Source organism: Sphingobacterium corticis (assembly GCF_042684745.1).
Classification (GTDB): Bacteria; Bacteroidota; Bacteroidia; order Sphingobacteriales; family Sphingobacteriaceae; genus Sphingobacterium; species Sphingobacterium corticis.
The window spans coordinates 1614804-1672124 of record NZ_JBHUMA010000006.1; the positions used below are offsets into that span (position 1 = coordinate 1614804).

At 40.5% G+C, this 57321-nt stretch carries 59 protein-coding genes and 3 tRNA genes (2 of these 62 running past the window's edge); 43 read left to right on the forward strand and 19 right to left on the reverse strand.

Annotation, left to right across the window (positions count from 1 at the left end):
- Positions 1-651: the 5' portion of a sensor histidine kinase gene (locus tag ACFSQ3_RS12885; protein WP_380869961.1), read on the reverse strand. The gene continues 384 nt to the left of window position 1, outside the view; the window shows 651 of its 1035 coding nt (coding positions 1-651); it begins with the start codon at positions 649-651; its stop codon lies off the left edge, out of view.
- Between the two features lie 399 nt (positions 652-1050).
- Here ACFSQ3_RS12885 and ACFSQ3_RS12890 point away from each other — a divergent pair, with 399 nt between their 5' ends.
- Positions 1051-1353, forward strand: coding sequence for a hypothetical protein (locus ACFSQ3_RS12890; RefSeq protein ID WP_380869962.1), 303 nt, complete (start codon positions 1051-1053; stop codon positions 1351-1353).
- An 11-nt stretch (positions 1354-1364) separates the two neighbouring features.
- On the opposite strand, the gene ACFSQ3_RS12895 is transcribed toward ACFSQ3_RS12890, so the two are convergent.
- The 3 genes from ACFSQ3_RS12895 to glmM form a co-directional block, all read right to left on the reverse strand.
- Complete coding sequence (locus tag ACFSQ3_RS12895) at positions 1365-2798, reverse strand: RagB/SusD family nutrient uptake outer membrane protein (RefSeq protein WP_380869963.1); 1434 nt, start codon at positions 2796-2798, stop codon at positions 1365-1367.
- A gap of 21 nt (positions 2799-2819) precedes the next feature.
- Positions 2820-6257, reverse strand: a complete 3438-nt coding sequence (locus ACFSQ3_RS12900; protein WP_380869964.1) for a SusC/RagA family TonB-linked outer membrane protein — start codon at positions 6255-6257, stop codon at positions 2820-2822.
- Between the two features lie 237 nt (positions 6258-6494).
- Complete coding sequence (glmM, locus tag ACFSQ3_RS12905) at positions 6495-7877, reverse strand: phosphoglucosamine mutase (RefSeq protein WP_380869965.1); 1383 nt, start codon at positions 7875-7877, stop codon at positions 6495-6497.
- Positions 7878-8075: 198 nt separating this feature from the next.
- Between glmM and ACFSQ3_RS12910 the strand changes: the two genes are divergently transcribed.
- The gene (locus tag ACFSQ3_RS12910) at positions 8076-8678 is read left to right on the forward strand and encodes a phosphatase PAP2 family protein (RefSeq protein WP_380869966.1); all 603 of its coding nucleotides are present in this window, start codon (positions 8076-8078) and stop codon (positions 8676-8678) included.
- Positions 8675-9517, forward strand: a complete 843-nt coding sequence (locus ACFSQ3_RS12915) for a ZIP family metal transporter (RefSeq protein ID WP_380869967.1) — start codon at positions 8675-8677, stop codon at positions 9515-9517. The genes ACFSQ3_RS12910 and ACFSQ3_RS12915 overlap by 4 nt, the downstream gene beginning before the upstream one ends.
- A gap of 6 nt (positions 9518-9523) precedes the next feature.
- Here the strand turns inward: ACFSQ3_RS12915 and ACFSQ3_RS12920 are convergent, their stop codons facing one another.
- Positions 9524-9988 (reverse strand): MarR family winged helix-turn-helix transcriptional regulator, encoded by a 465-nt coding sequence (locus tag ACFSQ3_RS12920; RefSeq protein WP_380869968.1) that lies wholly within the window; start codon positions 9986-9988, stop codon positions 9524-9526.
- Between the two features lie 110 nt (positions 9989-10098).
- Between ACFSQ3_RS12920 and ACFSQ3_RS12925 the strand changes: the two genes are divergently transcribed.
- From ACFSQ3_RS12925 to ACFSQ3_RS12940, 4 genes are read left to right on the forward strand one after another with little or no spacing between them, the layout of a single operon-like run.
- Entirely contained in the window at positions 10099-10338 is a 240-nt protein-coding gene (locus ACFSQ3_RS12925; protein ID WP_380869969.1) for a FeoA family protein, read from the forward strand.
- Positions 10338-12440 carry a ferrous iron transport protein B gene (gene feoB / locus ACFSQ3_RS12930; protein ID WP_380869970.1) on the forward strand — a complete coding sequence of 701 codons (2103 nt, stop codon included), beginning with the start codon at positions 10338-10340 and terminating at the stop codon, positions 12438-12440. Before ACFSQ3_RS12925 ends, feoB begins: the two co-directional genes overlap by 1 nt.
- Positions 12440-12580 (forward strand): FeoB-associated Cys-rich membrane protein, encoded by a 141-nt coding sequence (locus ACFSQ3_RS12935; RefSeq protein ID WP_380869971.1) that lies wholly within the window; start codon positions 12440-12442, stop codon positions 12578-12580. Before feoB ends, ACFSQ3_RS12935 begins: the two co-directional genes overlap by 1 nt.
- An 11-nt stretch (positions 12581-12591) precedes the next feature.
- Entirely contained in the window at positions 12592-14001 is a 1410-nt protein-coding gene (locus ACFSQ3_RS12940; RefSeq protein ID WP_380869972.1) for an amino acid permease, read from the forward strand.
- Between the two features lie 107 nt (positions 14002-14108).
- Here the strand turns inward: ACFSQ3_RS12940 and ACFSQ3_RS12945 are convergent, their stop codons facing one another.
- Positions 14109-14747 carry a tetratricopeptide repeat protein gene (locus ACFSQ3_RS12945; RefSeq protein WP_380869973.1) on the reverse strand — a complete coding sequence of 213 codons (639 nt, stop codon included), beginning with the start codon at positions 14745-14747 and terminating at the stop codon, positions 14109-14111.
- 341 nt (positions 14748-15088) lie between these two features.
- On the opposite strand from ACFSQ3_RS12945, the gene lon reads away from it, so the two are divergent.
- Both lon and ACFSQ3_RS12955 read left to right on the forward strand, forming a co-directional pair.
- Positions 15089-17563, forward strand: a complete 2475-nt coding sequence (lon, locus tag ACFSQ3_RS12950) for an endopeptidase La (RefSeq protein WP_380870038.1) — start codon at positions 15089-15091, stop codon at positions 17561-17563.
- A gap of 209 nt (positions 17564-17772) precedes the next feature.
- Positions 17773-19281 carry a cryptochrome/photolyase family protein gene (locus ACFSQ3_RS12955; RefSeq protein WP_380869974.1) on the forward strand — a complete coding sequence of 503 codons (1509 nt, stop codon included), beginning with the start codon at positions 17773-17775 and terminating at the stop codon, positions 19279-19281.
- Between the two features lie 122 nt (positions 19282-19403).
- On the opposite strand, the gene ACFSQ3_RS12960 is transcribed toward ACFSQ3_RS12955, so the two are convergent.
- On the reverse strand, positions 19404-19898 hold the full coding sequence (locus tag ACFSQ3_RS12960; RefSeq protein ID WP_380869975.1) for a GNAT family N-acetyltransferase: 495 nt from the start codon (positions 19896-19898) through the stop codon (positions 19404-19406).
- 69 nt (positions 19899-19967) lie between these two features.
- Positions 19968-20597 (reverse strand): hypothetical protein, encoded by a 630-nt coding sequence (locus ACFSQ3_RS12965; RefSeq protein ID WP_380869976.1) that lies wholly within the window; start codon positions 20595-20597, stop codon positions 19968-19970.
- A gap of 228 nt (positions 20598-20825) precedes the next feature.
- Between ACFSQ3_RS12965 and ACFSQ3_RS12970 the strand changes: the two genes are divergently transcribed.
- Entirely contained in the window at positions 20826-22094 is a 1269-nt protein-coding gene (locus ACFSQ3_RS12970; protein ID WP_380869977.1) for a Gfo/Idh/MocA family oxidoreductase, read from the forward strand.
- Positions 22095-22104: 10 nt separating this feature from the next.
- Positions 22105-25491, forward strand: coding sequence for a family 16 glycoside hydrolase (locus tag ACFSQ3_RS12975; RefSeq protein WP_380869978.1), 3387 nt, complete (start codon positions 22105-22107; stop codon positions 25489-25491).
- A gap of 148 nt (positions 25492-25639) precedes the next feature.
- Here the strand turns inward: ACFSQ3_RS12975 and ACFSQ3_RS12980 are convergent, their stop codons facing one another.
- Positions 25640-27157, reverse strand: coding sequence for a RagB/SusD family nutrient uptake outer membrane protein (locus tag ACFSQ3_RS12980; RefSeq protein ID WP_380869979.1), 1518 nt, complete (start codon positions 27155-27157; stop codon positions 25640-25642).
- 12 nt (positions 27158-27169) lie between these two features.
- Entirely contained in the window at positions 27170-30388 is a 3219-nt protein-coding gene (locus tag ACFSQ3_RS12985; RefSeq protein ID WP_380869980.1) for a SusC/RagA family TonB-linked outer membrane protein, read from the reverse strand.
- Positions 30389-31007: 619 nt separating this feature from the next.
- Between ACFSQ3_RS12985 and ACFSQ3_RS12990 the strand changes: the two genes are divergently transcribed.
- Entirely contained in the window at positions 31008-31178 is a 171-nt protein-coding gene (locus ACFSQ3_RS12990) for a hypothetical protein (protein WP_380869981.1), read from the forward strand.
- Positions 31171-31812, forward strand: coding sequence for a hypothetical protein (locus tag ACFSQ3_RS12995; protein ID WP_380869982.1), 642 nt, complete (start codon positions 31171-31173; stop codon positions 31810-31812). Before ACFSQ3_RS12990 ends, ACFSQ3_RS12995 begins: the two co-directional genes overlap by 8 nt.
- Before the next feature lie 840 nt (positions 31813-32652).
- Here the strand turns inward: ACFSQ3_RS12995 and ACFSQ3_RS13000 are convergent.
- Positions 32653-33273: a hypothetical protein gene (locus ACFSQ3_RS13000; RefSeq protein WP_380869983.1), complete on the reverse strand. Its 621-nt coding sequence runs from the start codon at positions 33271-33273 to the stop codon at positions 32653-32655.
- Positions 33274-33504: 231 nt separating this feature from the next.
- Between ACFSQ3_RS13000 and ACFSQ3_RS13005 the strand changes: the two genes are divergently transcribed.
- Positions 33505-33918 (forward strand): hypothetical protein, encoded by a 414-nt coding sequence (locus ACFSQ3_RS13005; protein WP_380869984.1) that lies wholly within the window; start codon positions 33505-33507, stop codon positions 33916-33918.
- A 103-nt stretch (positions 33919-34021) separates the two neighbouring features.
- Here ACFSQ3_RS13005 and ACFSQ3_RS13010 read toward each other — a convergent pair.
- A tRNA-Ser gene (locus tag ACFSQ3_RS13010) sits at positions 34022-34106 on the reverse strand.
- Positions 34107-34364: 258 nt separating this feature from the next.
- On the opposite strand from ACFSQ3_RS13010, the gene ACFSQ3_RS13015 reads away from it, so the two are divergent.
- Together ACFSQ3_RS13015 and ACFSQ3_RS13020 are read left to right on the forward strand one after the other, a co-directional pair.
- Positions 34365-34441 (forward strand) — tRNA-Arg (locus tag ACFSQ3_RS13015).
- A 340-nt stretch (positions 34442-34781) separates the two neighbouring features.
- Positions 34782-35822, forward strand: a complete 1041-nt coding sequence (locus tag ACFSQ3_RS13020) for a phage integrase SAM-like domain-containing protein (RefSeq protein ID WP_380869985.1) — start codon at positions 34782-34784, stop codon at positions 35820-35822.
- Positions 35823-36065: 243 nt separating this feature from the next.
- Here ACFSQ3_RS13020 and ACFSQ3_RS13025 read toward each other — a convergent pair whose 3' ends face one another.
- The 4 genes from ACFSQ3_RS13025 to ACFSQ3_RS13040 form a co-directional block, all read right to left on the reverse strand.
- A complete protein-coding gene (locus tag ACFSQ3_RS13025) occupies positions 36066-36440 on the reverse strand; it encodes a hypothetical protein (RefSeq protein ID WP_380869986.1) in 375 nt (124 codons plus the stop codon).
- Between the two features lie 333 nt (positions 36441-36773).
- Positions 36774-37295, reverse strand: coding sequence for a hypothetical protein (locus ACFSQ3_RS13030; RefSeq protein ID WP_380869987.1), 522 nt, complete (start codon positions 37293-37295; stop codon positions 36774-36776).
- Positions 37296-37358: 63 nt separating this feature from the next.
- The gene (locus ACFSQ3_RS13035) at positions 37359-37910 is read right to left on the reverse strand and encodes a hypothetical protein (protein ID WP_380869988.1); all 552 of its coding nucleotides are present in this window, start codon (positions 37908-37910) and stop codon (positions 37359-37361) included.
- 5 nt (positions 37911-37915) lie between these two features.
- Complete coding sequence (locus ACFSQ3_RS13040; protein WP_380869989.1) at positions 37916-38587, reverse strand: S24 family peptidase; 672 nt, start codon at positions 38585-38587, stop codon at positions 37916-37918.
- Positions 38588-38772: 185 nt separating this feature from the next.
- Here ACFSQ3_RS13040 and ACFSQ3_RS13045 point away from each other — a divergent pair, with 185 nt between their 5' ends.
- The 25 genes from ACFSQ3_RS13045 (at position 38773) to ACFSQ3_RS13165 (ending at position 54960) form a co-directional block, all read left to right on the forward strand.
- Complete coding sequence (locus tag ACFSQ3_RS13045; RefSeq protein WP_380869990.1) at positions 38773-38976, forward strand: hypothetical protein; 204 nt, start codon at positions 38773-38775, stop codon at positions 38974-38976.
- Positions 38976-39743, forward strand: a complete 768-nt coding sequence (locus tag ACFSQ3_RS13050) for a Rha family transcriptional regulator (RefSeq protein ID WP_380869991.1) — start codon at positions 38976-38978, stop codon at positions 39741-39743. The genes ACFSQ3_RS13045 and ACFSQ3_RS13050 overlap by 1 nt, the downstream gene beginning before the upstream one ends.
- A gap of 3 nt (positions 39744-39746) precedes the next feature.
- A complete protein-coding gene (locus tag ACFSQ3_RS13055; protein WP_380869992.1) occupies positions 39747-40049 on the forward strand; it encodes a hypothetical protein in 303 nt (100 codons plus the stop codon).
- Between the two features lie 440 nt (positions 40050-40489).
- Positions 40490-40639 carry a hypothetical protein gene (locus tag ACFSQ3_RS13060; RefSeq protein ID WP_380869993.1) on the forward strand — a complete coding sequence of 50 codons (150 nt, stop codon included), beginning with the start codon at positions 40490-40492 and terminating at the stop codon, positions 40637-40639.
- 22 nt (positions 40640-40661) lie between these two features.
- A tRNA-OTHER gene (locus ACFSQ3_RS13065) sits at positions 40662-40771 on the forward strand.
- Between the two features lie 117 nt (positions 40772-40888).
- Positions 40889-41131 carry a hypothetical protein gene (locus ACFSQ3_RS13070; protein WP_380869994.1) on the forward strand — a complete coding sequence of 81 codons (243 nt, stop codon included), beginning with the start codon at positions 40889-40891 and terminating at the stop codon, positions 41129-41131.
- 154 nt (positions 41132-41285) lie between these two features.
- A complete protein-coding gene (locus tag ACFSQ3_RS13075) occupies positions 41286-41912 on the forward strand; it encodes an ERF family protein (RefSeq protein ID WP_380869995.1) in 627 nt (208 codons plus the stop codon).
- The gene (locus ACFSQ3_RS13080; protein ID WP_380869996.1) at positions 41902-42381 is read left to right on the forward strand and encodes a hypothetical protein; all 480 of its coding nucleotides are present in this window, start codon (positions 41902-41904) and stop codon (positions 42379-42381) included. Before ACFSQ3_RS13075 ends, ACFSQ3_RS13080 begins: the two co-directional genes overlap by 11 nt.
- On the forward strand, positions 42381-42689 hold the full coding sequence (locus ACFSQ3_RS13085) for a hypothetical protein (RefSeq protein WP_380869997.1): 309 nt from the start codon (positions 42381-42383) through the stop codon (positions 42687-42689). The genes ACFSQ3_RS13080 and ACFSQ3_RS13085 overlap by 1 nt, the downstream gene beginning before the upstream one ends.
- Positions 42690-42904: 215 nt before the next feature.
- Entirely contained in the window at positions 42905-43147 is a 243-nt protein-coding gene (locus tag ACFSQ3_RS13090) for a hypothetical protein (RefSeq protein WP_380869998.1), read from the forward strand.
- 33 nt (positions 43148-43180) lie between these two features.
- Positions 43181-43981, forward strand: coding sequence for a DUF6291 domain-containing protein (locus ACFSQ3_RS13095; RefSeq protein WP_380869999.1), 801 nt, complete (start codon positions 43181-43183; stop codon positions 43979-43981).
- On the forward strand, positions 43962-44786 hold the full coding sequence (locus ACFSQ3_RS13100) for a hypothetical protein (protein ID WP_380870000.1): 825 nt from the start codon (positions 43962-43964) through the stop codon (positions 44784-44786). The genes ACFSQ3_RS13095 and ACFSQ3_RS13100 overlap by 20 nt, the downstream gene beginning before the upstream one ends.
- Positions 44773-45105 (forward strand): hypothetical protein, encoded by a 333-nt coding sequence (locus ACFSQ3_RS13105; RefSeq protein ID WP_380870001.1) that lies wholly within the window; start codon positions 44773-44775, stop codon positions 45103-45105. Before ACFSQ3_RS13100 ends, ACFSQ3_RS13105 begins: the two co-directional genes overlap by 14 nt.
- Before the next feature lie 389 nt (positions 45106-45494).
- Positions 45495-46334: a hypothetical protein gene (locus ACFSQ3_RS13110; RefSeq protein WP_380870002.1), complete on the forward strand. Its 840-nt coding sequence runs from the start codon at positions 45495-45497 to the stop codon at positions 46332-46334.
- Positions 46335-46341: 7 nt separating this feature from the next.
- The gene (locus tag ACFSQ3_RS13115; RefSeq protein ID WP_380870003.1) at positions 46342-46731 is read left to right on the forward strand and encodes a hypothetical protein; all 390 of its coding nucleotides are present in this window, start codon (positions 46342-46344) and stop codon (positions 46729-46731) included.
- A gap of 211 nt (positions 46732-46942) precedes the next feature.
- Positions 46943-47914 carry an RNA-directed DNA polymerase gene (locus ACFSQ3_RS13120; protein ID WP_380870004.1) on the forward strand — a complete coding sequence of 324 codons (972 nt, stop codon included), beginning with the start codon at positions 46943-46945 and terminating at the stop codon, positions 47912-47914.
- Positions 47915-48196: 282 nt separating this feature from the next.
- Positions 48197-48772, forward strand: a complete 576-nt coding sequence (locus ACFSQ3_RS13125) for a hypothetical protein (protein ID WP_380870005.1) — start codon at positions 48197-48199, stop codon at positions 48770-48772.
- Positions 48765-49331: a hypothetical protein gene (locus ACFSQ3_RS13130; RefSeq protein WP_380870006.1), complete on the forward strand. Its 567-nt coding sequence runs from the start codon at positions 48765-48767 to the stop codon at positions 49329-49331. The genes ACFSQ3_RS13125 and ACFSQ3_RS13130 overlap by 8 nt, the downstream gene beginning before the upstream one ends.
- The gene (locus tag ACFSQ3_RS13135) at positions 49324-49695 is read left to right on the forward strand and encodes a YopX family protein (protein ID WP_380870007.1); all 372 of its coding nucleotides are present in this window, start codon (positions 49324-49326) and stop codon (positions 49693-49695) included. The genes ACFSQ3_RS13130 and ACFSQ3_RS13135 overlap by 8 nt, the downstream gene beginning before the upstream one ends.
- Positions 49688-50113, forward strand: coding sequence for a hypothetical protein (locus tag ACFSQ3_RS13140; RefSeq protein ID WP_380870008.1), 426 nt, complete (start codon positions 49688-49690; stop codon positions 50111-50113). Before ACFSQ3_RS13135 ends, ACFSQ3_RS13140 begins: the two co-directional genes overlap by 8 nt.
- Positions 50106-50348 (forward strand): hypothetical protein, encoded by a 243-nt coding sequence (locus tag ACFSQ3_RS13145; RefSeq protein WP_380870009.1) that lies wholly within the window; start codon positions 50106-50108, stop codon positions 50346-50348. The genes ACFSQ3_RS13140 and ACFSQ3_RS13145 overlap by 8 nt, the downstream gene beginning before the upstream one ends.
- Positions 50341-52860 (forward strand): DNA methyltransferase, encoded by a 2520-nt coding sequence (locus tag ACFSQ3_RS13150; protein WP_380870010.1) that lies wholly within the window; start codon positions 50341-50343, stop codon positions 52858-52860. The genes ACFSQ3_RS13145 and ACFSQ3_RS13150 overlap by 8 nt, the downstream gene beginning before the upstream one ends.
- A 2-nt stretch (positions 52861-52862) precedes the next feature.
- The gene (locus ACFSQ3_RS13155) at positions 52863-53078 is read left to right on the forward strand and encodes a hypothetical protein (RefSeq protein WP_380870011.1); all 216 of its coding nucleotides are present in this window, start codon (positions 52863-52865) and stop codon (positions 53076-53078) included.
- 787 nt (positions 53079-53865) lie between these two features.
- On the forward strand, positions 53866-54171 hold the full coding sequence (locus ACFSQ3_RS13160) for a hypothetical protein (protein WP_380870012.1): 306 nt from the start codon (positions 53866-53868) through the stop codon (positions 54169-54171).
- A gap of 9 nt (positions 54172-54180) precedes the next feature.
- The gene (locus ACFSQ3_RS13165) at positions 54181-54960 is read left to right on the forward strand and encodes a hypothetical protein (RefSeq protein ID WP_380870013.1); all 780 of its coding nucleotides are present in this window, start codon (positions 54181-54183) and stop codon (positions 54958-54960) included.
- 27 nt (positions 54961-54987) lie between these two features.
- Here the strand turns inward: ACFSQ3_RS13165 and ACFSQ3_RS13170 are convergent, their stop codons facing one another.
- Complete coding sequence (locus ACFSQ3_RS13170; RefSeq protein ID WP_380870014.1) at positions 54988-55248, reverse strand: hypothetical protein; 261 nt, start codon at positions 55246-55248, stop codon at positions 54988-54990.
- A gap of 38 nt (positions 55249-55286) precedes the next feature.
- On the opposite strand from ACFSQ3_RS13170, the gene ACFSQ3_RS13175 reads away from it, so the two are divergent.
- Entirely contained in the window at positions 55287-55973 is a 687-nt protein-coding gene (locus tag ACFSQ3_RS13175) for an SOS response-associated peptidase (RefSeq protein ID WP_380870015.1), read from the forward strand.
- A gap of 48 nt (positions 55974-56021) precedes the next feature.
- Positions 56022-56474, forward strand: a complete 453-nt coding sequence (locus tag ACFSQ3_RS13180) for a hypothetical protein (protein ID WP_380870016.1) — start codon at positions 56022-56024, stop codon at positions 56472-56474.
- 46 nt (positions 56475-56520) lie between these two features.
- On the opposite strand, the gene ACFSQ3_RS13185 is transcribed toward ACFSQ3_RS13180, so the two are convergent.
- Together ACFSQ3_RS13185 and ACFSQ3_RS13190 are read right to left on the reverse strand one after the other, a co-directional pair.
- The gene (locus ACFSQ3_RS13185; RefSeq protein ID WP_380870017.1) at positions 56521-56817 is read right to left on the reverse strand and encodes a hypothetical protein; all 297 of its coding nucleotides are present in this window, start codon (positions 56815-56817) and stop codon (positions 56521-56523) included.
- Between the two features lie 25 nt (positions 56818-56842).
- A protein-coding gene (locus tag ACFSQ3_RS13190) for a hypothetical protein (RefSeq protein WP_380870018.1) crosses the window boundary here: on the reverse strand, positions 56843-57321 show its 3' portion. It continues 49 nt past the right edge of the window; only the last 479 of its 528 coding nucleotides appear in the window; the start codon falls outside the window, past its right edge — the gene reads right to left on this strand; the stop codon is at positions 56843-56845.

The following is a 57321-nucleotide window of genomic DNA, read 5'->3' on the forward strand; positions in this document are numbered from 1 at the left end:
CAAAGATTTAAGCTGACACGCGGATTCGTAAACCTTCCCTATAGTGGACATCACATCCAAAACGGATGTTGTAGTGATCGAATTGGATGCCCCTCGCATACTTCTGCTACTCCAATATAAGATGTCGTCGAGAGCTTCCTTCTGTTGTGCGATTTGTCGCTGTAGTTGCAGAATATATTCTTCCGAAACAGTGCCATCCAGTACCTGCTCATGAAGCAGATATACCAAACCATCTAATGTGGATAACGGCGTACGAATATCATGAGCGACAATTGAAAAAATCCTTTCTTTGTCTTGATTTAGCAGTTGTAGTTTCTTTCGCTGTTCTTCGATCAACATCATATTGTTGTAGATGATGTTTTTGAAAAAATAAACTGCAATAACGATAAAGATAAGGGCACCCAATGTATTGGTCAATACGCGACCTCTCACAACATGGTCTATCATCAAAAACTCCGTAGGATATAGTTTCACGGAAACAATTCCAGCTATAACGAAAACACCTGCAAACCACTGAATAGTGCGGCTATCGTATAGCAGCATACAGACGATCATGATACACAGCAGAAAATTTTCTCCGCCATTCCCATAAAATAACGCCCCAAAATAGAAAAAGCAAAAACTTACACCGAGAAGAATTATTTTCGCCATTTCGTATTTTCTATAGTATTGTAAGATTAATACCACAAGGCAAAAGCTAGAGTTGGCGACGTTGATACCAGCCAAAAAATAGCGTTCTTCAAAAAAATTAATTATACCAAAAAAGAGCATACAGGGCACGCAAGTTATAGCAATAAGGTTGACCATGTGCAACCTTTTTACTTCCAAATAGGTCATATCCGTCCCAACCCCCAAATAAGAAAGTGACTTCCAAAGTCGAGAAAGAAGTGGTTTGTTCACAGTTTTGGCTAAAATTTCATAATCGCTCCTGCAAAAATAAATATTTGCACGCATTAATTCATAGGATATTGAATCGCTTAACGCATTGCGAAGTTTACGAACCAAACATAAGTTTATCCAAACCGTTGTAACATGTAAACAATTGATAAGATGAAAAATACGATAAAAATAGACGTTGCTTCCTTTTACACTTCTGATTTTCAAAAATTGACTTGGACAAGCACAGATGAAAAGCTGAACGGCACATCAACTTTGGAAGCGAAACAAGACGATTCGAGTTTGGAGGAAATTGTGGATAGGCACCTGCAAAAAATTGCAGCTTCGTTACCCGAAGCTGCGAATTTAAGTGATTATGAAACGACCTTATCGTTTGATGATTCGTTGAACGATGATCAAAAAAAGCAATTTACTGCTGCTTTTAACGCATCAAATACGCGAGATGAATCATTCTAGTTTTACGCCTGCTAATTCCCGGCTTCGTAGCCGGGATTTTGCACGAGTGTACCATCCAGCTGAAATTGCTGTGCAGGAATCGGGTAGATAAAGAACCGCTCATCTGTCAGTGTGCTGTACTTTGTTAACGCTAAACCTGTTCGACAGAAGTCGAACCAAGTTTCTCCCTCGAACATCAACTCCTTCTCCTTTTCTTCTTGAATTGCGGTAATGTATTCATTCAAATTAGCAAACGAGCCGATTGGTGTTTCAACGCCTGCACGTTCTTGTACCATCGCCAAAGATTGATACGACGCGTTGCTCACCGCATTATCCACGCGAGCTCTTGCCTCCGCATGAATAAGATATAACTCCGCCAATCGAATCAGTGTAAAATTTTGTGTTGCAGGTGTCAAGTTTGGATATTTCGCGATGTACCATCTATTGGTAAATCCTTCTCGCGTTCCAGCTTTGACGGTCGCTGCCCGACGATTATCCAACGAATCGTATAAGTTATAAATGATATTGCCGCGCGAAAAATGTCGATTTCCATCGTTATCGCCAATTTCATTCGCCCATGGATTCACCGCCTGCTCTTCGAATTGTAATTCAAAAATAGATTCTGTTGTATTTTCCGATTGCCAAATATTGATAAAATTGCTTACCAAACTAAATGGCCCATTGGTAATTACATCTTCCGCCAAACGGACCGATTCTGTAAAATCATTGGTAAACAATGTTGCATTGTAAAGTTGCACTTTCGCCAACAGCGCTTTCGCTGCCCATTGGGAAGCACGGCCTTTCTCTGCCAAACCATCTCCGGCGGAAATCGGCAACAGATCAATGGCGCCTGTTAAATCCTGAATAATTAACGCGTACAATTCTTCTTGATTACCTTGTTTTACCGGCGCATCGTTTTCCTCGCTGGTGGGCTCGATTTCCATCGGAACATTTCCGAACGCGCGTACTAAAAAGAAGTAATGCAAGGCGCGAATAAATTGTGCCTCCCCGATGAACTGATTTTTCTTTGCTTCTGAAATAGTCGAGGCATCCATTTGCGAAACGCCAGCTATAATACTGTTTGCCGAATTGATTGTTGCGTAGCTCGCTTGCCACATATTTGCTAGCCAATTGTTGGATGGAGGTAAAGGTTGTGTCGGTGTTGAACCGCTACTGATAATCCCGTGCGTCGCGAAGTTTTCGAATTCCGGAAGCGTACCTACATTGCTGAGATGGTTCGCTGAATATTCCGGAATCATGAGGATAGATTGTCCGAAAGAGAAGCTATTCATCATCGATCGATACATTCCGCTAACCGCGGCATTCGCGCTCGCTTCGGAATTGAACATATTTTCCGGCGAACGTTGCGCGACTGGCATGCGATCCAAAAAGTCGTTACATGATGTGGTAGTAACCGCAATCACCAGTACGGCTACTACATATTTTATGCTATGATGTATTTTCATGTTCAAGATGCTTGATGTTGGTTAGAAAGTAAGATTAATGCCCGTAGTAAAAATGCGTGGTTGCGGATAACTTCCGTAATCGTAACCATAAATTAAACCCGTATTTGCACCTCCGTGACTGGAGGAAACTTCCGGATCGTAACCGCGATATTTTGTAAATACAAAAGCATTCTGCACCGTAAAGTACCAGCGTAAACCTTTCGTCCGTAATTTTGAATTTACAGCTTCGGGAAATGTGTAACCTAAAGTGATATTTCGCAAACGGAAAAATGAACCGTCTTCTACGAAACGATCAGAAACTGTTCCGTTACTTAAATCACCTGGCGACGTTCTCGGCACATCGGTGATGTCACCTGGCTGACGCCAACGATCTACCCAATCCACTAATCCGTTACTGCTATTGTTGGAACCGGAAAGTCCGGTAAAAAGATTATAATTAAAAATATCATTGCCGTAGGAGAACTGCCCCATGATGCTCAAATCAATATTCTTGTAATAAAAGTTGTTGGTGATACCACCGAAGAAATCGGGATTCGGATCTCCGATAATTGTTCGATCAGCATAGTCAGTAGGTAAAACGGCAGAACCGTTTGCTCCTAAATAGTCAATCATCCCGGTTTGCGGATTCACGCCCAAACTACGCCAACCGGAAAAAGCTCCTAATGGCTGTCCGACCCGTGCAATATTCAAATCACCAACGCCGCCTAGGATTTCGTTGATGCCATTTGGTAATGCCAAAACCTTGTTGCGATTGAACGTCATATTCAAAGAAGTCGTCCAGCGAAACTCGCCGACCAGATTTTTTGAACTTATTTCGAATTCGAAACCTTTGTTTTCGATTTCACCAAAATTGGAGAAACGGCTCGTATAACCCAAGCTGTGACGCACAGGCACGCTGATAAGTAAATCCGATGTTTTCTTGTAATAGTAATCGGCCAATACAGAAATACGGTTATTAAATAGTCCGAAATCTATACCGATATCCGTTTGTGTTGTCGTTTCCCATTTCAAATCCCGATCGCCCAAGATGTTGGGAATAAATCCGGGTGAACCGATGTAATTATTTCCGGCCGAGTACAGCGTATAACTGGCGTAATTGCCAATATTCTGATTTCCCGTTTTACCCCAACTCGCTCTCAATTTCAGGTCGCTCAACCAAGGCGAATCCTTTAGGAAGTCCTCCTCAGATAAACGCCAGGCAGCGGCAAATGAAGGAAACATAGCCCAACGATTGTTTGCACCAAAACGGGAAGAACCGTCCCAACGAATATTGGCATTTAAGATATATTTATTTTGCAAAACATAATTCACACGTCCAAATCCAGAGGCAATCGCCCATTCTTCCGGGAATGCATTGGCACCGGTAATAATCCCGCCGGCGACAATCTGATTAATATCGTTGTCGATAAAATTGGAACGCTGACCATGCACAAATTCCAAACGTGATTCCTGCACAGAGAATCCTGCCAACGCGTTGATATGATGATCGCCGTATTGTTTATCAAAAGTCAATGTCGTTTCGTTGATCCAAAGTTGGTCGCGCGTGTTGCGGCGCGCGCCAACCCCACCCTGCGCAGCAAATGCGCGTAAACCTTGTGGCGGCATAAAGAATGTTTCGTCAATAAAGCTTACGTCCACGCCGAATCGTGTCATTAAAGTTAGCGAAGGCACAAAATTGTAATCTACTTGCCCATTCGCTAAGATGCGGAATGTTTGTGCTTCGTTGGTTGGTAATTCGAGCATCGCCATTGGGTTTTCCCGCGTGGCAACCACCTGATCATAGACGTAGTTTCCGTTAGCATCACGAACAGGAAGGTTTGGTGGAGCTACAAATCCGCTTTTCGTAGCACCTTCTCGAGAATTTTCCTCTTGAACCCGATAATTCATTGCGCGCGTCAGATTAACGGATGTAGAAAAACGAAGTTTATCGTTATGCTGATGGTCAAGGTTTATCCGTCCACTCAAACGGTTGAAATCTGAGTATTGCAAGGTTCCTCCCTGACGCATGTAGCCGAAAGATGTATAATACTGTGTTTTTTCTCCACCACCACGTGAGGATATTTCGTAATTGCGCGTGGGCGCCGTACGGAAAATCATATCCTGCCAATCAGTATTGATGTTGGAATTATCCAAAATTTGCTGTGGCACATTAACCACTGCATTCGGATCGTCGGCACGCGCCTGAATTTGTAACTGGTTGTAATAATCGCGCATATAATCTTGATACTGCGCAGTATTCATCATCGGGTAGAAACGTTCGCGTGGCACTTGGGAAAATCCTTCATACATATTAAAGCTAAATTCACTCGTATTGGGCGTACCTTTTTTTGTGGTAATCAACACAACGCCATTCGCTGCGCGCGCTCCATAAATGGAAGATGATGCTGCATCTTTTAAAATCTCGACAGATTGTACATCGGAAGGATTGATTGATGCTAATACGTTAATCCCTTGTGTTCCCCCTCCAAAATCGAATGTCGATCCGCCGGTAAAATTTGTCGTGCTGTTGACCGGTATATTGTCGACTACATATAGTGGATCCGAACTGGCGTTAATGGATGTGGTTCCGCGAACGCGAATGTTTAAGCCGCCACCCGGCGAACCGGAACGTTGCGTTACTTGAACACCACCCGCTTTGCCTTGAATAGCTTGCGTAATACTTGGCAAAACCTCATTTTCAATTTGATCCGCGCCAATACTTGAAACTGCTGTTGGCAATGTTTCTCGGCGCATTGTGCCATAACCCACGGCAACGACTTGCACGGATTCAATGGTATTGGTTTCTGGCGTCATGGCGACACGTATCTCCATTCGGTCGCCAACTTGTTGACTAATCGGCTGAAAACCTAATGAAGTAAAGTCCAAAATTTGATCTGGATTTGCGGCAATTTGAAAACGTCCTTGGCTATCGGTGGTTACCACCTGCGAGGTTCCTTGCACCTGCACACTAACGCCGCCAAGCGGACCAGATGGTCCGGAAACTACGCCTTCGCGCATTCCTCCTTGTTGTTGACTAACTGTATCGGTTACGGTTGCTGGAATTCCCACGGAAGTGGTATCTGTTTGTGTGGCGAGACTATCTACAGCAGCCTCTGCTTTCGCTTTTTCCTCCGCTGCGGTTTCGCTAAGGGTTATGGAGAGGCTGCGTTCATTGTTAATAAAAACTTCCTTAACCGCGTATGGGGATTTCAAAATCAATAACGTCCCATTAGGATTTGCTTGGATTTTAAACTCACCCGAGGCGTCAGATGTCACGGTATTTGATGTGCCCTTTTCAGTAATGACCGCTCCGGATATTGCAGTGCCTAATGAATCCAATATCTTACCTTCAATAGAAATGGAATCGGCTTCCAAAAGTGAATAAGTATTTTGGGATGAAAGGTTTTTGCCGAACACATTTGTTGTAAAGCAACAACACAGGCAGGTCAGGATGACGGGCAAATAAAAGTATTTCGTCATTGTTCAATTGATTAGTTGATATTTTTCTTAAGTAGAAGAGTAAATATTTAAACGCGTCATTATATCTAAATTGTTACGTTTAAACGACTCTACCTATTCTTAACACCATCATTATCAATTTGTTTTACAACTCTACATTTTTCCTATCCGACATGGTACTATTCAAATCAAGAGCAAAAAAAAAACACCTTTGCCAATCAGGCAAAAGTGTTTCTTTTATATGGTACGAACCAACCGCTATTGGATGATGTCGTGAATTTCGTCAATGATCTTTTGCGCGATCGCCTCTGCGGCTTCTGGCGTAGCTCCTTCGCTGTAAATTCTAATGATCGGCTCTGTATTCGATTTACGCAAATGAACCCACTCGTTTTCGAAATCAATCTTCAATCCGTCCACCGTACTATGATTTTCATGTGCGTAACGCGTTTGCATCGTTGCTAAAAGTTGATCGATATCTAATTGTGGTGTTAAGGTGATCTTATTCTTTGACATGTAGTATTGTGGCAAAGATGCACGATATTGCGTCGGCTTTTGTTTCATTTTTGCTAAATGCGTTAAGAACAAAGCAACTCCAACTAGTGCATCGCGACCGTAATGCGAATCTGGATAGATGATCCCACCATTACCTTCGCCCCCGATCACAGCACTCACTTCTTTCATTTTCGAAACGACATTAACCTCGCCAACCGCTGCAGCAAAATATTCGCCACCATGACGTTGTGTAACATCGCGAAGTGCGCGCGTCGATGAAAGATTAGACACCGTATTTCCGGGATTTTGCGACAAAATGTAATCAGCAACCGCAACCAGCGTATATTCTTCCCCGAATAGTTCGCCATCTTCCATCATGAACACCAAACGATCGACGTCCGGATCGACAGCAATTCCTAAATCAGCCTGATTCTCGATTACCGCCTTCGATAAATCCACCAAATGCTCTTTCAATGGCTCCGGGTTGTGCGGAAACTTCCCGTCCGGCGTGCAGTGGATTGGATAAATCGTTTCTACACCCAACGCCTTCAATAAGGCTGGAATGAAAATACCACCAGAACTGTTTACCGCATCCACAGCAATTTTAAAATCAGCTTGACGAACGGCATCCGCGTCCACTAATGGCAATGCTAAAACGGCCTCGATATGTTTTTCTAAATAATTTTGATCTTCACGAACCTGACCAAGCGCATTGTACTCCGCAAAATCGAAATCCAAACTTTCTCCTAAGGCCAAAACTTCTTTACCTTGTTCATCATTGATAAATTCTCCGGCTGCATTTAATAGCTTTAGCGCATTCCACTGTCCAGGATTGTGCGATGCAGTCAAAATAATTCCACCGGCGGCACCTTCCATAGGCACAGCTAATTCAACCGTTGGCGTGGTAGAAAGTCCAAGATCGACAACATCAATTCCTACGCTCTGCAATGTACCAATAACCAATCTTGCCAACATTTCACCAGAAACGCGTGCATCTCTTCCTACAACGATCGTTTTAGCGCTATGTTCGCGCGTAATCATTTTCCCGAAAGCGGCTGTAAATTTTACAATATCAATCGGCGTTAAGTTGTCGCCAGCTCTACCGCCGATCGTACCACGAATACCCGAAATGGATTTTATCAATGTCATATACAAGAAATAAGTTTACCGGCTAAAATTACAGGAAATATTTTTACTATTTGAAACTTTACTTTCGAAATCCAACTTCTCAACGTATATTTGTTGCAACATTGTTTCATTTAAAACGATCAGCCTATTTGCATTGAAATATTTTATAGATTTGAGGCCTTAAAATATCCAGCCATAATCTGTGAAATTTTTATCATTATGTTTGAAAGAATCATACAAATCGATCAAGAAGTTTTTCTGATGTTCAATCAGGGGGCTAGTAATCCCTTTTTTGATTGGCTTTTGCCTATTCTCAGAAATCCATTTACGTGGGCTCCGCTTTACCTTTTCCTTATCATATTTTTTATCAAGCACTACGGCAAAATGGGCGTTCTCATTGTTGCGATGACTTTAGTAAATTTTGGTGTTTCGGATGCCGTATCCTCGCACTTGATTAAGAAAACCGTAAAGCGTGTACGGCCGTGTAACGACGAAGTTTTTAAACAACAAGTCAATCTGCGCGTACGCGCCAGCGGAGGCTACAGCTTTACTTCTTCGCACGCGACCAACCATTTTGCGATGGCTTTCTTCTGGATCGTCCTATTCCGCAGAAGATGGAAGCACGTGCTTTGGTTGGGTTTTCTGTGGGCGTTTATGATTTCTATCTCGCAAGTGTACGTAGGCGTGCACTATCCATTGGATATTCTTTGCGGCGCGCTGTTGGGCACCGGAATCGGAATATTAAATGGCTATTTGTTTCATCGCTTTTTCCCGAACGTGTTTAAGCCAAAACAAGAAAATTCAGTAACAACAACACTATGAATCCGACATCCATTGTCTCCGTTCTTTTTATTTCTGCTTTTGTGGCAGGTATCAGCGTATTCTTTGTTAAACGAGATAATGCGCAATTTTTAAAACTAATTCTTTCCTTCAGTGGAGCGTATCTTTTCGCGATCACGGTATTACACTTGATACCGCATGCTTACGAAGGAGGACAAACATCACCGGAGGTAATCGGATTATTTATTTTGGGTGGATTTATTTTCCAGTTACTATTAGAACAGTTTTCCCAAGGTATTGAGCATGGGCACATCCACCAGCACGATTATAAGATCTTTCCATTAGGGATATTAATTAGTTTATGTTTACATGCCTTTCTGGAAGGCATGCCTTTGGTTGCTGGGCATCAAACACAGTTGGTTTTCGGGATTGCCATACATCATATTCCAGCCGCATTTGCATTGGGAAGTTTATTGTTGAACACGAACTTGACCAAAACAAAAATCATGATCTACATCGGAATTTTTGCAGCGATGACACCGCTAGGGTTTTTAACAAGCAAAACAATCAGCGCGGGCGGCGTCGGCGAACTTTCGCAGCATTTCGATAAGCTTATGGCGATCGTGATCGGTATATTCTTACATATTTCCACGACCATCTTATTCGAATCCGGCTCAGCTGACCATCATAAATTTAATCGGAAAAAGCTGATTGCTATTATGGTAGGGATCTTGGTATCGTTAGCGAATTTTCTTTTTGAAGGACACGACCATAGTCATCATGGACATTCTCATGATCAGCATGAACATCACGATCATGATCATTCCCACAATCATGAGCACCTCGAAGGTGAGCATCATGACCATGATCACAATCATTAATCGGGCTTAACCCGCATCTTTTCCGCGAATTTTGTCCAAGAGTTTGTTTAGTTCAATACACTGATTCTTGGTCAAATTTTTCGGAAGGATATCAATCAGCATCATTTCATCTTCCATCGTTTCCAACAGGTCCAATCCTTTTTGGGTAATCAATAGATCCACTGCGCGCTTATCATTTTGGCAGGAGGTTCGAGAAACGAGCTCTTTGGTGATAATGCGATCAATTAGCCGAGATATGTCCGATGTTTTGGTAATCATTCGATCTCGCAAAAGCGAATTCTTGACTGGATTTGGGTATTGACCACGTAAAATGCGGAGCACATTAAATTGCTGCAGGGTAATATCAAATTTGTTGGCTCGTTCTTCTAATAAGTTCGACAACCAATTGTGCGTATAAACGATATTTACAGTGGCTTTGTGCCATTCGCTACTAAACTTCCTCGCTTTTATATTGTCTTCCAATCTTCCCATTCTAAGTTCTCAATTCTCAATTATGCGCTATTAAAAATCGCAAATACTCCGCATTTCTCTATATTTGCAATAGGTAGTCTGTAACCCACGAAGTACTAAAATAGGAAAAAATGCAAAATAAAGTAAATCTCGGAAATCTAAATTCTGGAGATAGAGCTAAAATAAACGAATTGGATTCCGAAACTTTACCCGCAAAATTTTATGAACTAGGATTTGTACCCGGAGCGCTGATCGAAGTGAAATACAAAGCGCCTTTCAACGGTCCAATCTGTATTAATATCATTGCAAACAACACACTTATCGCGCTTCGCAAATCGGAAGCAACTCGAATTACCGCTGAAAAAATATAATGAAGAGGAACGTTATCGCTTTACTTGGCAATCCAAACGTAGGAAAAACATCCCTATTTAATCGATTGACAAAACTGAACCAGAAGGTAGGAAATTATCCGGGTGTTACAGTAGAAAAACGTGAAGGTACGCTCATCCACAAGGAACATAAGTACCGCATTGTCGACTTACCAGGAACGTATTCAATTTATCCGAATTCCTTGGATGAAGAAGTAGTTTACAACACGTTGTCGGACCCCAATGGTGACTTCTATCCGGATTTAGTGGCTGTGGTGGCAGAGCCTTCCACATTAAAACGAGCAATCGTACTTTATCAACAGGTGCGTGAAATGGGGCTTCCAGCGATTTTCGTGATCAATATGATGGACGAAATGGCGGCAAAAGGAACTTCCATCGATATCGACGCGCTACAAAAACTTCTTCGCACGGAGGTTTATCAAACGAATGCACGTACAGGAAAAGGTATCTCGGAGCTTATTGAAGGTTTCCGAAATGCACCTCCAATCTACATAAGCAGCTTCACGGTACCGCAAAAATATGCAGCTGCTATGGATGAAGCAAAACGCTTATTTCCATTGGCAAAAGAATACAGCACGTGGTTGTATTTATCGCAAAATGAGTGCAAATCCTTATCCGACGCGCAGCAAGCTGCCATTAAGCAAATTCGCGATAAGCACCACATTCAACCACAACAACTTCAAAAGGAAGAATCATTACTTCGCAATCAGTCGCTTGATCAATCGTTGTTGAACGTTGTGCAACAAGGCGAAAGCAAAGCGTTGCGATCAACCGGAAAAATTGATCGTATTCTGATGCATCCATTGGTTGGTTATTTCGTTTTTCTTGCCTTGCTTGTGCTTATTTTCCAAGCAATTTATGCGTGGTCCGGACCTTTGATGGATTGGATTGAAGGAACATTTTCCGATTTCGCTGCTTACGTGAGTCAGGAACTTCCAGAAGGCCCACTTTCCTCTCTGCTGACCGATGGTATTATTGCCGGAATTGGCGGAATCGTCGTTTTCTTACCGCAAATTGTTATTCTCTTCATCTTTATTTCTTTGATGGAAGAAACCGGGTATATGAGCCGTGTGGTATTTTTGATGGATCGCTGGCTTCGCCCATTTGGCTTAAATGGTAAATCGGTGATTCCATTGATGTCGGGAGCTGCATGTGCGATTCCTGCGGTGATGTCCGCTCGGAATATCGAGAATCCAAAAGAGCGTTTAATTACCATGTTGGTTACGCCATTTATGACTTGTTCAGCGCGTTTACCGATTTATATCGTGATCATTGGCTTGGTAATTCCCGAAAGTACGTTCCTTGGATTTAACTTGCAAGGCTTAGTGCTTTTTGGCATGTATATGTTGGGAACAGTAAGTGCACTGATTTCTGCCTGGATACTGAACATCTTTATTAAAAGCGTGCACCGCAGTTATTTAGTTTTCGAAATTCCGACCTATAAAATCCCGGATTGGCGAAATGTGATGACCAATGTTTGGGAGAAATCTTCCGGATTTTTGATCGGCGCAGGTAAGATTATTTTGGCTATCTCGATCATTCTTTGGGTACTTGGAAGCTTTGGTCCGAATGACCGTTTTTACGATGCCGAATCCTATGTCGTTGCGGAACAGCCTGATTTGGCGGACGAAGAATTGGAAACAGCGATCGCTTCTTACGAATTAGAACACTCGTTTCTAGGTTATATTGGTATGGCGATTGAGCCGGTCGTTCGCCCACTTGGCTATGACTGGAAAATGGGAATTGGTTTGATATCTTCCTTCGCCGCACGAGAAGTTTTCGTAGGAACGATGGCTGTGGTTTATAGCTTGGGCGACGATGTCGACATTGAAGATGATGGCGAACGCTCCACGCTTTTCGAACGCATGAAGAGCGAAGTAAATCGCAACACCGGAAAGCCGGCTTATAACTTTGCTTCGGGAATTTCTTTGCTGTTATTTTATGCTTTCGCAATGCAATGTATGGCTACCATAGCCGTGGTTAAGAAGGAAACCGGATCGTGGAAATGGACTTTGATCCAACTTGGTTTTATGACAGGAATCGCTTATATTGCAGCGTTAGTTGCCTATCAGCTACTAAAATAATGACCTTACAATACATTATCATCGGTATTTTATTTTGCATCGCCATCGCGGTTTTGGCGCGTCGGTTCTTCCCGAAGAAATCGTCGGAACCAGGTTGCGGAGGAAATTGCAAATGTGATTCCGGATTACAGAAAAAATAGCCAAACAACCTGTGCAGGAAAACAACGAAAACCAACTTAAACGGGGATTAAGCAATCGCCATATACAACTTATTGCCCTTGGTGGCGCAATAGGTACCGGATTATTCTTAGGCGTTGGCCAAGCAGCAATCTTAGCAGGACCAGCCGTGATTCTAGGTTATGGCATCGCCGGAATTATTGCATTTCTGATTATGCGTCAATTGGGTGAAATGGTCGTTCACGAACCTGTTTCCGGATCATTCAGCTATTTCGCGAATCGCTATTGGGGATCATTTGCAGGCTTTGCTTCCGGTTGGAATTACTGGATCCTCTACATTTTGGTCAGCATGGCCGAACTCACCGCGATTGGGAAGTACATGAATTACTGGTGGCCGGAATTACCGCTTTGGGTTTCCAGCTTGGTGTTTTTCGTTATCATCAACTTGATTAATCTGGCTTCCGTTAAGATTTACGGAGAAACCGAATTTTGGTTTTCCATTGTGAAAGTCATCGCCATCATCGGCATGATTGTTTTCGGAACGTACTTATTAGTAAGCGGAACGGGCGGTGATCAAGCTAGTTTGAGCAACTTGTACAGCGACGGCGGATTCTTTCCGAAAGGATTGATTGCACAGCTTCCCGACGGATCCTATGAAGGATTACTTGTTGCACTCGTCGTGATTATGTTTTCTTTTGGTGGATTGGAATTGGTTGGGATTACGGCTGCGGAAGCCGAAAACCCAGAGAAAAATATTCCGAAAGCAACCAATCAAGTGCTTTTTCGCATCTTAATCTTTTACATTGGCGCTTTAGTCATTCTATTTGCGCTATTGCCATGGCGCGAGATCGATCGAGATACGAGTCCATTCGTAACCGTCTTTGCTTCCTTAGATGCAATGAGAATTAATCTATTTGGCTACGCAATATCATTCTCCAACTTGATCGCTAACGCACTAAACTTGATTGTTTTGACAGCAGCACTATCCGTTTACAACAGCTGCGTGTACAGTAATTCCAGAATGTTATTTGGTTTGGCAGAACAAGGCAACGCGCCAAAATTCTTGACAAAACTGAACAAAAGCCATTCTCCGATTAACGCTATTCTAGTTTCTGCTTTCTTTGTGGCCATCACCGTTGTGATCAACAAGTTGATTCCGGAACAAGCGTTAGAAATCTTAATGTCGTTGGTTGTTTCCGCCTTAGTAATTAATTGGATCATGATTACTATGACGCACATTTTCTTCCGCAAGGAAATGGCGAAAACACAAGTTAAGACCGCATTTCCAACGATCCTCTACCCAATCACCAATTATATTGCACTGATATTTTTAGTGGGTGTTTTGGTGATGATGTGTTTCACGGTCTTTAAAATATCCGTATTACTCATGCCGATTTGGATTTTAATTCTGTGGCTATCTTATCGATTCGTAGTCAAGAAATAAAAACAGCGAAAAGAAAATATTCCAGAAATACGTAAAAAGAAAAAGTGCCTGATGTGAAACATCTAGGCACTTTAACATTATTGGATTTTAATTGTTGACTGATTGAACTATTTCAAGTTGTCGCGATAAACTTTCGCTTTCTTCACTTCCGTTTGGATGTCTTTGCGAGAAGCATCAAAAGTTAATACCTTTTCGAAATCGGTAACTGCTTTATTGTATGCATCAGAAGCTGCAGCTTTGTTGTACGATGCGCCAGCATTTCCCTGCAGGATACCTAAATCGCGGTAAGCTGTTCCTCTGTTTTGGTACAATTTCGCATCCTTTGCATCCATAGCAATTGCTTTAGTGTAATCAGCAATAGATGATTCTAATAACGTTTTGCGTTGTTTAGCATCCATTTTAGTTTGATTATCCACCGCTACGTTGTTGTTTGCTTTGGCTTTGTAATAGTATGCTGATGTATTTTTAGGATTTAATGCAACCACTTTCGTGAATGAATCTGCCGCTTTCTTAAAATCTCCATTTTGGAAAAGTGCGTAACCTAATAGGTAATGCACATCTGCATCCGCAGATTCTGCCGGCAAAGATTTTTGCAAATGCGTGATCGCAGTTTTAAAATCTCCACTCAACAAAGCTTGTTGTCCAGCGCGAACGTTAGGATTTTTGTGCTCTGCTTGTTGTGCATCGGCGGAATAAACCGATAACGCTAGCGCTAAGGCTGCCATTCCAATTTTTACTTTCTTCATATTCAAACACTTAATTTTAGTTCCTTAAAAAAATTATAAATAGCCCCTTTATGGAGTAAAAATCTAGCAAATAGTTTAACCGAGCAATCAATAGTTATAAACATTTCCACATTCTTCCAAAAAGGTTGGATAATTAAATGCATTATCCCGTCATTTCGGCTGACATTCGACAGAACAAAACTGACGTTATTGCAGTTATTAGTGAGGGTGTAAGCATAAATAATACCAAAAATGACTTTGGCATTTAGGTTGCACCAAATGCATTTTACTATTTAAAGAGCCGCAGCGGCATTTCGATGCAATTCGACATAGACAAGATGTCAGCACGCGCGATCCATTATATGAGCAAAGACAATACATTCGATTTTAATAACGTACTACCCATCATAAATGAGGAAACCGAATTCTTTCCGCTTCTAAGTCAGGAAGATGAGGACGAAATGAGCAATGCCGAAATTCCGGAAGTATTGCCGATTTTGCCATTGCGAAATACCGTTTTGTTTCCGGGCGTGGTAATTCCAATTACCGTAGGACGCGATAAATCCATTAAACTGATCAAAGAAGCATACAAAGGCGACCGCACTATCGGTGTTGTTTCCCAAAAAGATATGCACGTGGAAGATCCCGTTTTCGAAGAATTGAACACAATCGGAACAGTGGCAAACATTATCAAGTTGTTGCAAATGCCGGATGGCAATACGACCGTTATTATTCAGGGAAAACAACGTTTTAAACTCAACGCTGTAGTACAAACGGAGCCATACATGTTGGCTCAAGTGGAACGCTATGATGAGGAAAAACCGAAAACCAGCAGCAAAGAATTTAAAGCGCTAATCTCTTCTATTAAAGAATTGGCGCAGCAAATTATTCAGCTTTCACCAAACTTGCCAAGCGAGGCCGGTATTGCGATTAAAAATATTGACAGCCCAACTTTCTTAGTTAATTTCATTTCTTCCAATTTGTCGCTTGATCTAAATCATAAGCAGGAATTGTTGGAGAAAGTCGATTTTGTGAAACGTGCAAAATTGCTTTTGGAGCATTTGACGACAGAAATTCAAATGTTGGAGCTGAAGAACCAAATCCAAAACAAAGTGCGGGTGGATTTGGACAAACAACAGCGCGATTATTTCTTGAATCAGCAATTGAAGACCATTCAAGAGGAATTAGGTGGAAATACGCCGGATCTGGAAATTGAAGATTTGCGTACGCGTGCGAAATCAAAAAAATGGCCAGAAGAAGTTGGAAAGCATTTCGATAAAGAAGTAGAAAAATTAGCACGAATCAATCCCGCTGCCGCGGATTATTCGGTGCAATTGAACTATTTGGAATTGCTATTAGATCTTCCATGGCACAGCTATTCGAAAGATAACTTCGATCTGGCTCGCGCAGAAAAAATCTTGAATAAGGATCATTACGGCTTAGACAAAGTAAAGCAACGTATCATCGAATATTTGGCGGTATTGAAGTTGAAAAACGATATGAAAGCGCCGATTTTATGTTTGGTTGGCCCTCCGGGAGTTGGTAAAACTTCGTTAGGAAAATCGATTGCACGCGCTTTAGGTCGCAAATATACACGTATGGCATTGGGCGGTGTTCGCGACGAAGCGGAAATCCGTGGTCACCGAAAAACATACATTGGCGCCATGCCGGGACGCATTATTCAATCTTTGAAAAAAGCAGGATCGTCCAATCCGGTTTTCGTATTGGATGAAATCGATAAAATTGGTTCGGATTTCAAAGGCGATCCATCATCAGCACTTTTGGAGGTGTTGGATCCGGAACAAAACACCAACTTCTACGATCACTACGTGGAGATGGAATACGATTTATCGAAAGTAATGTTTATCGCGACAGCGAATTCGTTAAGCGGTATTCAGCCTGCGCTACTCGATCGTATGGAAATTATCGAGGTAAACGGTTACACGATCGAAGAGAAAGTGGAAATTGGAAAGAAACATTTGTTGCCAAAGCAAAGGGAAATGCACGGTTTGAAAACCAAAGATATTTCCCTAAACTCAAAAACGATTGAAAAAATCATTGACGAATACACACGTGAATCGGGTGTTCGTGGATTGGAAAAGAAGATCGGCAGCATCGTTCGTGGCGTAGCGACGAAAATAGTGATGGAAAAACCATATCAGCCGAGCATCTCCGCGGCGCAGGTGGAGGAAATCTTGGGCGCGCCGATTTTCGATAAAGATATTTACGAAGATAACAGCATTGCCGGCGTGGTTACAGGTTTAGCTTGGACGGCTGTTGGTGGCGACATTCTATATATTGAGTCGAGTTTGAGCCGAGGAAAAGGCAAGTTGAGCCTTACCGGAAATTTGGGTGACGTGATGAAAGAATCGGCTGCTATCGCGATGGCGTATTTACGTTCGCATGCAGAAGATTTTGGCATCGATTACCGCATTTTCGACGAGTGGGATGTCAATGTGCACGTTCCCGCAGGTGCAACACCGAAAGATGGTCCATCTGCCGGAGTTACGATGTTGACGGCGCTAACTTCCCTATTCACGCAACGCAAGATCAAAAACAAACTGGCTATGACCGGCGAAATTACCTTGCGCGGAAAAGTACTTCCAGTTGGCGGTATTAAGGAAAAAATTCTTGCTGCGAAACGTTCTGATATTGACACCATCATTCTTTGTAAATCCAATGAAAAGGATATACTAGAAATTAAGGAGGATTACATCAAGGACATGAAATTTCATTACGTGAAAGACATGAAAGAAGTCATCCAATTGGCTCTGCTTGATGAGAAAGTAAAAAATGCAAAAGACTTAACTTACAAAGGAAACGATAGCGCGAAGTAATCATTTGTCGCATCCAATAATACAATCGGCTGCTCTCTTCGAGCAGCCGATTTTTCGTTTTTAGTGTCTTTACTAACTTCTCCGCGTGATGACGGGAATGGATGGCATCCTCACTGCTCAACTCTATCAACTTTATTAACTTTATTAACTCCTCAACAAATTCACTACTCAATGACTTAACAAAACACCTAATTCCGTGTTTAATCAGCATGGATAATACGCACGTTACCTTAATTTTTCCGCACCAATTGTTTGAGAAACACCCTGCACTAAAGAAATCGCGCCCGGTTTATTTGATCGAAGAAACGCTGTTTTTCAATCAGTACAATTTTCACAAAAAGAAGTTGATTCTACACCGCGCGAGCATGCAATATTATTCGAAACATCTGCAAGATAAAGGATTTGATGTGCACTATGTAGAAGCGACGCAACCAAACAGCGATATTCGAAAACTTTTAAAACAGCTTAAATCAGAAGGCGTAGAAACGGTATTCTATGCGAATGTATCCGACAATTGGTTGGAAAAACGAATAATAAGTACGTGCGAAAAAATCGGTTTGTCACACGAAGAATTCCACACGCCTAACTTCCTAAACGACGCGAAAGCACACGATTTCTTCGACAAAAAACGTCGGTATTTTATGGCTGATTTCTATGCAGCCGAACGAACGAAACGTAACATTCTCTTAGAAGATGATGAATCTCCGCTAGGCGGAAAATGGTCGTACGATCAAGAGAATAGAAAACGATTTCCCAAAAAGGAAACAGTTCCCAGCCTTGGCAAATTGGGGAGGAATCAGTTTGTCGATGATGCAATCAAATGGGTAGAAAAACATTATTCCAAAAATTATGGATCATCGGATGATATGCTGAACGATGACATTGCGTTTTATCCAACCACGCATTCGGAAGCGAAGCGTTGGCTGAAAGATTTCTTCGCGCATCGCTTCGCAAAATTTGGGGATTATGAAGATGCGATGGTCAGCAACGAAGCTTTCATTAATCATTCCGTTTTGACTCCGATGTTGAACATCGGCTTGCTAAATCCACAGCAAATTTTGGATGAGGCATTAGATTACGCCAGCGAAAACGAAATTCCACTTAATTCTTTGGAAGGATTTGTTCGGCAAATTATGGGATGGCGAGAATTCATTCATTTGGTTTACGAACGGGAAGGCACGAAGCAGCGTACCAAAAATTTCTGGAACTTCAAACGAAAAATACCACCAACATTTTGGACAGGCGAAACTGGAATTATTCCAATAGATACGGTGATTAAGCGCATTTTAAAACATGGATATTGTCATCATATCGAACGATTGATGGTGTTGGGAAACTTCATGTTGTTATGCGAATTCGATCCGGACGATGTATATCGATGGTTCATGGAGATGTTTGTAGATAGTTACGATTGGGTAATGGTTCCCAATACGTATTGCATGACGCAATACGCCGACGGTGGCCTGATGACAACAAAACCTTACATCTCCGGTAGCAATTATTTATTGAAAATGGGAGATTGGGAAAAAGGCGAATGGCAAGAAATATGGGACGGCTTGTTTTGGCGGTTTATGCATCAGCATCGCGATGTACTTTCAAAAAATCCACGTTTAGGAATGCTTATTGGTACATTCGACAAAATGAGCAAAGATAAACGCGAACAGCATTTGAATAATGCGAGTAGCTTTCTAAGGCAGCTTACTGCTCTAACTTCCTAATATTGCCGCTTGCAGCCTCAAGTAGTTACGTTGAATAGACATAACGATCACAATAAAATCTGACTGCACACCTCCATGTACGAGCGTATGTGAAGATTTATTTTTAATGCTAAGCTCGCAATTTATTGCTTCTCTAAAATCAATTTTTCTGTTGGCAAATCATCTTCCATTCCGACAAAAAAGCTTATAAATCCAAACTTTTCCAAAATGTGTTTTGACGCCGAGTTTGCCGGGTCGATTATGCCAATAATATGATCATTTGGTGCTATATCATGCGCCAAATCCAACATCATCGCGCAAAGTTTGGTGGCTAAACCTTTGCCCCAAAATGCTTCTTTAATGATATAACCAATTTCCAATTGACGATCATCTTTACTATAACGTTCCAATTTGCAATCGCCAATATACTGTCCATCCGAAAGCGAAGCCCTAAAATATCCAAGTGAACCCTGCATAGCATTAATCTCCAAAATCTCATCAAACTTCTGTCGTGCTTCCTTTTCGCTCAAAGCCCTTTCCGTGATATATTGCATCACATTATAATCGCTTACCATCAACATGTAATCAGCAAAATCGTCCGGATGATATTTTTTTAATTGGATAGAATGGTCGGTCATCAGTCAAAACAAGGTTAAGGTATTCGTACGCTAAATTCAAATATATCGATTTAAGCGATCGAAACGAATTTAATAACCCCGATATAATCGACATCGATCTTTAATGTACTTTATTAATGCATACGTCGACAAATCATCAAGCTCCTCCGGCAACGGACGATAATCTCTGGAAAAATTGATCAAAGAATCACCCGTAAGTTTGGTTACCTGTTTCACCAAGACCGTATCAAAATGCTGATCAATAAATTGCTCCTTTTCTTCCAAACGTTTCGCTAGTTGCGGATCTACCGCATCCTTCTTTTTCAATAACCTGAACACCGAAAGTAGATCAACCGAAATCAACGACGACGTGCTGCTGGCTCGATTTGGAATTACATTCGCCACGGAAGAATTGGATTTATCCATGAAAACACTTCGCCAAGCCGGTTGCTTCTTCGGTCGCATCTTTTCAAAATAATCATGTACTTGCAAGGAATCAGGATTTATCTTTCTTCCGCGAACCTTAATTTCTTCTAAAATAACTGTATCGGCCGCAACGATGTGCTTTTTGATCTCCCTCAAGGCGAAATGATCAAGCATTTTATCCAGACAAACACGCTCTGTAAAATTTGCACAATTTCCGGGCATAAGGAAACCACCAAATGCGATCAAAGAAATAGCAGCCTTCTTTTTAAGAATTAATAATTGGAAACAAGTCATACATAATTCATTACAGGAACTAATATATTGGATAATACACTGTCGTAAAGCTATTTAACGTACGTTAACAGCTTAAACATTTTTGAACCAAGTTTATTTTCGCAGTTGCTTTTTATTGAATAGTCGTTCTCCTTTCTCAATAAATTTTGTACCTTAAACTTCGGAGTACGAATCATTTGCCACTCTACTAATCAACGAGTCAACTTTAGACTCGAAAACATCTAACACATGACATCAAATAAACTTATCAGAAGAGATTTCATCAAAAAAGCACTAGTGAGCGCAGCAGCCTTTGCAATCGTTCCTCGACATGTGCTCGGTGGAAATGGCTATTTGGCGCCAAGCGATCAATTGACCAAAGGCGTTATTGGGGTGGGTTCCATGGGGCGCGGACATTTTGATTATGCAGGTACACGCACGGTGGCAATTTGCGATGTGGACAAGCGCCATTTGGCGATAGCACAAAAGCAATTGAAAGAACGCGCTACGGAATACGATGATTTTAGAGAGCTCATCCAAGACCCGCAAGTGGACATCGTACACATTGCTACGCCGCCACATTGGCACGGAATCATGGCAGTTGAAGCAGCACGATCGGGTAAAGACATTTGGTGTGAAAAACCTATGACGCGAACAATTGGTGAAGGAAAACGCCTTAAAGAAGCCGTCGCACAACACGGAAATATGCTGCGCTTAAATACCTGGTTTCGTTATGATTTGAATTTCTACGGCATGCAGGTTCCAGTCAAAAAAATTAAAAAACTAGTTGACAGCGAAATGTTAGGTTGGCCACTGAAGGTAACCATCAGCAAGCATACCGGGTTCGACTGGAAATTTTATTGGGTGGGCAATGAGCATCTTCCAGAGGAAAAGGTTCCCGAAGAATTGGATTACGACATGTGGTTAGGGCCCGCGCCGTACAAGCCTTACAGCACACATCGCGTGCATACTACGTTCCGCGGTTATTGGGACTATGACGGTGGTGGATTGGGCGACATGGGACAACATTACTTAGATCCAGTTCAATATTTTTTGGGCAAGGATAATGAAAGCCCGGTAAAAGTAGAAGTAGATGCACCGCAGCAACATTTTGATGCCGTCGGCACTTGGCGTAAAATTACGTATACGTACGCAGACGGATGTCAGATCGTGTTAGATGGAGCCGGAACCGAAGTTGGAAAACCCTATTTGGAAGGTCCGAACGGGAAACTTTTCAAAGGCTTCGTATCGGATATTCCCGATTTAGATCGTAAACTTTCTCAATTTCCAGATCCTGCACCCCAAATCGATGATTTCCTAGTTTCTTGCCGAACGCGACAAAAGTTTGCACTCAACGAGGAAAATGGTTATTTCTCTTCAACGCTGGTTAATTTAGGATTGGCAGCGCTTCGATTGAATAGAACCTTGCATTTCGATTCGGAGAAACAAGAATTTGTGAATGATGCTGCAGCAAACCGATTGATTAACCAACCTATGCGCGGTCCGTGGACCATTTAAGAAAGAAACCATGAAAAAGATTCTATATACGTTGGTTGCGTTAGCACTTTGTCAATCTACGGCAAACGCTCAGCTGTCAGCCAATCGATCAACGGCTACGAAAATTGCCGATTTATTAGCCAAACAACCTGCAGAAAATAGTAATTCCTTCTCGGAGGCCATGCAGGAATTGGAACAATTCGATGCCAAAGATGTCAAGGAATTGGCTTTATCATTAGAACAAAACCCAAAGAACACCGCTCCACTCACCTACGCGTTAAATTCTTACGCTTATTATGCTATGCAGTCCGACAAACGAAAAATGCGGGAGGTATATGTGGACGGTTTGTGTCAAGCTATAGAAGCTATGAAAAGCCGCAATTCTAAAGCATTTGTTTTGGAACTTTTAAAGAAGGTGGGCAGTGAAGATGCTATTCCTATTATGGCTTCCTATTTGTCGAATGACGAGTTGGTAAGCGATGCCGCAATCGCGCTTAGCGCGATTGGTGGACAGGAATCGATTGATGTTCTACTGTCCGCCTTGGAAAATAGTTCGTCCGAAAAGCAATCGGCAGCAGTCGTCACTGCTTTGGGGGAATTAAAGGCGCAAGGTGCGGAAATGGCCATATTGAACAGTTTGGAGAGATATACAAATGCAGCGCACCAACGTAATGCATTTCACGCGTTAGGTCGTATCTCAGGAAAGAAATCTGGCCCATTCATGTTGGATAAATCGAATGAGATTGCTTTCGCGTACGAAGCAACAAACGCTAGTTCGATAAGCCTCGATTACGCCGAAAATCGCTTCGCTTCAGGCGATAAAAAGCAAGCTTTGGAAATCGTTGAAGCTTTACTAAAAACACCAATAACATCCGAAAACGTTGCTTTGCGAGGTCGCGCCCTCGGTTTGTTAGCAGAAATTGATGTAAAAAAGACGAACCGTCAATTGCTTGAAGCAACGAAATCCGAGCATGCGAACTATCGTCAGATTGCGTTGAAACTATTAGAAAAATACGGTTCGAAAAAAGATTGGCAAAGGTTAATACAAAATCTTCCAAACGCATCCAACGAAACGCAAGAAAGTGTTTTTAACTTTTGGACTGAACAAAAGGACGGAAAATATGTGAATGAGGTGGAGAAAATCTTACCGCATATTAAAGAAAGTCGACCTCGCATTGCCGCATTGCGATTACTATCTTCTACTACAAATAAATCGGTAGCAAAAGATTTAATTCAAGAAATTGCTAAAGCGGGTTCGGAAGAAAAAGTTTTGATAAAACGCGTATTATTAAGCTCAAAAGAAAGCAATATCACAAATATCGTAAACGAATCATTAGCAGATAGCGAAGCACAAACGCAAATCGTATTGTTGGCTTTTCTTTTGGAACGTTCGAACGAGAAATCTTTTACCGCAGTTTCTCCGTTGTTAAGATCACCGGATACGCAGGTTAAAAAACAGGCTTATCAAACCTTATCAAAGTTAGTAGCTAATCAGGATATCGAAACCTTGATCAGTTTGTTGGATGAAACGGATTCGGAAAACTTGCCTTATTTACAAAAAGCATTAATTAGCGCTGCAGGTTCAGGTAATGCGCAAACTCTTGGTAAAATCAAAGCTGAACTCGAAAAATCGGACGATAAAAAATCGGCTAAATTACTTCCTGTATTAGCTGGGATTGGGGAGAAAAGCACGCTATTCATCGCGAAATCATATTTAGACAATTCAAGCACAAAAACGGCGGCAATAAATGCGTTATCTAATTGGTCGACCGAAGATGCACTGCCAGAACTCATCACCTTGTCGCGTAGCGAAAAAGGAGAAAACTTATCTATTGTGGTGGATGGATTGATAAAACAAATCAGTAAAAGTGCTATCACTCCCGAGCAAAAAACGTTGCACCTGAAAGATGTGTTCGTGTTAGCGCAAGACACCAAGCAGAAGCAGCAAGTTTTGCAAGCTTTACAAAATGCGGGCACGTTTCAAGCCTTCCTATTCTGCGCTAAATTTTTAGACGATGCTTCGCTAAAACGTCAAGCAAATAGTTCCACGATCAATATTGCTTTAGATCATCCTGAATATACGGGTGCAATTGTGAGCAATGTTTTGCAGAAAGCAATGGCTAATATGACGAAAGATGAAGGTGCGTATTTGCAAGCTGCATTGGAACGTCATTTGGAAAAAATCACCAATAACGAAGGTTTTGTTGCGTTATTCAATGACCAAGATTTGAGTGGTTGGAAAGGCTTAGTTGCTGATCCCATTAAAAGAAAAACAATGTCGCACGCAGAGTTGGTAAACGCACAGGCGAAAGCGGAGCAGGCTATGCGGACCAATTGGAGCGTTGAAAATGGTACACTTGTTTTTGGAGGAAAAGGCGACAATATCGTTACCGAAAAACATTACGGTGATTTTGAAATGTTGGTAGACTGGAAGTTAGATCCGAATGGTGAAGAGCCTGATGCTGGCATTTACCTACGCGGAACTCCTCAGGTTCAAATTTGGGATATATCACGTACGAATGTTGGTGCACAGGTCGGTTCTGGTGGATTGTACAACAACAAAACCAACCCAAGCAATCCCTTAAAGGTTGCCGACAACGCACTTGGCGAATGGAATACGTTTAAAATACGAATGATTGGCGAGCATGTGTCGGTTTGGCTAAATGGACAATTAGTGGTAGATAGTACGGTATTGGAAAATTATTGGGATCGCGACCAGCCTATATTCCCATCGGAGCAAATTGAATTGCAAGCACATGGTTCAAAAGTATGGTACAGAGATATTTTTATCAAAGAATTGGGTAACAAGCAAATCTTCGAACTGTCTGCGGACGAACAGCAAGATGGATTTGAGATGCTTTTCGATGGTTCAAATTTGGATAAATGGACCGAATCTACTGCTTATGAAATTACTCCACAAGGTCATCTACGCGCTAATCCAAATGCTAAATTCGGGAAGAATTTGTTTACCCAGGAGACATTTAGCGATTTTGTTTATCGCTTTGATTTCAAATTGACACCCGGCGCCAATAATGGTGTGGGCATTCGCGCACCGCTGGAAGGTGATGCTGCTTACGTAGGAACCGAAATTCAGATTTTGGACAACGATGCTGATGTTTACAAGAATTTGGAAAAACATCAATATCATGGCTCAGCATACGGTGTGATGGCTGCCAAACGTGAAGCGTTAAAGTCGGCCGGTGAATGGAATAGCCAAGAAATCCGGGTGCAAGGCGACCACGTAAAAGTAACTTTGAACGGAACAGTTATTTTAGATGGCAATTTAACTGAAGCTTCAAAAAACGGCACTTTAGACGGAAAAGATCACCCCGGATTATCCCGCAAAAGCGGACATATTGGTTTTTTGGGTCACGATTCCGAAGTGTTTTTTAGAAATATTCGGATAAAGAAACTGTAATCGTCGGTAGTATATTAAAAAGTAAAAAGGAGCACCAAATGGTGCTCCTTTTTACTTTTATGTATTTATAACACTTAGCAATTGGCTTATCAAAGCTTGTAGCATCAAATAACGACGCCAATTATCAGATTGCCGAGTATCGCTATCATTACATTGGATTCTGCTCCAAATTATCTAGCAATATTTCACGTTCTGGAATCGGTAATAATAATTTATTTTCGGTTACCCGATAAGCACCATTTGGGAAAATACTTGGGTTTTGTGCGACCTCACGTTGTCCATGTGCGTTCATCACAGTAACAGCTTGCTTCGTGCGAACTAAATCATACCATCTGTGATTCTCAAAAGCCAACTCAATTTGACGTTCTTGAGCGATTGCTTGACGAAATGCCTCTTGAGAATCGACACGCAAAGCAGTAATCGCGTTGCTTGATGTTTTCGAAGGAAGACCAGCGCGAGTACGCACTTGGTTCAACAAAGTAAACGCCTCTCCTTCAGGCACAAAACCAGCTTCGTTCAAACATTCAGCAATCATCAACAAAACATCTGCATAGCGGATTACTGGGAAGTTCACGTTCGTTTGCCCAGGCAATACAAAACCGTGATTAAACTTTTTGACATATGGAGCAGCAACGAAACCCGTACTATTTGTAAAACCTTCTGCTAGAGAAACATCTTTACGCAAATCGCCACTTTCATACGCGTTTATGATATCTTGAGTGGGCGTATTCCAGCCACTATTATAATTTAAATTGGTGGTAGGATCTTGAGTAACAATATTTCCAGAATCAAAAGGTGCAAACCAATACATGAAATTGCTCGACAAATTCGTTCCGGTAGTCGCATAATATTGAATTTCGAAAACAGACTCTGAATTATTCTTATTTTCCGGCTTGAAAATATCGCCGTAATTGCTCAACAACGTATATCCATTCACTTGCCTAAGTGCCGTCAACGCCTCTTCATAACGAGTCAAGGTAAGATATACTTTACCCAACAACGCATACGCCGCACCTTTAGAAATGCGTCCTTTATCTGCCGATCCGTAGGTAGAAGCTAAAGGAAGATTGGTTGCCGCGTCATTTAAATCTGCAATAATTTGCTGGTAGATTGCTTCTACACTAGCTCTTCCTTCAGAACCCGCGCTTTCCGGAGAACGAGTCGCCTCTATTCGAAGTGGCACGCCGCCGAATTGACGAACAAGGTTGAAATAATGGTAAGCACGCAAGAATTTTACTTCGCCAATCGACTGATTTTTGACCGCTTCTGTAAGGGCTACATTATCGATGTGCATCAACACATCATTACATCGGAAAATCGAAGAATAGCTATCACGCCAAAAATCTTGAAGTAGCGTATTTGCCGAATTTACTAAAAACTGATCGACCTCTTCTCTATTGATTTGTCCGCGCTGAGGAGCATTATATTGGAAGGTAGTATTATCAGAACGCATCTCACCAAATAACCAGAAGCTAAATGTTCCTAATCCTCGAAGCGAGCTGTACGCACCATTAACACCTTGCTTGATGTCTGATTCTGTTTGCCAATAGTTTTTATCGGTTAAATTAGCTTCTGGCGGCTGTTCCAAAAATCCCTTACCACAGCCGATAAATAATAAGGATGATAACAGTGAGTTAAATCCCATAAATAATATCTTTCTTTTCATGATTGTCTAATCTTAGAAGGTTAAATTGATACCTGCAGTAAATACTCTTGGCATTGGATAAGCAGTAAAATCGCGACCCGGTGTTAAGGCAGAGAAACCGTCGTTCGTACCTGCTTCTGGGTTGGCGCCACTGTATTTAGTAAATGTGGCTAGATTTTGAATGCTTCCGTACAATCTAAAAGATTTTAGCAGACTAGATGATCCGAAAATTTTCGAATCGAAATTATATCCGAAAGCGATGTTTTGTACACGAAGAAAACTAGCATCTTCAATCCACAACGTACTTACGTCGCGATACAATGTTCTAGCACCTACCGTTGTTGGCGTTTTGCCGTCTCCAGGATTTTCTGGTGAACGCCATCTATCAAGCACTTTACGATCCACATTAAATACGCCGTCGGTATTGGTTAGGAATTCATTACCGGTTTTCATCAATTCTCCGCCATGACTGCCCACTAAAATAACATTCAGATCAAATCTCTTGTATCCAAATGTATTCGTTAAACCATAGGTAAAGTCAGGATTTGCATTACCAATTACCGTAAAATCTTTTACAGGTTCAATAATTCCGTTGCCGTCAATATCCAAATATCGTACAGAACCAACTACCGAACTAGTCGCTGTAGGCTGCGTATCTAACTCTTGCTGACTTCTGTACAAACCGTCGAACACATAACCAAAAAATTGTCCGATTGGCTTACCTACTTCCGTTTTATGTGTAAAATAACCCTCGCCACTGCGTCCGCTATATATCGGTGCATTTCCGGTAGCCGGGTTCAACTCCAAAACTTTATTTCGGTTAAAACTGATATTTGCTGAGGTGCTCCAAGTAAAATCACCGACTAAATTTTGAGAAGTTACTGCAAATTCAAAACCTCTATTTTGCACTTTACCGGAGTTGATCATCGCCGTGCCAAAACCAGAAGCAAACGGAAGCTCGGTGTTTAGTAGCAATGAACTCGTAACCCGATTATAGTAATCGGCAACTAAATTCAATCTAGAATTGAATATGCTGATATCTACACCTGCATCAAATTCACTGGCTTTCTCCCAAGTCAAATCTTGGTTAGCCAAACTGGAAGTTACCCTTCCGTTTGCCAATGTATTTCCGAAAGCATAATTAGAAGAACCAACATTGGAGGCATATTGATAGTTACCAATATTGAAATTACCCGTTCTACCGTAACTAGCACGCAATTTCAAATCAGTCAACCAAGTAATATCTTTCAAGAAATCTTCCTCTGAGGCACGCCAAGCAAACGCTCCAGAAGGGAACGATCCATATTTATTGTTTATACCAAATCTGGAAGATCCATCCATCCTAAATGTCGCTGTAAACAAATACTTATCTTTCAACGTATAATTTACGCGAGCTAGATACGATAGCAAAGACCATTTTTCGACACCTGCACTTGCTCCATTCAACAAGGTTGAAGCATTAATCGTTTCAATTAAGTTGTCTGGATAATTCGTAGCGCCAAAGCCGTATCCATTGTACTTTTCTTCCTGTGCAGTGTATCCAGCTACTGCATTAATTCTATGATCAGTACCAAACGTCTTGTCATACGTCAAGGTAAGTTCCGAAAGCCAATTTCCTGTTGTATTTTGAGCGGTTGACGACGAAGGAATCGATGGATTTGGGTTTTGATTAGATGTTTCACCGATTACAAATGACGGCGAAAAGGCAAAGGAACTATTGTTGATGTAATCGTAGTTAAATGCATATTTAGCTTTTAATCCGTTCAAAATTTCATACTCCAAAAAAGCGGTAGCTAATGCTCTCAAATACTTGGCTTCTGTACCGGCAAACTCCAATGTATTTAACGGATTTCCTGCTCCAATCGCACCCGGCGAAGTAATAAAACGCGTTCTTTCTCCATTGGCGTCTGTAATTGGAACGATTGGGCTCAGCCACAATGTTCTGGTTAACACGTCACGACTTCCGACCTCAAACGAATTACGATTCTGAACTCCAGCCGTCGGCATCAAACCCATACCTAATTTGAATTTATCGGTAATGTTTGACTCCAAATTGAAGTTCATGGAATAACGTGTATAATCGGTATATCTGATTGTTCCTTTTTGCTCCAGCCTTCCTAATGACGCGCTATACCTTGTTGACTCGGAACCTCCGCGTATGCTTACATCCACATTACTTTGAGGAGCAACGCGCAACACCGCATCATACCAATCTGTTCCTATGCCATATTGAGCTGGATCTCTAAATGCTTCCGGAATGTCCGCATCCGTAGCAGTTTCACCTCTTGCTGCGAATTGGTCAATAATCAAATCTTTGCGAAACTGTGCATACTCAGTACCATTCAATACTTGAGGACGACCTTTCATCGGCACCGCTTGCAAGCCGCCATATGTATTCAAACTTACTACCGGTGGACCCGTTTTTCCGCGCTTAGTCGTAATCATGATAACGCCGTTCGATCCTCTCGAACCATAAATAGCTGTCGATGATGCATCTTTCAATACAGATACCGACTCTATATCGTCTGGACTAATGGAGTTCAACGGATTATATTGCTGTCCTCCAGTATTAGTAATGGCAAATCCATCGACCACGTATAATGGGCTGTTTCCAGAAGTCACCGAACCAGTGCCTCTAATTTTAACGTTTCCTCCACTTCCCGGCATACCGCTCGGTGAACTAATTTGCAATCCCGGTACCTGACCGATTAACTTTTGTTCTATAGAAGCAACTGGGATATCTTTTACTTGAGTCGAGGAAACGGAACTTACCGATCCAGTTAAATCTTTTTTCTGAACCCGACCGTACCCCACAACGACTACCTCATCCATATCTTGATTGCCCGTTTCAAGAACAACGTTGATTTCTCGTACCTCCCCGATCGTTGTTTCCTTAGTCAGATAACCTACATACGAGAATGTCAAAATACCTTTGGCATCATTTACTTCCAATGTATAGCGTCCATCTTCATTCGTGGATGTGCCTGTAGTAAGTCCTTTTAGCATCACTGAAACACCAGAAATAGGTGATCCAGACTGGTCGGTTACTCGTCCTGTAATCCGAACAGGTTGTACAGGTTGAATTAGGTTTTTAAGTTTCAAGCGCGTCGAATAGTAATTTTCAGCACTAACGGCGCCGTTGAAATTTACAAATCCCAATAGTGCTAAAAGAGCCGCGGTTTTGGCCACGCGACGAAAGTAACACTTTCTTGGAGTTGCGTTAATAACTCCAGACATCAGATTTTTCTTCATTTTTCTTCATTTTAGGTTATTTATTTAGGTTAGCTTTTTTCTTTAGTTGCAATTCCTTATGTTTTCCGTTTAACAAAATGTCAATTTGTATTACATAAATGTCATATCATATACTTCTAGGTTATGACTATTTTTTATAACCTAACCGCCAAATTAAATGCACTAAATAAAACATCCATCCTGCTCTCCACCATAACAGAACAGGTTGGAGCAGGACAGTTTTTAGTATAAAACGTTGTTCCGTGTAGTATTTATTTACTTATTTTGTCAAAAAGCAAAGCAACGGATTGTTGATCTTTATCCGTTTCTATTTATCAATTGGTTACCCATTCATTTTATGATTTTAAAGATCTGTTAATTAGCTTTTTAATTTTTTTATTAGCACTAACATTATTAATTTATTATTCTATATTAGTTTTACACTAATACCGTTTTAAAATTCTATTATCGTCTGATAAGCAATAAACACATTTTGGAATGAGAATTATTAAATAAAATACACTGAAATATGAAAAATATTATCCTTTAGATTGTTTGCTGGGGATTTATAGTGTTTGAACATCAATCTTTTGAGCAGTCGTGTGACTTGATCAGTCGCGCTATTTATCATTGAGAGAACATGGAGCCGATTAACAAAAAGGAAATTTATACTGCTGCGTTAGTAAACTTTATTGTAGAGAGAGATTCGAATGTGACGGAGGTAGGTTATCTCCAAGCTGTTAGAAGAAGGTTAAATGATGTAAAAATTGAAAACGCTGGCGTTATAAATGTAATATCAAACAATGGGTAAAGCTAATACTAGAGGGCTATTTTCCGTTATTGGAATGTTAATTGGCGGGTTATTGATTATACCGTTAGGTATGAGGGTTATTGATTTGTCGAGGCACAGAAATAACTTCCAACCTCTTTCAGAAACATATTCTACAGGTTTTATTGAAATGCCGGTTCGTATGGCTAATCTCAACCAAAGCAATGAGGCAAATAGTTATAACAACTACTTAGAAGTTTTACACACAATAAAATATGCTGCAACAGGTAGAAAAGATGCTAGCGAACGCGTCGCGGAGTGCTACAAGATTGATCAAGATCTAAATTCTAAGAAATTTTTTAAATTAATTATGATTGTTCCTTGGCTCGATTTAAAGGCACATGAATATTTTAGAACAATTGAAGAGCAGGACTCCTTAATACTATTAATTAATAGAGAAGAGTATTTAAATCCAACTAATGGCACAAAGGAACATCCTTACTTAGTATTTGGTGTGAGAGGTGCTGAAAAGCCGCTAACATGGGAAGATATAAACGAAAACAAAGTGTACAATGTGGATATCAAGCCAGAACAATACAGTTATAGCGCAGAAATGTACTGGACTTATATAGCAACGAAGGAGGAATTTGAGAGACGATTTAGCAAGAGCAAATAAATAACATCTTTCATGCTGTTACCGTCCCGACGAACGCACGTGGGTTGTTCGTTTAGGCGACGATACACACACCTATCACCGATTTTCGCATCCTGATATAATGGCTGGGTATTTCGCATTGGCGAAATCCGGTATGCAGATGGCACCATCCTGTCTTATCATTATGAGGGGACGGAAGGCTATTTATAACGGATCGTTGATGTGTTGAATGATTCATCACTCCAGATAGCAAATAGCAACGCAACAAATAGTAGAGAGAAAACAAGTAAAAATGATTTAGGCAAGCGGCTATCCTCTGCAAATAAAACATCACTTTTCATTTCTCCGGCTTTATGAATAAACGATTTGGTTACGATAAGATGTGTATTAAAATACGGACATTTTAATCTGCATCTATAAATTTAGTGATTAGTACCCAATCCTTAAAAAATTTTCCTAAATATCAGATAATTCAACTAATACCATCGCCTTTAAAAAAGTTTATTCTTTTAATATTTTTTAATCTTGCTTGCATACATACATTTGGTTTTCAACGGGATTTGGAAAATTTACCGAATCCGAAAACGCAGGGGTAAAGTTATTTCGTTAACAATCCTGACCACGTGCTAAGTAGTTCAGCAGAAGAATTAATCGCGATGAAATTGCGCCCAACCAACTTGGTCGTTTTCTGAGCGAAGGACAATTGAGGGAGGAAAGATTGCAATCTCGATCCTACGAAATCTGGAAGAATGGACTTACGACGCAGGTCGTTCCTTGGGACAATGATTCCGAATATGAAACGGATTTTGCTTTCAAGCTTTATAAAAGGAGAAATGTTATAATTTCAACTTCTCAAAAACACTAACATGTTTGATGAAAGTAAGCGTATTCTTTTCCATCCCAATAAATCTGACCACCTCCCACCTCGGAAGCTTCGATTTCTATCGATGGATTATCCAATATTAACGGTTTAAGAACTTCACCTTCTTCGGTTATTCCGGGTTCATTTTCCCGCAAACGATTGATCTTCCAAACGTCGATGTAATCCTGATTATCGTCTAGTGCATCTTTAAAAATTGTTCCTGCTCCTAATACAAAAACCTCGAAAGTCTTTCCATGGATTACAACAAACCCTTTCTTGTTGGTTTTCGTTTCTACAATCGCAAGAGCGATATCTTTTGTTCCATCTCCATTGAAGTCTTCCTCCAAAAACAATGCGTTCAGTCGGTCTTCAATTTGGTATTTATTTTCCGAAATCAAACTAGCAATCGCCTTCGAATCGGAAACCCATTTTGGCAGTTTTGCGGTTATATCGGATGATGATTTGCGATCTTTAGCGTAAGCCTGAAGATTCGTAGCGGTATCTAAATCTGTTTCTATGATTGTACTATCTTCCAACGGACGCTGTTCCTCGGATTTGATTTGACCACAACTACTAAGCAATAATATTCCAGATGCTAACGAAACGATTTGCTTATTCATATGATGAATATTTAAAAATGTGGCTCAAATATACAAATTACAAAGATGCAATCCGTCTCAAGCGAATGAGATGAAGGTAATTGCATAATTCATTTTGGAACAATTTTCGTAAATTACTGAAGACTAATGACCACAAAAGTGATTTTTGATTCGAATACTTACTTAAAATCTACAATTCTTATTGGTATTTTACACTTCGGAATAACATTTTGTTCTGCTCAAAGCATTCGTTTGGAACCATTCCTACCAAAAGAATATCAATATAATATTAAAGCAGAGAAAGAACAGGAAGGTATGTTTGCCACGAATTATGAGGCTATCCACCCCGAAACGGACATCGCTCCTTTCGAAATTATTGTCAATGAAGTGCCCACAAGCATTATGAATATTAAAGATGTAGTGGCGCGTTTTGAAGAAACCGCAGCAAATTATGGTTCAGATATTCAGTTACATCTTCTAAACAAAGAAGATAAGCAGAAAACCAATCGGAGATTATACAAAATGTCGCATGAATTATCGACGATTTTGATGTTAATGATGGAGAAAGGCGATCGATTTACGATGATTGAAGTAGAATTTCATCCCGAAGATTTTGAAACGGTTTCGCTGGAAAGGTGGCAAGAGGCTTTTTGGCAGGTCAAATAGCGAATTAGTGTTTGAAAACTTTCCCACACGACAAGCAGACGTATTTCTAAGCTTATGAGTTTAACGCAAAAAATCCCTCATCTTTCGATGAAGGATTTTTCCGCGGAGAGTGAGGGATTCGAACCCCCGGACCTGTGACAGTCAACAGTTTTCAAGACTGCCGCATTCGACCACTCTGCCAACTCTCCGCGACAAAAGTAGAAATTCTGATCAGATTCACAAAATTTAATTTCAAAATATCTGAATCTATCAATAAGCCGTTTTAAATGCGATTAAGCAAACATCTGATAAGCAATAGCATAGAATCCTTCTTGATCAAACTTACCCTAAAAAAAAATTATCACCTTGTTAGAAAAATGTCGAAGATTTAAAAATCCAGCAAACTATTTGACAAAATTATTTTGGAAAAATCGCGCAAATAGCTACTTTTGCTCCACAATAAGGATGCGCCAATAGCTCAGTTGGATAGAGCAACGGTTTTCTAAACCGTCGGTCAGGGGTTCGAATCCCTTTTGGCGTACCACTTCAAAACATGTTTAAAAGCCCTTTTTTAATAGATTAAGGGCTTTTTTTATGGTTTACACGCTCGTTTTACGGAACATTTGGTAAAACTTTGTTACCTGTTTTGAGGATAACTTTGCGATATTTGTTCCGTAAATGTTCCGCAAAAGTTCCACATGGCTACAATCAATTACTATCTATCATTCAAAAAATATGATTCAACCTATGGTGTCAAATATCTTTTGATACACAATAGAACGAAGAAGCACCTCTCCTCTTCTATCTTCCTCGTTACATCACAGGTTAAAAAAACAAAAAAGCGAGGATCTGACTCTTACGACTTTTCAATCAAAGATACTCAGGTGCTAGACAAGGTAAATGCTGAACTTGCGGAGTACCGCCGGAAGATCGGCGAGATAGGTCCTCGATTAGCGATGTTGGACGTCGAAGATTTAAAGACGATGCTAAATACGGTTGAGCATTCGGGATATGTAGACTTTATCCGGTTCTATCGCGAATATTTGGAAAGACTGTTAGCCGACGGAAAGGTGGGTACACACCGAACTTTACGATCTCCTCTTAACCACCTTACGGACTTTATAAAAACAGTCAATGCCAACGATGTTGACTCTGTATTCCTAAAGGAATTTGAAGCACATCTGAGGAAAGAAAAAACAATTACTAGGTCAAACCATGGAAAAGCAGAACACATCGTTAAATCATCGCTGGATGATCCGGGCGTATTCAAGGTAATGGAAGCTATACGAAACATCCACAACAAGTGTAAAGAGGCATACAACAGCGAACGAAATACCGTTATCACATCCGAACCATTCAAGTACTATAAGATGCCTAAGTACAAGATGAAGCGTAAAGATATGGATAAAGATATTGTCCAGAAGATTATCGCGTTCCGAGATGCGCAGCTGGATGGCCGCAAGGCATTGGCGAGAGACATATTTATGTTATCATTCTATTTGTGCGGAATGAACGCTAAGGACATGTATGATGGGAAGTATATTATTAAAGATGGACGCTTAGAATATGAAAGAGCAAAGACCGCTGGCAGACGATCAGACAACGCTTTCATAAGTGTTAATGTACCAGATGTAGCAATCTCCCTATTAGAAACATATAACGTAGCATTTTTGCACAGGAGATTCGCTAATCACGAAGGTTTTAAACAAGCTCTTAGTAGCGGTATGAAAGGATCAGGCTTTACTTTCTACAATGCTCGGGATTCGTTCGCATCGATAGCCGTTAATATTTGTAAGTTCAATCACAATATGGTCGAATCAGCGTTAAACCACTTCGATGAATCAAAAGTAATAAATCGTTACGCCGCTAGAGATTGGTCAATTATTGACGAGGTACAGGAAGGTGTTCTAAGCAAGATTATTTAGACATTAGCAATTCTTCTCTGCCCACTTATAAAACTCGTCAGTTGATATCTCTAGAGACTTAAGATTTGTTCTAATGTGAAAAGGCGGTATTTCTTTCTCAGCTCCTTGTAAAACGATGTTTCGTAAGCAACCAGGGCAGTCCCAATGATGGTGGGATGATTTTATTCTCTTTTTTGTACAACCTAGCGAAACTAAAAACTTTTCCCAGCACTTTACTTTTACGGGTCGATTATTACCCATAAACTATACCAGTTCAAATTCTTTTTCACTAATAACAGTATCCTCGTCCAATTCAAATTCACGAAGTATGCCCTCTTTATCAATATGAGCTTTCTTACTAAGATCTTTCTCAAAAAGACGATTTCTTTCCCAACCTAGTTTTTTCAGTTCTCTAAACACTAATGCTTTAGGCTTAGTCATCAATGCATGACCAAAGTCAGGTAGGACAGAATCTTTCATCATCAACTCCGCCTCTTCATCTGTTCGACCATAGGAGGAAAGGTTTAACGAGGGAATATAAAATATTATGAAGTCACCCTCTTCAAAGCTCACAGCCCTCACGTGACCTTTTATTGATTTAGATCCTAATTTTAAATACTCTTTATCTTCGAAACTCATTGACTTAAAATGCGTATTTATTATCTGCGCCCCGCAATTTAAAATATTTTATATATATGTTGTATATATATTTATAAGTATTTAAATATATTTTTACTTAATCCTTATATTTCCGTACGCTATCAGATATCTGGATAATACGCAATCGATCATACTGTTTTTTAAAACTTTAAAAGGAATATTAATACTCAAGGTTAAACGATTTATACCTCTGCAATACATTCCCAATAAAATCACATATTTGATTAAACTAACAGAAGATTTAGCGTTTAGTCAGAAATTACCGATTGTAAATATTCGAGCTCCTACTATAAATGGAATTGTAACAAAACATCAAAGGTTAGATGTATCTATAATGTAATCGGTTTTAATCGGATTTAATATATTAGATTTTAGTTTAGTGTAAGTGATACACACGGTTTTTGATCCATTATAGGAAAGACTGATACGCAAACCTTCTTGCTCCCAGAACAAAATATATTCTTTTGGATCCATCCAGTGCAATGGAATTCTATCATCTTTAAGTTTGTAATCAGTTTTGGATGGTATAAGATCAACCAAACCTAAATATTGCCCCGGCACTCCATACTTTTCCATTAAGCTATTTCTCAATCCTGTAAAATAATTGATGAAATCATCACCTAAACCGTAAACAGTCGATGTACCCTTATTCATCGAATTATCTTGTATATAAAACTGTATTTCTGAAGGTTTGTCAGCAAACAATATATTTTTATAGGCTACTCCAAGTGTGTTCTTCGCATACTTTCGGTGCCCCATACTTTTCATTGCGCTGATTATTTCCGATTGAGACGAGCCAAAATTAACCCCTAAAAAATCGGCCTTTTGACTCAAAACTTTGAATGAAAATAAAGTTAGACATAGTAATAGAAACATTTTCGTCATAATAATTCAATATTAATCCTCAACAATTTTAGCCAAGTCAACTAATCCTTCATCAAAGTCTTTCGTGTAAATAACACGAGATAATTCAAGCGCGAAAAAACTTTTTTTTGATAACTTTAAACTAAAGACGCTACTTGGAGCTTCGATTTTAACCGCCTGATCTCTCGACCAAGTTGTCAAAGCTTTCTGTGGCATTCCTTCTGCAAAAACATAATACCCCCTATTCAAGCTGTCATACACGTAAACCGTACGCGGTATGCTGCTTTGAATTTTATCATTTTCAAGATCGAACGTCCGCTTGTCGATAGCGCCAGACTCTCTTAGCGAGTTTAATTTGTATAGCCTATCGACATAATCTCCCGAATCCTTTCTATTAGCACTATCGAGTAGCTCCCTCTCAAATTTTTCAGTAGATCTTCGCTTTGAAGCAAGTGCTATTATACCTCCTATGAGCGGAGATAATAAAAGAGATACAGTAAAGGCTCCGAAAAAACCGATCTTCCTGTCGCTGCCTATTGCGCCTATGACAACTGAAAGTATTATCCATAAAAAGAAATATCCCATATTGATCAGTTTTTTATAACCATCTCTCGCTGATAAACTCGCTTGACTTCTTTTAAATATATTGGTTTGACTGGATTAAAATCATTGTTCTGTGATCTAAGATAGATATAATCATCTTCAATCTTTTCGTATTCCTTCAATATAATTCCATCTATCGTCTGGAAAACGTAAACACGGCCTTTTACAAGGTGATTAAAGTTCTCGATTGGAGTTCCTACGAAGTATTCCCCAGGCATATAATCGGTAACCATACTCAATCCGTCGATTTCAAAAGCAAAGCACTCGGATCCGATAAATGGGAAGTAAACCTTTTCGACATTTTGCTCAAGCAGCACAGTGTCTCCATATCCCTCAAGAAAACCACCTTGAGCTTTTATAGGAACTACCCACATATTAGGAGTGCCATTTCCTTTGAATACTGCCGGCTTAGCGTTAGATTTTGACAGATCATCACCCCAAATCTGGTTTTCGCTAACATTAAAGGAGTTCGTGATTTTTAAAACCGTATCGCGCTCTAATGATTTCGATTTGTAATACCGATGCAATTGAACTGAACTGACTCCCAACTTTGACGCCAATTCCTCGTTAGTCGGCTTATGATCAAAACCGTACGATTTATAATCTGTCTTTACTCCTCCAATAAATAGACGAAATTTTTCACCTTGATAATCAGGCATTTGCAATATTTATAACTATATAATTACTATTTAATTTGCAAGTATTACTATTATAGTTACATTTGTATATGCAAACATTAATACTTGTCTGTATCAGCAGTGCAAATATAGTATTATTGTTAACATTGTTAATATTAAAATTGATATTTATGACTGTTAATGACATTTCTATGACTGACATTCCTATGAATTGGCGGTCTTTAAAGAAAAAAGGTAGATCGGGAACGATTATGCCTGCTTTGAGAGATCTTCCTGTGGGCAAAGCCATAGAGGTTGCTAATTACGGAACAGCAAGAGTCTACGTTTCCAAATTAAATGGAGAGTTTGACGATAGGGAATACAACTTATTCCCAAATGATGGATCATATTTCATTGGGAGGACAGCTTAATGAATCAGCTAGCGAACATCCAAAATACGATGTCAAGCCGTGAAATATCGGAAATGACAGGTAAGCCACATAATGACTTAATGAAGTCTATCCGTAAAATGGAAGCTTCTTGGTGTAAAGTACGTGGAGGAAATTTTTCCCTGACATACTATGAAACAAGTTTACCTAATGGAGGTACGAGAAAAGACCCTGAGTACCTACTTAATAAAATAGAGTGTCTTTACATCGCTACCAAGTTCAACGATGAAGCGCGTGCAATCTTGATTAACCGTTGGGAAGAGTTGGAGCAACAACAGGCGACCGCACCAAACCAATTAAGCCGAATGGACATCTTGAACCTTGCTATGGAAGCGGAAAAGGAAAACCAGCAGCTTAGGCAAGTCGTGGAAGTGCAGGAGAAGAAGCTTTGTCAAAAATCCGCAAAAGAATCGTTTGCCGAGCATATCACAGATGAAGAGAAATACATCCTTACCGCTACAGCTATAGGAAGTAGACTTGGGATTTCGGCAAAGGAACTAAACAAACAACTTTTGGCGATGGGTATTATCCGCGTTCTCGGCGATGATTATTCTATGACTTCTAAATATGCTAACTCTGGATATGGCAAAAGAATTGCAATGGATGTCCGCAATGCAAAAACGGTAGAACGACTGAGATTCTCATACTACGGTGAAGCATTTATAGTGGATAAAATAAAAGGTCTTGATAAGACTCGATACACTACGAAGTCTATCCCGGTAACTAAAGGGACTAACTTAATCTACTAGATCATGAAAACCTACGAGATAGACGAAATAAGCTTAAACAAGCTGCTAAAGAACGCTAGCAGATTGGGAGCGGTGCAAGCTCTTATTGATGTAGGCATGACTAATCCTACTATAGGAGTAAACGAAGCAATAAAGAAATACGGAAAGAATAACATCAAGCTTTGGGAGAAGATGAAGATCATCGAACGCGTTCAAAAAGGCATGGGAGCAAAACAATACTTCTCCGTATCAGACCTAAATCAAGCGGCTCTGCACGTGAAAAGGTACGATTACCTTACCGTCAAGGAACGAAACGAAATAAAATAATAATCTGATAATAAATCATTTAAGCAAATCGATAACGATATGCTAGGCGTGAGCTATGCCTTTAAAATAGATCAAAAACAGGGGTTCAAAAGGCAAAGCGGTTCGATTCACGCACTCCCCTACTACAGTCCGAATAGCACGTTTGGGACTATAATCAAAAGCAATAGTTCTTTGAATTCAGGTAGACCACCATGCACGCATGGCAAAGCAGAATAAGGGTTAATCTTCTCCCCTGCGAAGTGGCAAAAAGATAACGGAAGCTAGTTTGGTTAGCGATGTGCTATAGGCGACATCTTAATTCATATCCGACCGATATGTCCTAACGACTAGCAACCTGTGTAAACACCATATCCGGAAGGTCCGGTATGTAGGGTTCGATTCCCTTGTATGGTGCAACCCTTGTAAGCAGATGAATGGTGCTAACCGTGTTGGGTTACATAATGCTGGAGACGGTTGACTTCATGGACAGTAATAGAGATACGGACATGACCGGACGGGTTTATCTCGGCAACGATGAGTTAGCCAAAAAGAGTGACAAATCGGAAAAACAATGGTTGGACTGTAAATCCATATCGAAAGTTAGCGCCTGACGGCTCGGAAAGACGAGCATTTGGAGAGGTGGCGGAATTGGTATACGCAACCACAGAGCGTGCAGGGAGTTAGGCTGAATGTAAGACCCTGCGTTGGTTCAGCAGTTACAGGTTCGAATCCTGTCCTCTCCACTCCCAAAATGCCCAACTTTTTTGCAGTAGTCTGTAGGCTAAATTAAACACATCTGAAAACTGCTACTAGCCCCTTGATTGGGGCTTTTTCATTTTAAAACTATCAACAACACACATATGAGCGATACTTTGACTATTGAGCAGATAGCAGAATATCTGGTCAACAAAACGCTATCCAAGCCACAATTGACACAACGCGAAGCTTCCGAATTATACGGTGAGCAGCGCGTTGGCAAATGGATCAGAGCTGGGCTTCTAAAACCCGCATCACAAAATGGTAGAGGTACGAAAACCTACTATGATCATAAAAAGATCATCAAGCTATCAAACGAATATCGAACCTATTTGAAAAAAGTATGAAAAAGATCAAACTTAAACTAGAACTATGGTGGTTCTACGCTTCGCCGATAATGAGAAATACACTCGATTTCATTGGCAAGTTAGCATTCTGTGTATTGCTGATGCTATCGTTTATCATGTTCGCTTTCTTAATTCTGAAAGGAGGTTATAGACCGTGAGTATATACAAAAAGCTTCATGAGATACAGAAATCTGTTCGCGGCTTCGCCAAAGACAAAAAAGGTCATGGATATGACTATGTATCTGGCGAAAAAGTCTTGTCAACTGTTCGGTCAAAAATGGACGAACTCGGTGTAATTCTAAAGCAGGAGATCATATCTATCGACAATGAGCGGATAGATTACCGAACAGGAATAGGTACCACATACGAGAAACCTAAATCCGAAATACTATCCAAAGTGATGATGAAGTTCACGTGGGTAGATATAGACACCGGAGATAAGGATGAAAATAGTTTCGGAGCCAACGGCCAGAATGATTGGGATAAAGGGGTAGGATCCGCAATGACATACGGCGAACGGTATTTTATTCTCAAATACTTCCATATCCCTACTGATCAGGATGACATCGACAATCTGGATCGCTCCACCCCTACTGATCAGGATGACAAAGCTAAAAAACCAAAGTCTACGACAACCCTAGAAGAAGGTAAAAAGCTAATTGAGTCAGCTGGAACTGTTGCTGCGCTTACCGAAATATACAACGAAAACCAGCACCTGCACGTAAACAAAGAATTCACCGAGGCTCTAACCTCCAAAAAGAAAAAATTAAATGGAAAATAATTTAGAAATTTTTAATGTCGACGTAAGTGGCGTGACGTTGTTAGACTTGAACAAGAAATACATTGCGAATTTAGCTGAACAAGCAAGAGTTGCATTAATGGACGGTCAAATAGATGAAATGAAGCTATTTGTCACAGCCAAAAAAGGTAAAGAGCTTTTCGAGCAATTGGAAAAAACGGTTCGACCTTTCGCAGAATCATCCGCGAGAATTGGATCGAATCAGATTTATTCAGCGTTCGGCTGCGACATCACGGAATCAATGAACGGCGTTAGGTACGACTTCACTAATTGCGATGATTCCGAATGGAACGAAATGAACGCAGAAATGACTATTCTGAAAAAACGAATGTCGGATCGCGAGAAGTTCCTAAAAACGCTAACTAAGCCGATGGCTGATCCAGAAAGCGGAGAAATTATCAATCCCCCTATCAAATCTGGAAAACTAGGTTTGAACGTAAGAATCGGTTAATGCTATCATCCGATCAGCTACGGAAATACTATCGTGGTGTAGTTATTCCACACGCTCGTGATGCTCTTATCGATGCTGGATTTGAACCGGAAGTAGTGGGAAGCTTCGAGCTTACCCACATCTTCTTCAAGAGCATTCTCCACACTCCTACCACAACCACTTTAAAAAATAAAGAATTTTCAACCTACATCATGCACGTGCAGCGGATATGCGCTACATACCTCAACTATTATGTGCCTGATGCTAACGAACAAAACTATGAACGATATACAAAAAGTAATCGAACTCATGTTGTCCAACAGTACTAAAGGTGAATTTAACTTAGCTGTATCTACACATGTGAGAATGGCCCGATTTTCCCATTTAGGAAACGAATCTGAGGACTACAGACACAAGTTTGCTGTAATTACATACTACGATGGTGACCTTAAAAACTATTCCGATGGGATGGAACAAATTAAGTTCAGTTCTTTTCTTTCAACTGTAACCAACTATATCAATTCACTACCAAATCAATTAACCAATGAACAACCTAACTAAAATCGAGGTAAGCAAACTCGATATCACACACCCTTACCGAATCGTTTGTCCAGAAATCAATTTGACACCACAGCGATTTTCCAACCACACGGAAGCCGACAAAGCGCTTATGGAAGCAAAAAACGATCGTAAGCAGGCTATCCTTTCAAAGGTAGATAAACGAACAGGCAGGACAACAATTATTGGCTACTCCGCTCCTATTACTTGGAGCTTGAAAAAATCCTAATCCACTACATACACAAACAAGAAAGGAGTAAAAATGGCAGAGGAAAAGAGGTCATTTATACTGTATTCCGATCTCATAACTGTAGTTAGCAAATTGGTAGACAAAGATCGGATAAGCAATTCTAACCACGCCGGAGAGCTCTTTCTCCACATTCTTAAATACGTCAACGATCAAGATCCAACACCTGTAGATTTTATTATTGAAATGGCATTCGAGCCAATTAAGCAGCAGCTGAAAAGGGACCTTAAGAAATACGAAGTTATAAGAGAGAAACGAGCTAAAGCAGGTAGAGCAAGTGCTGAGAAAAGAGAACAGAAGTTAACAAGTCAAACACATGTTGAAAGTGTTGAACACACCTCAGCACTTTCAACTGTAAATGTAAATGATAGTGTAAATGTAAATGGTAATGTAAATGATAATGATATACACACTATCGTGTGTGATAATAGCGATGAAAAATCGCTCACACCCACGCAAGAAAAAAAACCAATCAATCCGGCATTAATTGGATTCGGTAAAAAACCGATCGAAGAATTAAAAAAATCTTGCGCTGGACATTCCACATGGCTTGACAACATCGGCATGAAGAATTCGCTTTCGCCGCCGCAAGTTCAGCAATGGTTTGACGCTTTCTGCATCCACTTGGTTGCATCGGGAAAGGAACAGGAAACAGAGCAGGAGTTCAAGCGATATTGTGCCAGCTGGATAGCGTCAGAAGTTCGGCAAGGTCGTAAGCCGATAAACCAGAAGCCACCTGGCCAAAAAACGAAAGTCAACGCTACGGATGCGTTTTCAAAATCAATCATCAAGAAGTATGGAACAACAGAAATCTGATATCGTTAAACGCGATCACCAGCTAGGTCTGGTGCACAAGCTAAGCAACGAGGTTCAAGCTATGACCTCAGAGAGGATATGTGATCTATCCAGATTGAGAGTTGACCAAGTTCTTTTGGGTTCGGTTCACAAAGCTTTCCGAGATCGAGGACAGGAGGTTGCGGACGATGAAGCAGAGTATATCACGAACAATCTTTACGATTCGGTTCTGTCTGCCTGCCCTTACGTCCGTATTGCTGAAATACCTATTGCAATCGAAAAAGGAATTTTAGGCGATTTGGGAGAGTTTTTCGGTCTAAACGTAGTCACGTTCACAAATTTCATAAAACGTCACTACGCATCAGAAAAACGCGCTAAAAACGCTAGTCAACTACCCAAGTCAGAGGAACAAAAGCCAGCGCCAACGGAAAGCGAAGTTTTGGACCGCGATAAGTCGCTATTGATTTCTGCATTCGATATGTACAAATCAGTAGGATATTACGAAGATCACGGAAACTACATGTACCGTGTTGCAGCCAAAAAGTTAAAGCTATTCGATCTGTCGCCCGAGCGTAAGAAATCGTTTTTGGATCAAGGAAAAGTGAGAGCGATTGAGAAGCTGAAAAACGAACAGGTTCAGAAGCCTTTCGATCGGCATCGGATCAATCAAGAAATAATCGATGCACAAAACTTGACAAAGGATTCCGATGGTCTAAGACGAGTTTACAAAGAATCTCTACAGCTCGCTTTGATGGATTACTTCAAAGGATTAATGGAGATGGGCGAAGAAATTGAAAACTTAATATCTATCGATGATTCGGATTAACCTAAAGCCATTGTCAGTAAACAAAGCATGGCAAGGTCGAAGATTCAAAACTGACAAATACAAAGCTTACGAAAAACATGCACTCCTGCTCCTGCCACCTTTAAAACTTCCACAGCCACCTTATCAAATAACAATTGAGTTCGGACTTTCCAACGTCATGTCTGACTGGGATAATCCGGTAAAACCATTACAGGATATTCTACAAAAGAAGTATGGATTCAACGATAAGGATGTACTTCGAGCATCTGTAGAGAAAACCAAAGTTGCCAAAGGTGAAGAATACTTTGAATTTCAAATAGACCATTATGATCAAACGTAAATCAGCCATCTGCGAGAATTGTCGGAATTACCGATTAATCTACGCTAAAAAGTTGTGCGGGTACTGCTACGATCGACAGCGAAAACGTTCGCCGATTAAGCAAGCGTCTAAGCCAATCGCATTGCACTCAAAAAAATCGCTAGATCGTCTGCGTCGGTACCGGAAGCTTCGAGATACTTTTCTGAAAGAGAATCCAATTTGCCAGTATCCGGAATGCACGAGCCGAGAGGTAACACTTCACCACGCTCGCGGACGCATCGGTGCCTTCCTCACAGATAAAAGATATTTCAAGTCCCTGTGTTGGCCACACCATCAACACATCGAACAAAACCCAGACCTAGCCCGCAAGCTGGGTCTTTCCATTTCAAGACTTAATAATCAAATTTAACATGAAACAAAAAATCACCTTCAAAGGGAAAGAAATTGTAATTGATCTTACTCCCGAGCAAATCGCATCTGCTAACCGCCAATCGATCCATTTCACAGACATCAAAACACTAGATGATGCCTTATCATTTATCGGAGAAACACCGGAATCATTTAAAAAACGAACCCAATTCGACGACGATGCTCAAAAGGCATACAAGGAACTTGAATTAATCTGTTTAGCTATCCGTCAAGGTAACGAACTTGGAGACAGATGGTATTACCCTTGGTTCAATTCGACCCGTACGTCCCGCGGTTTTTCGTACGACGACTACGGCTACGATAGTACGCATTCGTATGTCGGCTCCCGCCTCTGCGTCGAAAATGCTGAAAAGGCTAAATACATTGGTGAGCAGTTCGTTGAAATCTACAGCAGATACATTAACGGAGACTCATTAGCAGTTGAGGTATCGCAAGTTTCTGCACATACCACGAAGAAAACTTTTGAAAATTACACTGACATGAAAACCTTCGAAGATGCTTGTTCAGCTGTTGGTGTTGATCATGAAGAATTCCATAATCAATATAAGTCATTGCCTGATGATGCATATGCATACATGCAATTACGAATCATATCCCAAGCTCTTAATGGTGGTTCAAACATGGACTACACAGACACGGATATCTACAAATATTACCCATGGTTTAATTCGGTTGGATCGTCCCGCGGTTTTTCGTACCGCGGCTACCACTACGATGCTTCGCATTCGGGTGTCGGCTCCCGCCTTACTTACAAATCAGAGGAAATAGCAGAGTATGCAGGTAAACAATTCATCGAAATCTATAACAAATACATCAACTAAGATCATCATGAAAAACTTAGAATCATTTGAAGCGGCAGCAAATTTAATAGGCATTGATTCGGCAATACTTCCGGACGTTTCAAACCTGCCGGAACGATTTCAGAAAGCGCAGATCGCACAATATAAACTGGCTGTTATCAGCGAAGCTTCATGGAAGCAAGAAGATAAAACAATTGATTGGTACAATTGGGATCAGTACAAGTACTATCCATGGTTTGACATGTCGCCGGAAAAGGATTCGGTTGGTTCGTCCCGCGGTTTTTCGTACTACGACTACAACTTCGATTATACGTATTCGTATGTCAGCTCCCGCCTCGTCTATCCGAGCAGGGAGATTGCCGAGTACGTTGGGCAAACACACATTGAATTGTATCGTGATCTAATGGTTATCGATTAACAAACCCGGGTGGCACTATCCCTTTCGCTGAGTTGGTTCGTCCCGCGGTTTTTCGTACAACGACTACAACTACGATAATACGAATTCGAATGTCAGCTCCCACATCTGAAAATATTGGGATAGGCACCTTGCCAACATGGCAAAAAATAAAAGTTAGAACGGGCATTGGTACTGGACGATATCCGGGAAGATGACCAAATAAAACAGAGGCATGAAAAGAATAGCCAACCTATACGAGCAGATATGCTCAATAAGTAACCTTGAATTAGCAGATCACTTAGCGCAGAAAGGTAAGTCAAAAACATATGGAGTTATCACTCACAACAAAAACCGTGATATGAATTTACTTCAATTGCAGCGCATGTTTCTTGATAAGACTTACAAGACGTCCAATTATCAAGTTTTCAAAGTATTTGAACCTAAAGAGAGGGATGTGTATAGACTCCCATATTTCCCTGATCGAATAGCTCATCATGCGATTATGAATGTCCTTGAACCAATATTTGTCAAAACGTTCACGTCGGATACTTACAGTTGTATCAAAGGAATGGGATTGCATAAGGCTTCTCGAAATGTTAAGCATGCATTAAAGGATGTTGATAACACTACTTGTTGTTTGAAGATTGATATTAAAAAGTTTTATACAAGCGTAGACCATGATATTTTGAAGAAGCTACTTCGCAGAAAGTTTAAAGATCAGGATCTATTGTGGTTGTTGGATGAAATTATTGATAGTGCATCTGGCTTACCAATTGGAAATTACCTAAGTCAATATTTTGCAAACTTCTACTTGACGTATTTCGATCATTGGATAAAAGAAGTAATGTGCGTTCGGTACTACTTTAGATATGCTGATGATATTGTAATTCTACACAGAGACAAAGGCTATCTACACGATATACGAACTAAAATATCGGCATATCTTTCGGAAAATCTAAACCTCGAGGTAAAAGATAATCGTCAAGTATTTCCAGTAGCCTCCCGTGGTATAGACTTCCTTGGGTATGTACATTATCACACGCATACTCTTCTGCGGAAAACAATCAAAAAGAGATTTGCGCGAAAGGTTGCAAAAGGTGCTTCGAAAGAATCAATAGCAAGCTACTTAGGGTGGTTAAAACATGCTGACTGCATAAACCTAAAGAAAAAACTATTACCTAATGAGATCATTCTCGACGTTTAATATAACTATTCAACAGACATCCTTTACAGGAGATAAAATTAAAATATCAAAAATTCTCAATAGGCAAATAATCGTATCTGATTTTAAGCTTGAGCCGTCTAAACACTTCAAAAATGAATGTTTGCATCTGCAGATAGAGTTTAACGGAAATAAGCATGTGTGCTTTTCCGGATCGACTAAGCTTATCGAACAAATCAAGCAAGTTCCTAGGGATGGGCTGCCATTCCAAACAACAATTGTCGAAGATAACGACATGTACCTATTCACCTAATCTATTTTTTTATGAGACCAGTAAGAGATTTTTCAGAAGCTCAACGGCTTCGCGATATGGGATACACTATAGCCAAAGTGTCTCGAGAATTGCGGATGTGCCGAAAGATGATAGCAAAGAACACTATCAAAACTGTCGAACCTGATCGTTCGCTTAAACGCAAGATAAGCACGGCATCTAAGCGCCTATACACCCGCGCACAAAACCTCCGAGACAGCGGTATGAAGATCGAGCAAATAGCTAAATCTCTAGGCGTTTCCTACTCGACAATACAAGCAAGGACGACCAAGCCGAATAAAAATCGTAAAGTAGACAAAGCGTATTCAGAACCAAAAAAGACCGGCACCGGAGAACTTAAAAACAATGCTATCGACAAAGTGATTACGCGCAGAATTATCGATCCTACGAATCAAAGACACATCTACATCCCATTTCTGAGGGCCACTGTCAGCGTCAAGAAAACCGATAAAAGAACGGATGAAGAAATCTTAAGGTTCTGGGCAGATAAGAAAGCAAAAGAAGATAAAACATTTAAATCACCCTATTTAGCTAAGCCAGTTAAGGGGAAAGGAGGAAGTGATGAGTAAGCAAAAAATACACAGAAAAGACCTATCCATAATCAAGAGGAATATCGAAGTGGATTGCGTAGTGATAGACAATAAAGCGATTAACCTAACCCCAGTTCCTCACGGGAATATTGGTAACTATTGTACCCACGATGATTGCGAATCTTGCGGAAAGGAATTCAAAAAGAATTACACCTACGAAAAGCTTTGTGGCGATTGCCATAGCAAAAAAATCATCAGCAGATATAATGAACTTGAATTGGTAGAATGGGATGGTGAAACACCACTTGTGATCTTCAACGATGATCAATACTTCTTTAATGAGGATGATATAATCGCTTATTGTGAAGATAGCGAATGCCAACCTAGCGACCTGATGTTAGTAGTTTGTACAACATCTAATCTAAGTCAGATAGATTTTGATCATTGGATAGATGAAGTCCACGAGGAATGGGAACCTAGCACAGAGCTTATTGCCAAGCTTAAAGAATTTAATGAGTTTTTAGCTCAAGAATCCAGTAACACTTGGTTCGAAGGAAAAAAGCGTGTCACACTAGATTTGGAGGTACCCAATGAATAGAGAAATAAAGTTCCGCGGATTGCGCGAAGATGGTAAGGGCTGGGTGTATGGAGGATTTGTTAAAGGTACTTCAGGCAAAACGTACATATTTCAAGGCAACGACCAAGATCCAGTAGAGGGGGATTGTCAGGAAGTAATTCCCGATTCGGTCGGACAGTTCACCGGCAGAGTTGATGGAGCAGGAGTAGAAATATTTGAGGGCGACACTGGATTGCATGGAGAAAGCCCAAGAATTGTTGAATACATGAATACAAACTTCATTTTGGTGAGTATGGATAGATCGCGAGGTATATTATTATCCTTCTCTCCCAGATTTGTAGTTACCGGCAACATACACCAAGAAAGAGAGGTAAATAATGGATAACACATTAGAAAACAAAGCGAAGTTCTTTGCGCAATATTGGGATCAGACAGTATTGATGAATATAGGACACCCTTTCAAGGGAGATAATAAACCTGACAATTGGTATAAGAAGTTCGAGCATGATTACCTTTTGCTCAAACCCCTATCAGCAATAAGCGATGAGGATGCAATGATTGTAGCTAAATTGATAGGAGAAGCGCGAGGATCATGGAGCAAAGACTATGAAGATACGATTATAAGAAACGTAAAATCTTATTTATCAAATCGGATGATGCCATGCGTTACCATAAAAAACAGTTCAGAAGTAATCGACTACCTCCGATCAAAAGGCTATCTATTGCCCTTCAACGGTGTGTCACGCGAGGAAATATTAAACAGAGGTTGGGCGGTATTGGAAAGTGAGGTTTCTCATGCCTAAAATATTTATACCAGTATCAATAGCTGAGCGCATGCCGGTAGTTGATAAGCCACATCCGCTTGACAATATCGTGTTGATCGATAATTGCGGAATACGTCACACAATATCCATCCGCAACATAGTGCGTACAGGCCAAAAAGAATTATTAGCTATGGGCTACACCCATTCGCTTGAAGAAGTAGAAGTGTCGGAAGATGTTTTGGATTTGATCAGGAAGGGAGGTGCAGATGTCTAGCTATACGGAATTTTTGGAAAGCAAAATTGTGGTCGCTGAAAACTTCGGTACCTCAATCGATCCGGCTAGCCTTTCCTCAAAACTTCTACCACATCAAAAAGTTATTGTGCCGTGGTGTATTGAAGGTGGTAGGCGCGCGATATTTGCAAGCTTCGGTTTGGGCAAGTCTATGATGCAGCTCGAAATAGCCAAGCAGGTAATTGCCATCACTGGTAAGCCCTTTTTAATCTGCATGCCGTTGGCGGTAGTCGGCGAGTTTCGTAGGGATAATGACTTTTTGGAAACAGGTCTTTCAGTAACCTACATCACCGATACTGATAATGCCAGCATAACCGGATCCGGAATCTACTTAACAAATTACGAACGTGTTCGCAAAGGAGATATCAATCCATCGTTATTTGGCGGTGTATCGTTCGATGAAGCATCGATATTGCGAAATCTGAAAACGGAGACGACAAATTACGTCTTGCAATACTTTAAGCAGATACCTTATCGATTCGTTGCTACGGCCACACCCACGCCAAACGACTTTATTGAGATCCTGAACTACGCGGATTATCTGGGTGTAATCGATCGCGGTCACGCACTTACACGATTCTTCCAGCGTGACAGTACGAAAGCTGGCCATCTTACTTTGTACGAAAACAAGAAAGAAGAATTTTGGAAATGGGTTGCTACGTGGGCAGTATTCATCAATAAGCCGTCCGATCTCGGTTTTTATGATCACGGATACGATTTGCCTAAACTGCATTTACACGAGATCGAAGTATCCAACCTAACGGATGATATCATAACCAATAAAAAAGGCGATATCGTGATGTTCAAAGATACCACAAAGAGCCTGGTAGATGTGAGCCGCGAAAAGTCGGACAGCATAAATATTCGAGTTCAAAAAGCTTTCGATATTGTGCAAGAAAATGGCAAGCATGATAACTGGATTTTATGGCATCATCTGGAAGCAGAGCGCGTAGCGATTGAAAAGAAATTCAAATCAGTCCGACATCATGATGATCTGCAGTCTGTGTTTGGATCACAGACCAATGAGGAAAAAGAACGGCTGCTGATCGATTTTAGCGAAGGTAAATATCAAATCCTATCCACTAAGCCCAAGATTGCAGGATCCGGATGCAACCTTCAACACCATTGCCACAATATGATTTTTGTGGGTATTGATTACAAGTTCAACGACTTCATTCAGGCTATACATCGAACGTACCGATTTGGTCAAACTAACGAGGTCAATGTGTGGGTAATAGTCACCCAAAACGAGCGCGAGGTGCTGAAAACACTTAAGGAGAAATGGAGCAAACACATAGAGTTGCAAACCGAGATGATCAACCTAGTACGCGAGTACGGTTTGAATTCAGCCAAAATCAAATCAGACATGAAACGTCAACTTTTTAGCAACCGCCGATCGGCAACGGTAGCGGGCGCAACGGTATACAACGAAGATACTACGGTTATCCATCAGGAAATGCCCGACAATCACACCGGAATGATCCTAACATCGATACCTTTCGGTGATCATTACGAATACAGCGACAATTACAACGACTTCGGTCATAACTATGGCAATGAGGGATTCTTTAAACAGATGGACTTCTTGATTCCTGAACTTCTCCGCACGTTGAAGCCCGGCCGTATTGCCGCGATTCACGTAAAAGACAGGATCCGTTACTCACATCAAAACGGCACTTGCTTCACTACCATTGACGACTTTAGCGGCGATACTGTGAGATGTTTCCGAAAGCATGGATTCTATCTTGTTGGAAAGATTACGATCACCACCGACGTAGTACGCGAGAATAATCAAACCTATCGATTGACGTGGGGCGAACAGCGCAAGGATGCTACCAAAATGGGTGTAGGACTTCCCGAATATGTTTTGCTTTTCCGCAAGGCACCTACAGAAATTAACAACGCATACGCGGATGATCCGGTAGTAAAGAAGATCGACGATTATTTACTATCACTTTGGCAATTGGATGCGCACGCTTATTGGAAATCTAGCGGCGATCGATTTCTTTCGTTTGACGAGCTGTCAAAGGCAGATATGAAATATGTGTTCAATAAATGGAAATCGTTCGACGCATCAACAATCTACAACTTTCAGGAGCATTTACGAGTTTGTGAAGATCTGGATAAAACAGGTAAGCTATCCAAGCTATTTATGACCATACCACCTACATCCAATAGCGATATGGTTTGGACGGATATTAACCGGATGAATACGCTGAACGCTAATCAGGCGAACAGAAAGCGCGAGAAACATATTTGCCCGCTCCAGCTGGATATCATCGACAGACTAATCCATCGATTTACCAATGAAGGTGATTTAGTAGATGATCCATTTGGTGGTTTGTTTTCTACGGCGCATCAATCGCTGAAAGCCAACCGAAAGGCGATATCTGCAGAGCTGAATCCGAATTATTACGATGATGGGCTTTTCTATCTAAAAGCTTTAGAATATAAGCTTTCGGTGCCGACGCTATTCGATATGCTTAGCGCTTAATCATGACCCGTCAAGAAATAGCATCCGCACTCGAACTACTCCACGGTAGAGGTATGTCTTATACTGAGGTAGCAAGCTTGTGCGGATGCACTGTAAGGGAGTTAGAACAACTGTCGGTTAAGGTTTTTACTTTCCGCAGCTCGCACCACAATGCACATACTGATGTGATCGTTCGGGATAGTGATTTGGACAATATCACTAAAATCAATGATAAGTAGGATTATCAATAAATACGATGATAACTCGACATCTATATGCAATTGCATACACAATTAATCAAATAGTAGTAATTATATTTTAAAGCATATAAAATGAAAAATTTGTTCGCTTTTGTGGTAACCTTGTCCGTAATAATTTCACTAGCTATTATAGAAATAATATTGATTTTTATTAATTGGATTTTGGAAAAATATACTCCTTTGGGAGATTATGCAGGTCTATTTATTTTGTCAGCTTGCTTTGTTTGTATGTTTGTCGGAATTCGTAAAGCCATTAAGCAATGATTAAGAAATACCTTTCAATCATACTGCTGCGATGGTTCGCGGTTTTCGATGTACTATTTAGTAAGCATTTCGAATTGAAGACTTATCGTTCAAATGGCTTGATCTCAAGTCGAACAAAACTAAATACTCGTAAAGAATGGAAGGTTAAATAAGATATTTATTAAAGCTAGCTAGCCGATTTGATCAGCTAGCTTTAATAAATAGTAGAAGATTCGATTTCTCACAAACATTCTAACTCTGGAAGGAAAAAAGCTGAAGTCTTTATCAAAAACTATCAGACTTTTATCTCCAATAAACATCAAATCGAATGAATATTCTAATTCGTTGATGTTTGCGACTTTCGCTTTATACTTACAAACTGCTTCAGTATAAACTATGTCACAAATGGAATCATATTTTAGATTTTCCATAATTCAAAATTACAATAAAAAGAAATGTGATTTCTCCGTTTGCGTGTTGAGTATCTATTTTTTTGTATATTCAAAATCTAACTACTAACTTAATGGCTCATAGAAGATACTTCCCAATTGGCACTGAATATCTTAAAATTAAGATCATAGGCGGTACAGCACTCGGCATACTAATACTCGGTCCATTTTTATATGGCAATACACCACAAAATGATAGCTGGGGTGACTTATGGTTTATAAAGCCGTTGATATTACCTCCATTGTTCGGAGCTGTAGGTGGATCATTGTACTATTATTCTACGAGATACCTACAACATACGCTTCCAAAATGGTTACTATTTCCAATAGGCGCATTGTTGTTTGCAGCGTGTCTTTGGATTGTAACGGTTTTAGTTTAAATTACTACCATGGAACAATTGATTTTTGAAGTTATAAAGCCTGGTTCATTTATTGAATGGGAAATTCAAGATAAGGACAAATGGCACTTAACCTCCCTAATACTAAATTTAGAGGCGAGTTTCTTCGAGGCGAATGTAGCTCTGAATTTTTTTAATAGCGAATTAAGTAGTTTGAGGGATATGATGAAGCATAATGCCGAAGAATGGAATAGGGCTTCTGAAATAAAAATACAACTTTATGAAAAGTATTCGACGTTGCCTTTTGATGAAAGATATTTCAAGGTTGAAACCGAAGCAAAAAAAATGATGTGGAGTGAAGGTTATTTGCCAAGTTCATTAAACCGAAAAAATCATCTATTATACGCAAAAATGTTTTTGTACTCTATCGATTCATTTTTAAAGACCTGTGAAGTAATGTCGAAGGCGATGTATAAACCAACACAGACATTGATTGACGGTATTGCTACATTGAAATTGCAGTTTCCTCACCTGACACCTGTTAGAAATGCTGCGCACCACATGGAAGACTATGTTAGGGGGATTGGAATGATTAGAGGTAAAAAGCAAGAGATACAGTTAAAGCCTATAAATAACAATTTTGTTAACTCTGAATCGGGGGCGCTTATAGTAAACTCATTAAATGGCAACAAGTACTCTCAAACCATGGCTGACGGTCATTTAGGAGAGATTGAAGTTTCAGCTGGATCTCTAGAAACCGTTCGGGTGGTTTTTCAGAATATTTTGGACTCTTACAACTGGAGCGGTCATAAACAACATTTGCCTATGTAAAGCTTTATCAATAATTTTTTTGCTACATCACACCCAAACCTCTCCAATTAAATCAACTTCATCAATATTTTTTAAAGCATCTTCTATAACAAGTAGGTGCTTTTCTTCCATCGGAATATTCAATAATCGAAATTCATTGTTTTCCCAATGAGTAAAATCATCTAGATCAACCGTATCAGGATACCAAGAGGGATTTTCACTGCTAAGCGATGATGTAGATCGCAATATGTTATAGCCTTTGTCGCGCAATGAGCGCAGCACATAATGGGTTAGTTTGATGAATTGCATATCAGATCGTATCTTGTTGTCAGATAAATATACTGATTATGTGTTATCATACAGCTACACCAGACGCTGCAAAATTACGCGCGCAATTTGTCAAGCAAACGATCCTGTACAACGAGCCGGAAATATTCCACGTGAGCGGATTTACTCGGCCATATCTCCCAGTAACACTTAACAGCAATGCTGATGAGATTATTCCGGCACGCTGGAAGCTGATTCCGTATTGGGTGAAGTCGGAAGCTGATGCAAACAAATCGGGGAATACGTTGAACGCGAAAGGCGAAGAAATATTCGAAAAAGCATCATACAAGAATGTGATCGGCAAAAATCGTGGTCTGCTTTACGTGAACGGTTTTTTTGAGCCGCACGCATCAAAGGGCAAAACGAATGATCAGAATTTCTTCGTTTACATGCCATCAAAGGAAATCTTCACGCTCGGTATTACGTTCAACATCTGGAAAAATGAGGAGGGCAAGGAATACCCTACGTTCTCCATCTTGACAACCGAAGCTAACGATTACATGGCCGATATCCACAACGTGGGAAAACGCATGCCACTAATTTTGCCGGAAGATAAACGCGAAGCTTGGCTATTTGCCGATGGCCGATCGGAAATCGAAAAATTAATCCAGCCTTATGATGGCGAGCTGGCTAGCCATCGGACCGTCGAGGTAACAAAGATCCGCGGAACCGACACGAATGTTCCCGGGATACAAGACGCGGTTTAGGTATTTACCACAGTTAAATATTACTAAATATATTAGTAATATTGATCCATGAACACGCTTACATTTACCTACCGAAATAAGACGATTACCGCCCCGATGGAAGTCGTCAAAAAACACATGTCTTCTACGGAATATCATTTAAGTGGCAAGGCTGGCCAGCTTTATATTTTCCGGTGTGAATCTACAAAATGGAGTTTAGTATACGGAAATCTAACTGATGAATTGCGCGAATGCATATTGGATGCATTGATCATGCAGTTCGAGCCGCATATTGTAAAGACTTTCATTTACAAAGGTGAAAGGCAGATAGTAACAATCGGAGAAGTCAGCGGTAATTCTGGAACTTGGCACGTAATGATCAATCATTATTATATTGGGTACCTCCTACATCATTCTGATTCCGGCGCATACTCTTGGCACATTCATAATGGTGGCGGATGGATCCGTCCACGTCACATGGAGTTGTTTATTGAAATGCTTAAGGACGGAAAGCTTAACTAAAAATAAAAAGGCATCGATTAAGAATGCCTTTCAATAAGAACTAATTTTATTCTTTAATCCAGACAGATGGATTACTTTCAATTCTCGGCAATTGTTCACCTTCTTTAACAAATCCCGCCATGGGTATTGCTTCCTGGAATTTGGTTGCCGGATAAACCCCATCTGGAAAATATGAGTCACTATCTTTATACAATAGCTCATATTTATCATCTTTTGGACCATCTCTTTTTACAATAACATATTGTTTATTGTTCAAGGTTGTTACTTCAACATCTCCATCACCTGGAAACATCAAGTTTTTTGCTATTTCTTTAGCTTCTTCTTTTGAAATTTCATCTTTCATAATTTTGAAAATTGGTTATCCTAATTTATGTTGTTTTACGGACATTGCCAAATTTCCAAGAAATAAATATCAGAACGATCACAATCGCACAGCCAAACCCAATCCAATTTCCCCAAACCGCCAAAAACGATGGATCGCTTTCACTTTCTTTTTTAGCAGATTCGCTCTGCTGACTATTGGTTTCCTGATCAACACTATCCTTTTTCTGCTGCAATTCTTTCGCTACTTGGCCAACCATGTCACGAGCTGCATCCGTGTGTCGCTTAGTATGTTGAGTTATGCTGTCCGCTTCTGCCGTAATTGTGCCATCAGGCGCGATAGTGACCTGCGATCCTTTGGATGGATATACTTTCGTTTTTCCGTCGGATGTGGTTACTGATCGTTCATTAACTTTCAAGTTGCCAGTTTCTATTGCTGTCAAATCTGTTTTGACATTGACATTCTTCGTGCTTTCGACTTTCTCCAAAGATTTTTCCGATCGCTTCGACTTCCGGAAGATCCCGC

What these genes read in the sequence shown, in the direction of transcription:
- ACFSQ3_RS13025 (WP_380869986.1), bottom strand. Translation starts at nt 36,440, where the DNA reads ATGAGTTTCGAAGATAAAGAGTATTTAAAATTAGGATCTAAATCAATA.
- ACFSQ3_RS13180 (WP_380870016.1), top strand. Translation starts at nt 56,022, where the DNA reads ATGAACACGCTTACATTTACCTACCGAAATAAGACGATTACCGCCCCG.
- ACFSQ3_RS13070 (WP_380869994.1), top strand. Translation starts at nt 40,889, where the DNA reads ATGAGCGATACTTTGACTATTGAGCAGATAGCAGAATATCTGGTCAAC.
- ACFSQ3_RS12920 (WP_380869968.1), bottom strand. Translation starts at nt 9,988, where the DNA reads ATGGGAAGATTGGAAGACAATATAAAAGCGAGGAAGTTTAGTAGCGAA.
- ACFSQ3_RS12975 (WP_380869978.1), top strand. Translation starts at nt 22,105, where the DNA reads ATGAAAAAGATTCTATATACGTTGGTTGCGTTAGCACTTTGTCAATCT.
- ACFSQ3_RS12980 (WP_380869979.1), bottom strand. Translation starts at nt 27,157, where the DNA reads ATGAAAAGAAAGATATTATTTATGGGATTTAACTCACTGTTATCATCC.
- ACFSQ3_RS12915 (WP_380869967.1), top strand. Translation starts at nt 8,675, where the DNA reads ATGAATCCGACATCCATTGTCTCCGTTCTTTTTATTTCTGCTTTTGTG.
- ACFSQ3_RS12895 (WP_380869963.1), bottom strand. Translation starts at nt 2,798, where the DNA reads ATGAAAATACATCATAGCATAAAATATGTAGTAGCCGTACTGGTGATT.
- ACFSQ3_RS12990 (WP_380869981.1), top strand. Translation starts at nt 31,008, where the DNA reads ATGGAGCCGATTAACAAAAAGGAAATTTATACTGCTGCGTTAGTAAAC.
- ACFSQ3_RS13050 (WP_380869991.1), top strand. Translation starts at nt 38,976, where the DNA reads ATGAATCAGCTAGCGAACATCCAAAATACGATGTCAAGCCGTGAAATA.
- ACFSQ3_RS12945 (WP_380869973.1), bottom strand. Translation starts at nt 14,747, where the DNA reads ATGAAGAAAGTAAAAATTGGAATGGCAGCCTTAGCGCTAGCGTTATCG.
- ACFSQ3_RS12965 (WP_380869976.1), bottom strand. Translation starts at nt 20,597, where the DNA reads ATGACTTGTTTCCAATTATTAATTCTTAAAAAGAAGGCTGCTATTTCT.
- ACFSQ3_RS12985 (WP_380869980.1), bottom strand. Translation starts at nt 30,388, where the DNA reads ATGAAGAAAAATCTGATGTCTGGAGTTATTAACGCAACTCCAAGAAAG.
- ACFSQ3_RS13080 (WP_380869996.1), top strand. Translation starts at nt 41,902, where the DNA reads ATGGAAAATAATTTAGAAATTTTTAATGTCGACGTAAGTGGCGTGACG.
- ACFSQ3_RS13055 (WP_380869992.1), top strand. Translation starts at nt 39,747, where the DNA reads ATGAAAACCTACGAGATAGACGAAATAAGCTTAAACAAGCTGCTAAAG.
- lon (WP_380870038.1), top strand. Translation starts at nt 15,089, where the DNA reads ATGAGCAAAGACAATACATTCGATTTTAATAACGTACTACCCATCATA.
- ACFSQ3_RS13000 (WP_380869983.1), bottom strand. Translation starts at nt 33,273, where the DNA reads ATGAATAAGCAAATCGTTTCGTTAGCATCTGGAATATTATTGCTTAGT.
- ACFSQ3_RS13160 (WP_380870012.1), top strand. Translation starts at nt 53,866, where the DNA reads ATGGCTCATAGAAGATACTTCCCAATTGGCACTGAATATCTTAAAATT.
- ACFSQ3_RS13035 (WP_380869988.1), bottom strand. Translation starts at nt 37,910, where the DNA reads ATGGGATATTTCTTTTTATGGATAATACTTTCAGTTGTCATAGGCGCA.
- ACFSQ3_RS12900 (WP_380869964.1), bottom strand. Translation starts at nt 6,257, where the DNA reads ATGACGAAATACTTTTATTTGCCCGTCATCCTGACCTGCCTGTGTTGT.
- ACFSQ3_RS13150 (WP_380870010.1), top strand. Translation starts at nt 50,341, where the DNA reads ATGTCTAGCTATACGGAATTTTTGGAAAGCAAAATTGTGGTCGCTGAA.
- ACFSQ3_RS12935 (WP_380869971.1), top strand. Translation starts at nt 12,440, where the DNA reads ATGACCTTACAATACATTATCATCGGTATTTTATTTTGCATCGCCATC.
- glmM (WP_380869965.1), bottom strand. Translation starts at nt 7,877, where the DNA reads ATGACATTGATAAAATCCATTTCGGGTATTCGTGGTACGATCGGCGGT.
- ACFSQ3_RS13045 (WP_380869990.1), top strand. Translation starts at nt 38,773, where the DNA reads ATGAATTGGCGGTCTTTAAAGAAAAAAGGTAGATCGGGAACGATTATG.
- ACFSQ3_RS13090 (WP_380869998.1), top strand. Translation starts at nt 42,905, where the DNA reads ATGAACAACCTAACTAAAATCGAGGTAAGCAAACTCGATATCACACAC.
- ACFSQ3_RS13135 (WP_380870007.1), top strand. Translation starts at nt 49,324, where the DNA reads ATGAATAGAGAAATAAAGTTCCGCGGATTGCGCGAAGATGGTAAGGGC.
- ACFSQ3_RS13165 (WP_380870013.1), top strand. Translation starts at nt 54,181, where the DNA reads ATGGAACAATTGATTTTTGAAGTTATAAAGCCTGGTTCATTTATTGAA.
- feoB (WP_380869970.1), top strand. Translation starts at nt 10,338, where the DNA reads ATGAAGAGGAACGTTATCGCTTTACTTGGCAATCCAAACGTAGGAAAA.
- ACFSQ3_RS13170 (WP_380870014.1), bottom strand. Translation starts at nt 55,248, where the DNA reads ATGCAATTCATCAAACTAACCCATTATGTGCTGCGCTCATTGCGCGAC.
- ACFSQ3_RS13185 (WP_380870017.1), bottom strand. Translation starts at nt 56,817, where the DNA reads ATGAAAGATGAAATTTCAAAAGAAGAAGCTAAAGAAATAGCAAAAAAC.
- ACFSQ3_RS13110 (WP_380870002.1), top strand. Translation starts at nt 45,495, where the DNA reads ATGAAACAAAAAATCACCTTCAAAGGGAAAGAAATTGTAATTGATCTT.
- ACFSQ3_RS12955 (WP_380869974.1), top strand. Translation starts at nt 17,773, where the DNA reads ATGGATAATACGCACGTTACCTTAATTTTTCCGCACCAATTGTTTGAG.
- ACFSQ3_RS13145 (WP_380870009.1), top strand. Translation starts at nt 50,106, where the DNA reads ATGCCTAAAATATTTATACCAGTATCAATAGCTGAGCGCATGCCGGTA.
- ACFSQ3_RS13120 (WP_380870004.1), top strand. Translation starts at nt 46,943, where the DNA reads ATGAAAAGAATAGCCAACCTATACGAGCAGATATGCTCAATAAGTAAC.
- ACFSQ3_RS13175 (WP_380870015.1), top strand. Translation starts at nt 55,287, where the DNA reads ATGTGTTATCATACAGCTACACCAGACGCTGCAAAATTACGCGCGCAA.
- ACFSQ3_RS12970 (WP_380869977.1), top strand. Translation starts at nt 20,826, where the DNA reads ATGACATCAAATAAACTTATCAGAAGAGATTTCATCAAAAAAGCACTA.
- ACFSQ3_RS13130 (WP_380870006.1), top strand. Translation starts at nt 48,765, where the DNA reads ATGAGTAAGCAAAAAATACACAGAAAAGACCTATCCATAATCAAGAGG.
- ACFSQ3_RS13085 (WP_380869997.1), top strand. Translation starts at nt 42,381, where the DNA reads ATGCTATCATCCGATCAGCTACGGAAATACTATCGTGGTGTAGTTATT.
- ACFSQ3_RS13115 (WP_380870003.1), top strand. Translation starts at nt 46,342, where the DNA reads ATGAAAAACTTAGAATCATTTGAAGCGGCAGCAAATTTAATAGGCATT.
- ACFSQ3_RS12995 (WP_380869982.1), top strand. Translation starts at nt 31,171, where the DNA reads ATGGGTAAAGCTAATACTAGAGGGCTATTTTCCGTTATTGGAATGTTA.
- ACFSQ3_RS13155 (WP_380870011.1), top strand. Translation starts at nt 52,863, where the DNA reads ATGACCCGTCAAGAAATAGCATCCGCACTCGAACTACTCCACGGTAGA.
- ACFSQ3_RS12960 (WP_380869975.1), bottom strand. Translation starts at nt 19,898, where the DNA reads ATGACCGACCATTCTATCCAATTAAAAAAATATCATCCGGACGATTTT.
- ACFSQ3_RS13105 (WP_380870001.1), top strand. Translation starts at nt 44,773, where the DNA reads ATGATTCGGATTAACCTAAAGCCATTGTCAGTAAACAAAGCATGGCAA.
- ACFSQ3_RS13125 (WP_380870005.1), top strand. Translation starts at nt 48,197, where the DNA reads ATGAGACCAGTAAGAGATTTTTCAGAAGCTCAACGGCTTCGCGATATG.
- ACFSQ3_RS13060 (WP_380869993.1), top strand. Translation starts at nt 40,490, where the DNA reads ATGCTGGAGACGGTTGACTTCATGGACAGTAATAGAGATACGGACATG.
- ACFSQ3_RS12910 (WP_380869966.1), top strand. Translation starts at nt 8,076, where the DNA reads ATGTTTGAAAGAATCATACAAATCGATCAAGAAGTTTTTCTGATGTTC.
- ACFSQ3_RS13100 (WP_380870000.1), top strand. Translation starts at nt 43,962, where the DNA reads ATGGAACAACAGAAATCTGATATCGTTAAACGCGATCACCAGCTAGGT.
- ACFSQ3_RS13140 (WP_380870008.1), top strand. Translation starts at nt 49,688, where the DNA reads ATGGATAACACATTAGAAAACAAAGCGAAGTTCTTTGCGCAATATTGG.
- ACFSQ3_RS12925 (WP_380869969.1), top strand. Translation starts at nt 10,099, where the DNA reads ATGCAAAATAAAGTAAATCTCGGAAATCTAAATTCTGGAGATAGAGCT.
- ACFSQ3_RS12890 (WP_380869962.1), top strand. Translation starts at nt 1,051, where the DNA reads ATGAAAAATACGATAAAAATAGACGTTGCTTCCTTTTACACTTCTGAT.
- ACFSQ3_RS13040 (WP_380869989.1), bottom strand. Translation starts at nt 38,587, where the DNA reads ATGCCTGATTATCAAGGTGAAAAATTTCGTCTATTTATTGGAGGAGTA.
- ACFSQ3_RS13095 (WP_380869999.1), top strand. Translation starts at nt 43,181, where the DNA reads ATGGCAGAGGAAAAGAGGTCATTTATACTGTATTCCGATCTCATAACT.